The sequence below is a fragment of the Helicobacter sp. 23-1044 genome (assembly GCF_053654695.1).
The window spans coordinates 1-56345 of the sequence record NZ_JBSIUQ010000011.1; the positions used below are offsets into that span (position 1 = coordinate 1).

At 40.6% G+C, this 56345-nt stretch carries 61 protein-coding genes and 4 tRNA genes (1 of these 65 running past the window's edge); 21 read left to right on the forward strand and 44 right to left on the reverse strand.

Annotated elements, in window-relative coordinates; genetic code table 11:
* Positions 1-97: 97 nt before the first annotated feature.
* The gene (locus tag ACWIUD_RS09015; protein WP_454136704.1) at positions 98-1744 is read left to right on the forward strand and encodes a lactate permease LctP family transporter; all 1647 of its coding nucleotides are present in this window, start codon (positions 98-100) and stop codon (positions 1742-1744) included.
* 203 nt (positions 1745-1947) lie between these two features.
* Here ACWIUD_RS09015 and ACWIUD_RS09020 read toward each other — a convergent pair whose 3' ends face one another.
* The 5 genes from ACWIUD_RS09020 to ACWIUD_RS09040 form a co-directional block, all read right to left on the reverse strand.
* Positions 1948-3054, reverse strand: coding sequence for an NnrS family protein (locus ACWIUD_RS09020; RefSeq protein WP_454148607.1), 1107 nt, complete (start codon positions 3052-3054; stop codon positions 1948-1950).
* Positions 3047-3733, reverse strand: a complete 687-nt coding sequence (locus tag ACWIUD_RS09025; protein ID WP_454148608.1) for an ATP-binding cassette domain-containing protein — start codon at positions 3731-3733, stop codon at positions 3047-3049. Before ACWIUD_RS09025 ends, ACWIUD_RS09020 begins: the two co-directional genes overlap by 8 nt.
* 2 nt (positions 3734-3735) lie before the next feature.
* A complete protein-coding gene (locus tag ACWIUD_RS09030) occupies positions 3736-4533 on the reverse strand; it encodes an ABC transporter permease (protein ID WP_454136701.1) in 798 nt (265 codons plus the stop codon).
* Between the two features lie 66 nt (positions 4534-4599).
* Positions 4600-5583 (reverse strand): ABC transporter substrate-binding protein, encoded by a 984-nt coding sequence (locus ACWIUD_RS09035; RefSeq protein WP_454148609.1) that lies wholly within the window; start codon positions 5581-5583, stop codon positions 4600-4602.
* Between the two features lie 23 nt (positions 5584-5606).
* Positions 5607-7553, reverse strand: coding sequence for a TonB-dependent receptor domain-containing protein (locus tag ACWIUD_RS09040; protein ID WP_454148610.1), 1947 nt, complete (start codon positions 7551-7553; stop codon positions 5607-5609).
* Between the two features lie 229 nt (positions 7554-7782).
* Between ACWIUD_RS09040 and aroQ the strand changes: the two genes are divergently transcribed.
* The 9 genes from aroQ to fliY are packed head-to-tail and all read left to right on the forward strand — an operon-like array spanning position 7783 to position 14302.
* The gene (aroQ, locus tag ACWIUD_RS09045) at positions 7783-8253 is read left to right on the forward strand and encodes a type II 3-dehydroquinate dehydratase (protein WP_454136698.1); all 471 of its coding nucleotides are present in this window, start codon (positions 7783-7785) and stop codon (positions 8251-8253) included.
* Between the two features lie 30 nt (positions 8254-8283).
* Positions 8284-8922: a 2-amino-4-hydroxy-6-hydroxymethyldihydropteridine diphosphokinase gene (folK, locus tag ACWIUD_RS09050; protein ID WP_454148611.1), complete on the forward strand. Its 639-nt coding sequence runs from the start codon at positions 8284-8286 to the stop codon at positions 8920-8922.
* Positions 8923-10320 (forward strand): flagellar biosynthesis protein FlhF, encoded by a 1398-nt coding sequence (flhF, locus tag ACWIUD_RS09055; protein ID WP_454136697.1) that lies wholly within the window; start codon positions 8923-8925, stop codon positions 10318-10320.
* The gene (locus ACWIUD_RS09060; protein ID WP_454148612.1) at positions 10317-11219 is read left to right on the forward strand and encodes a P-loop NTPase; all 903 of its coding nucleotides are present in this window, start codon (positions 10317-10319) and stop codon (positions 11217-11219) included. Before flhF ends, ACWIUD_RS09060 begins: the two co-directional genes overlap by 4 nt.
* Positions 11170-11364, forward strand: coding sequence for a hypothetical protein (locus tag ACWIUD_RS09065; protein ID WP_454148613.1), 195 nt, complete (start codon positions 11170-11172; stop codon positions 11362-11364). The genes ACWIUD_RS09060 and ACWIUD_RS09065 overlap by 50 nt, the downstream gene beginning before the upstream one ends.
* Before the next feature lie 12 nt (positions 11365-11376).
* Positions 11377-11694: a hypothetical protein gene (locus ACWIUD_RS09070; protein WP_454148614.1), complete on the forward strand. Its 318-nt coding sequence runs from the start codon at positions 11377-11379 to the stop codon at positions 11692-11694.
* Position 11695: 1 nt separating this feature from the next.
* Positions 11696-12397 carry an RNA polymerase sigma factor FliA gene (locus tag ACWIUD_RS09075; RefSeq protein ID WP_454148615.1) on the forward strand — a complete coding sequence of 234 codons (702 nt, stop codon included), beginning with the start codon at positions 11696-11698 and terminating at the stop codon, positions 12395-12397.
* Positions 12390-13457, forward strand: coding sequence for a flagellar motor switch protein FliM (fliM, locus tag ACWIUD_RS09080; protein ID WP_454148616.1), 1068 nt, complete (start codon positions 12390-12392; stop codon positions 13455-13457). Before ACWIUD_RS09075 ends, fliM begins: the two co-directional genes overlap by 8 nt.
* A 2-nt stretch (positions 13458-13459) precedes the next feature.
* Entirely contained in the window at positions 13460-14302 is an 843-nt protein-coding gene (gene fliY / locus ACWIUD_RS09085; RefSeq protein WP_454148617.1) for a flagellar motor switch protein FliY, read from the forward strand.
* Between the two features lie 103 nt (positions 14303-14405).
* On the opposite strand, the gene ACWIUD_RS09090 is transcribed toward fliY, so the two are convergent.
* From ACWIUD_RS09090 to ACWIUD_RS09105, 4 genes are all read right to left on the reverse strand, one after another.
* Positions 14406-14930 (reverse strand): hypothetical protein, encoded by a 525-nt coding sequence (locus tag ACWIUD_RS09090; protein ID WP_454148618.1) that lies wholly within the window; start codon positions 14928-14930, stop codon positions 14406-14408.
* A 307-nt stretch (positions 14931-15237) separates the two neighbouring features.
* The gene (gene metK / locus ACWIUD_RS09095) at positions 15238-16395 is read right to left on the reverse strand and encodes a methionine adenosyltransferase (RefSeq protein ID WP_454148619.1); all 1158 of its coding nucleotides are present in this window, start codon (positions 16393-16395) and stop codon (positions 15238-15240) included.
* A 138-nt stretch (positions 16396-16533) separates the two neighbouring features.
* Positions 16534-17553, reverse strand: coding sequence for a sensor histidine kinase (locus tag ACWIUD_RS09100; RefSeq protein WP_454148620.1), 1020 nt, complete (start codon positions 17551-17553; stop codon positions 16534-16536).
* Between the two features lie 4 nt (positions 17554-17557).
* Positions 17558-17854 (reverse strand): hypothetical protein, encoded by a 297-nt coding sequence (locus ACWIUD_RS09105; RefSeq protein ID WP_454148621.1) that lies wholly within the window; start codon positions 17852-17854, stop codon positions 17558-17560.
* Here ACWIUD_RS09105 and ACWIUD_RS09110 point away from each other — a divergent pair.
* The gene (locus ACWIUD_RS09110; protein ID WP_454148622.1) at positions 17842-18012 is read left to right on the forward strand and encodes a hypothetical protein; all 171 of its coding nucleotides are present in this window, start codon (positions 17842-17844) and stop codon (positions 18010-18012) included. The two genes, ACWIUD_RS09105 and ACWIUD_RS09110, sit on opposite strands and share 13 nt — an antisense overlap.
* Positions 17981-18184, forward strand: a complete 204-nt coding sequence (locus tag ACWIUD_RS09115; RefSeq protein ID WP_454148623.1) for a hypothetical protein — start codon at positions 17981-17983, stop codon at positions 18182-18184. The genes ACWIUD_RS09110 and ACWIUD_RS09115 overlap by 32 nt, the downstream gene beginning before the upstream one ends.
* A 306-nt stretch (positions 18185-18490) precedes the next feature.
* On the opposite strand, the gene ACWIUD_RS09120 is transcribed toward ACWIUD_RS09115, so the two are convergent.
* The 6 genes from ACWIUD_RS09120 to ACWIUD_RS09145 all read right to left on the reverse strand — a co-directional run bounded on the left by ACWIUD_RS09120 (position 18491) and on the right by ACWIUD_RS09145 (position 20318).
* Positions 18491-18578: transfer RNA gene (locus tag ACWIUD_RS09120), tRNA-Ser, on the reverse strand.
* Between the two features lie 74 nt (positions 18579-18652).
* Positions 18653-18727: transfer RNA gene (locus tag ACWIUD_RS09125), tRNA-Cys, on the reverse strand.
* 9 nt (positions 18728-18736) lie between these two features.
* Positions 18737-18824, reverse strand: a tRNA-Leu gene (locus ACWIUD_RS09130).
* Positions 18825-18872: 48 nt separating this feature from the next.
* A tRNA-Gly gene (locus ACWIUD_RS09135) sits at positions 18873-18947 on the reverse strand.
* Positions 18948-19013: 66 nt separating this feature from the next.
* Entirely contained in the window at positions 19014-19247 is a 234-nt protein-coding gene (locus ACWIUD_RS09140; protein WP_454136683.1) for a BrnA antitoxin family protein, read from the reverse strand.
* A gap of 24 nt (positions 19248-19271) precedes the next feature.
* Positions 19272-20318: a GDP-L-fucose synthase family protein gene (locus tag ACWIUD_RS09145; protein ID WP_454148624.1), complete on the reverse strand. Its 1047-nt coding sequence runs from the start codon at positions 20316-20318 to the stop codon at positions 19272-19274.
* Between the two features lie 108 nt (positions 20319-20426).
* Here ACWIUD_RS09145 and ACWIUD_RS09150 point away from each other — a divergent pair, with 108 nt between their 5' ends.
* Both ACWIUD_RS09150 and ACWIUD_RS09155 read left to right on the forward strand, forming a co-directional pair.
* Complete coding sequence (locus ACWIUD_RS09150; RefSeq protein ID WP_454148625.1) at positions 20427-20933, forward strand: hypothetical protein; 507 nt, start codon at positions 20427-20429, stop codon at positions 20931-20933.
* Between the two features lie 87 nt (positions 20934-21020).
* Positions 21021-21179, forward strand: a complete 159-nt coding sequence (locus ACWIUD_RS09155; RefSeq protein WP_454148626.1) for a hypothetical protein — start codon at positions 21021-21023, stop codon at positions 21177-21179.
* 67 nt (positions 21180-21246) lie between these two features.
* On the opposite strand, the gene ACWIUD_RS09160 is transcribed toward ACWIUD_RS09155, so the two are convergent.
* From ACWIUD_RS09160 to ACWIUD_RS09215, 12 genes are all read right to left on the reverse strand, one after another.
* Entirely contained in the window at positions 21247-22422 is a 1176-nt protein-coding gene (locus tag ACWIUD_RS09160; RefSeq protein ID WP_454148627.1) for a BspA family leucine-rich repeat surface protein, read from the reverse strand.
* 10 nt (positions 22423-22432) lie between these two features.
* Positions 22433-23137 (reverse strand): RipA family octameric membrane protein, encoded by a 705-nt coding sequence (locus ACWIUD_RS09165; RefSeq protein WP_454148628.1) that lies wholly within the window; start codon positions 23135-23137, stop codon positions 22433-22435.
* A gap of 57 nt (positions 23138-23194) precedes the next feature.
* Positions 23195-23497, reverse strand: coding sequence for a hypothetical protein (locus ACWIUD_RS09170; protein WP_454148629.1), 303 nt, complete (start codon positions 23495-23497; stop codon positions 23195-23197).
* Between the two features lie 150 nt (positions 23498-23647).
* Positions 23648-23854 carry a hypothetical protein gene (locus tag ACWIUD_RS09175; RefSeq protein ID WP_454148630.1) on the reverse strand — a complete coding sequence of 69 codons (207 nt, stop codon included), beginning with the start codon at positions 23852-23854 and terminating at the stop codon, positions 23648-23650.
* 85 nt (positions 23855-23939) lie between these two features.
* The gene (locus ACWIUD_RS09180) at positions 23940-24305 is read right to left on the reverse strand and encodes a hypothetical protein (RefSeq protein WP_454148631.1); all 366 of its coding nucleotides are present in this window, start codon (positions 24303-24305) and stop codon (positions 23940-23942) included.
* A 332-nt stretch (positions 24306-24637) separates the two neighbouring features.
* Complete coding sequence (locus tag ACWIUD_RS09185) at positions 24638-24913, reverse strand: hypothetical protein (RefSeq protein ID WP_454148632.1); 276 nt, start codon at positions 24911-24913, stop codon at positions 24638-24640.
* On the reverse strand, positions 24888-25067 hold the full coding sequence (locus ACWIUD_RS09190; RefSeq protein ID WP_454148633.1) for a hypothetical protein: 180 nt from the start codon (positions 25065-25067) through the stop codon (positions 24888-24890). The genes ACWIUD_RS09185 and ACWIUD_RS09190 overlap by 26 nt, the downstream gene beginning before the upstream one ends.
* A 37-nt stretch (positions 25068-25104) precedes the next feature.
* Positions 25105-30480, reverse strand: coding sequence for an alpha-2-macroglobulin family protein (locus ACWIUD_RS09195; protein ID WP_454148634.1), 5376 nt, complete (start codon positions 30478-30480; stop codon positions 25105-25107).
* A gap of 151 nt (positions 30481-30631) precedes the next feature.
* Complete coding sequence (locus tag ACWIUD_RS09200) at positions 30632-31501, reverse strand: MBL fold metallo-hydrolase (protein ID WP_454148635.1); 870 nt, start codon at positions 31499-31501, stop codon at positions 30632-30634.
* A gap of 119 nt (positions 31502-31620) precedes the next feature.
* Entirely contained in the window at positions 31621-32982 is a 1362-nt protein-coding gene (locus ACWIUD_RS09205; protein ID WP_454148636.1) for a hypothetical protein, read from the reverse strand.
* 120 nt (positions 32983-33102) lie between these two features.
* Entirely contained in the window at positions 33103-33825 is a 723-nt protein-coding gene (locus ACWIUD_RS09210; RefSeq protein ID WP_454148637.1) for a hypothetical protein, read from the reverse strand.
* Between the two features lie 29 nt (positions 33826-33854).
* Positions 33855-35048, reverse strand: a complete 1194-nt coding sequence (locus ACWIUD_RS09215) for a DegT/DnrJ/EryC1/StrS family aminotransferase (protein ID WP_454148638.1) — start codon at positions 35046-35048, stop codon at positions 33855-33857.
* On the opposite strand from ACWIUD_RS09215, the gene ACWIUD_RS09220 reads away from it, so the two are divergent.
* The gene (locus ACWIUD_RS09220; protein ID WP_454148639.1) at positions 35008-35139 is read left to right on the forward strand and encodes a hypothetical protein; all 132 of its coding nucleotides are present in this window, start codon (positions 35008-35010) and stop codon (positions 35137-35139) included. The two genes, ACWIUD_RS09215 and ACWIUD_RS09220, sit on opposite strands and share 41 nt — an antisense overlap.
* Before the next feature lie 2 nt (positions 35140-35141).
* On the opposite strand, the gene ACWIUD_RS09225 is transcribed toward ACWIUD_RS09220, so the two are convergent.
* Genes ACWIUD_RS09225 through accB form a run of 3 tightly spaced genes read right to left on the reverse strand, consistent with a single transcriptional unit; the run spans position 35142 to position 37617 of the window.
* On the reverse strand, positions 35142-35735 hold the full coding sequence (locus tag ACWIUD_RS09225; protein WP_454148640.1) for a hypothetical protein: 594 nt from the start codon (positions 35733-35735) through the stop codon (positions 35142-35144).
* A 34-nt stretch (positions 35736-35769) separates the two neighbouring features.
* Positions 35770-37113 carry an acetyl-CoA carboxylase biotin carboxylase subunit gene (locus tag ACWIUD_RS09230; RefSeq protein WP_454148641.1) on the reverse strand — a complete coding sequence of 448 codons (1344 nt, stop codon included), beginning with the start codon at positions 37111-37113 and terminating at the stop codon, positions 35770-35772.
* Between the two features lie 15 nt (positions 37114-37128).
* On the reverse strand, positions 37129-37617 hold the full coding sequence (gene accB, locus ACWIUD_RS09235; protein ID WP_454148642.1) for an acetyl-CoA carboxylase biotin carboxyl carrier protein: 489 nt from the start codon (positions 37615-37617) through the stop codon (positions 37129-37131).
* Positions 37618-37678: 61 nt separating this feature from the next.
* On the opposite strand from accB, the gene dcd reads away from it, so the two are divergent.
* From dcd to ACWIUD_RS09250, 3 genes are read left to right on the forward strand one after another with little or no spacing between them, the layout of a single operon-like run.
* Positions 37679-38236 carry a dCTP deaminase gene (gene dcd, locus ACWIUD_RS09240; protein ID WP_454148643.1) on the forward strand — a complete coding sequence of 186 codons (558 nt, stop codon included), beginning with the start codon at positions 37679-37681 and terminating at the stop codon, positions 38234-38236.
* 21 nt (positions 38237-38257) lie between these two features.
* On the forward strand, positions 38258-38413 hold the full coding sequence (locus ACWIUD_RS09245; RefSeq protein WP_454148644.1) for a hypothetical protein: 156 nt from the start codon (positions 38258-38260) through the stop codon (positions 38411-38413).
* Between the two features lie 10 nt (positions 38414-38423).
* Positions 38424-40232, forward strand: a complete 1809-nt coding sequence (locus ACWIUD_RS09250; protein WP_454148645.1) for an autotransporter outer membrane beta-barrel domain-containing protein — start codon at positions 38424-38426, stop codon at positions 40230-40232.
* 42 nt (positions 40233-40274) lie between these two features.
* Here the strand turns inward: ACWIUD_RS09250 and ACWIUD_RS09255 are convergent, their stop codons facing one another.
* On the reverse strand, positions 40275-40529 hold the full coding sequence (locus tag ACWIUD_RS09255; protein ID WP_454148646.1) for a hypothetical protein: 255 nt from the start codon (positions 40527-40529) through the stop codon (positions 40275-40277).
* Between the two features lie 9 nt (positions 40530-40538).
* Here ACWIUD_RS09255 and ACWIUD_RS09260 point away from each other — a divergent pair, with 9 nt between their 5' ends.
* A complete protein-coding gene (locus ACWIUD_RS09260; RefSeq protein WP_454148647.1) occupies positions 40539-40733 on the forward strand; it encodes a hypothetical protein in 195 nt (64 codons plus the stop codon).
* A 37-nt stretch (positions 40734-40770) separates the two neighbouring features.
* The gene (locus tag ACWIUD_RS09265) at positions 40771-41013 is read left to right on the forward strand and encodes a hypothetical protein (RefSeq protein ID WP_454148648.1); all 243 of its coding nucleotides are present in this window, start codon (positions 40771-40773) and stop codon (positions 41011-41013) included.
* A gap of 263 nt (positions 41014-41276) precedes the next feature.
* Here ACWIUD_RS09265 and ACWIUD_RS09270 read toward each other — a convergent pair whose 3' ends face one another.
* The gene (locus tag ACWIUD_RS09270; protein ID WP_454148649.1) at positions 41277-41960 is read right to left on the reverse strand and encodes a hypothetical protein; all 684 of its coding nucleotides are present in this window, start codon (positions 41958-41960) and stop codon (positions 41277-41279) included.
* A gap of 77 nt (positions 41961-42037) precedes the next feature.
* Between ACWIUD_RS09270 and ACWIUD_RS09275 the strand changes: the two genes are divergently transcribed.
* On the forward strand, positions 42038-42967 hold the full coding sequence (locus ACWIUD_RS09275) for a TIGR02757 family protein (RefSeq protein ID WP_454148650.1): 930 nt from the start codon (positions 42038-42040) through the stop codon (positions 42965-42967).
* Here ACWIUD_RS09275 and ACWIUD_RS09280 read toward each other — a convergent pair.
* From ACWIUD_RS09280 to galE, 12 genes are all read right to left on the reverse strand, one after another.
* Positions 42964-43332: a GtrA family protein gene (locus ACWIUD_RS09280; RefSeq protein ID WP_454148651.1), complete on the reverse strand. Its 369-nt coding sequence runs from the start codon at positions 43330-43332 to the stop codon at positions 42964-42966. The genes ACWIUD_RS09275 and ACWIUD_RS09280 overlap by 4 nt on opposite strands.
* Positions 43333-43346: 14 nt before the next feature.
* Positions 43347-43739, reverse strand: a complete 393-nt coding sequence (locus ACWIUD_RS09285) for a class I SAM-dependent methyltransferase (RefSeq protein ID WP_454148652.1) — start codon at positions 43737-43739, stop codon at positions 43347-43349.
* Positions 43732-44169, reverse strand: coding sequence for a hypothetical protein (locus ACWIUD_RS09290; RefSeq protein ID WP_454148653.1), 438 nt, complete (start codon positions 44167-44169; stop codon positions 43732-43734). Before ACWIUD_RS09290 ends, ACWIUD_RS09285 begins: the two co-directional genes overlap by 8 nt.
* Entirely contained in the window at positions 44120-44608 is a 489-nt protein-coding gene (locus tag ACWIUD_RS09295) for a hypothetical protein (protein ID WP_454148654.1), read from the reverse strand. The genes ACWIUD_RS09290 and ACWIUD_RS09295 overlap by 50 nt, the downstream gene beginning before the upstream one ends.
* Positions 44605-47313, reverse strand: a complete 2709-nt coding sequence (locus ACWIUD_RS09300) for a hypothetical protein (protein ID WP_454148655.1) — start codon at positions 47311-47313, stop codon at positions 44605-44607. Before ACWIUD_RS09300 ends, ACWIUD_RS09295 begins: the two co-directional genes overlap by 4 nt.
* A gap of 3 nt (positions 47314-47316) precedes the next feature.
* Positions 47317-48024 (reverse strand): glycosyltransferase family 2 protein, encoded by a 708-nt coding sequence (locus ACWIUD_RS09305; protein WP_454148684.1) that lies wholly within the window; start codon positions 48022-48024, stop codon positions 47317-47319.
* 162 nt (positions 48025-48186) lie between these two features.
* A complete protein-coding gene (locus tag ACWIUD_RS09310) occupies positions 48187-49332 on the reverse strand; it encodes a glycosyl transferase family 90 (RefSeq protein ID WP_454148656.1) in 1146 nt (381 codons plus the stop codon).
* Positions 49313-51556 (reverse strand): hypothetical protein, encoded by a 2244-nt coding sequence (locus tag ACWIUD_RS09315; protein ID WP_454148657.1) that lies wholly within the window; start codon positions 51554-51556, stop codon positions 49313-49315. Before ACWIUD_RS09315 ends, ACWIUD_RS09310 begins: the two co-directional genes overlap by 20 nt.
* Entirely contained in the window at positions 51553-52878 is a 1326-nt protein-coding gene (locus tag ACWIUD_RS09320; protein ID WP_454148658.1) for a UDP-glucose dehydrogenase family protein, read from the reverse strand. The genes ACWIUD_RS09315 and ACWIUD_RS09320 overlap by 4 nt, the downstream gene beginning before the upstream one ends.
* Positions 52869-53825 (reverse strand): UDP-glucuronic acid decarboxylase family protein, encoded by a 957-nt coding sequence (locus ACWIUD_RS09325; protein WP_454148659.1) that lies wholly within the window; start codon positions 53823-53825, stop codon positions 52869-52871. Before ACWIUD_RS09325 ends, ACWIUD_RS09320 begins: the two co-directional genes overlap by 10 nt.
* A gap of 57 nt (positions 53826-53882) precedes the next feature.
* Positions 53883-55421, reverse strand: coding sequence for an FAD-dependent oxidoreductase (locus ACWIUD_RS09330; protein ID WP_454148660.1), 1539 nt, complete (start codon positions 55419-55421; stop codon positions 53883-53885).
* Positions 55422-55430: 9 nt separating this feature from the next.
* Positions 55431-56345, reverse strand: partial view of a UDP-glucose 4-epimerase GalE gene (gene galE, locus ACWIUD_RS09335; protein ID WP_454148661.1) — the 3' portion only. It continues 156 nt past the right edge of the window; only the last 915 of its 1071 coding nucleotides appear in the window; its start codon lies beyond the right edge, outside the window; its stop codon occupies positions 55431-55433.

A 56345-nucleotide genomic window follows, 5' to 3' on the forward strand; every position in this document is an offset into this window, starting at 1 on the left:
CACATTTGCAAAATATTGTGGCAAATATTAAGAGTGTTTTAACTTGGATTTAGTAAGAATTATGTGCTTTTTAGGCAAAAAATACTTGGAGGTTTTTATGACTTTTGTGCAGAATTTTGACCCATTGGGTAATATTTTTTTAAGTGCGGTGGTGGCGTTTATCCCTATTTTATGCTTTTTGCTGTGCTTACTTGTGTTAAAGATGAAGGGTTATATCGCTGGATTTATGACGGTGATTGTGGCGACTTTGGTGGCACTTTTTGCGTATAAAATGCCTTTTTCGCTAATCGGGGCGAGCTTCGTGCAGGGCTTTGCAAATGGTATGTGGCCTATTGCGTGGATTATCATCGCGGCGATTTTCCTTTACAAGCTGTCTATCAAAAGTGGCAGTTTTGAGGTGATAAAAGAAAGTGTGATGACAATCACGCCCGACCACAGAATCCAAGTGATTTTGATTGGATTTTGCTTTGGCTCGTTTTTAGAGGGGGCGATAGGATTTGGCGGACCTGTGGCAATTACTGCGGCGTTGCTAGTGGGGCTAGGGCTAAAACCACTTTATGCAGCGGGACTTTGTCTAATCGCAAATACCGCGCCTGTGGCGTTTGGTGCGGTTGGGATACCAATTATTGCGATGGCAAATTTAGTAGGCGTAGAGCAACACGAAGTTTCCGCAATGGTAGGGCGAATGCTCGTGCCTTTGAGCTTAACTGTGCCGTTTTTTATCGTATTTTTGATGGATGGCATTAAGGGCGTGAAAGAGACTTTCCCTGCGATTTTGGTGGCGGCAGTTAGCTTTACCGCTACGCAGTTTTTAAGCTCAAACTTTCTTGGCGCAGAGCTGCCTGATATCGTTTCGGCGGTGGTTTCACTTGCCTGCACCACGATATTTTTAAAATTTTGGAAGGTTAAAAATGTATTCCGCCTTGATGATGTCAAAGACTTCTCATCGCATAAGCAATTAAGCATTGGCGTGGTGTTTAAGGCGTGGCTGCCTTTTATCTTGCTAATCATCTGCATTGTGATTTGGACGCAGCCGTGGTTTAAGGCGTTGTTTGCAAAAGGGGCGGCGTTAGATTACAGCAAGGTTCAGCTTGTATTTTCAAATATTGGCAATAATATCGTAGATAGCACGGGCAAGGCGATGGGGCTGTCGCTTGATATTAGCTTCATCGGGCTTCAAGCGGGGACTGCGATTTTGGTGGCGGCGTTGCTTACGATTGTATTTTTGCGTATCAAATCAAATATCGTAGAAGAGGCACTTGGCGATACGCTTAAAGAAATGGCGATTCCTTGTATCACTATCGGGCTTGTCGTGGCGTTTGCCTTTATTGCGAAAAATAGCGGTATGAGCGGGACACTAGGGACTGCATTTGCGGAGACAGGCAGTGCGTTTGCGTTTTTTAGCCCGATTATCGGGTGGATTGGCGTTTTCTTAACGGGGAGCGACACAAGCGCGAACTTGCTCTTTGGTCCATTGCAACAAGTCACGGCAAACGCGCTTGGCGTGAAAGAAGCGTTATTTTTGGCGGCAAACTCAGTAGGTGGCGTTGTAGGCAAAATGATAAGCCCACAAAGCATCGCGATTGCGTGTGCGGCGGTGGGGCTTGTAGGGCGCGAGAGTGAGCTATTTAAATTCACATTTAAATATTCAGTCGCATTTGCCATAATCATCGGCATTTGGACGGCAATCATCGCCTTTATGTTGCCGGGCATTATCCCTGATGTGGTGCAAGTAGCGAAATAAATAGTTGCGAAATAAATAGTTGCAAAGTAATTTCTTATAAACTTTTGGGGGATTTTGAAATGGGGATTTTGAAATCGCCCCCAAAGTGCTAGATTCTGCGAATTTCTTGCGAATCGCAGAATCTACTTCAAATCAAGGCAATCAAAGGGCTAGAAAATCGCGTGCGATGATTTAAGAATCCCTTGAATTTGCTGAATCTGCTTTTAATCATCTGCTTTAAAATCATTGTTTTTATAAATGCCTAAAAATTTAGCGATAAAATACACAAAGGCAAACGCCACAAGAATCGCAGGGATTGTGATATAAGAAATCCCTGCAAAATTCATCAAAATCCCACGCGAAATCGCCGATAAAAACAGCGCGACAAAACTAATGCGCGTCAAAAGTGAAAAAATAAAGATTTGATTAGCCGTATGGCGCAGTGAAGCGACATTGAAAATAAATAGCACAAATCCCAATATCACAAAAATATTTAAAAAGTGCATAGTAGGGCTAATATAAGCATTTGCAAAATACGCTATGCCAAGCGCGATATAACTTGCGCTAAATCCTAAAAATAGCGCGTAAAGTATGAGCGTGTAATGTGTAGTAAAAAAAATGCGATAATGCCATTGTGATAAGCGCGACATAAGGCTAAATCCCACGCCAAGCGATAAAAATGCGTTTAGATTCGCGCTTTTGTCCCATAGAGTTGCTATAATTAGCGCGAAAACCAAAAAGCAAGAGATGTTTTTCAAAGCAACATTTGGGATAAACATTAGCGAATCGCTATTTGGCAGTGATTTTATGGCTTCATTGCCTAGCACAAGGCTTACGCGAAAGCTAACTATTAGCGTGGCAAGGGCGCAAAGATGGATAAACGCATAAGTGAATCGCGTTTCACGCATAAAAATTTGTACCACACTTAATGCAAAAAGCCCCAAAAGAGCAAATATTAAAATAAGATTCGCCGTGTTTTTTGCCTTTATAATCCACCAAAGCGCGACTAAAAATAGCACAAACCAAAACGCGCTCATTATCGCATAGCCAAGCGATTCATCTATAAACGCACAGCCCAAAAACGCAATCCACAAAATCACAAACGAAACTATACTAAAAGGCTTTCTATTGACTTCTATTTCACACCAAATAGGAAGCGCAGTTAGCAAAAATCCAGCAAATGCTGCGCCCAAAAAACTCTGCAAAAATATAAATTTATGCAACGCCACAAAATCACCCAAATTAAATGCCAAAACCACACTTGCGATAATGGCAAAAACCGCGCTATTTAGGAAAAAAATCCGCAATGGATATGCAAAAAAATTACTCAAAGTAAATCCTATTGTTGAAATGTGTTTTTAATGTCTCGTTGATAAAATTTTCATTACGCAAATTCTGCGCTACGCCCAAATGAATGACTTTTTCAACCTCCATAAATCGTGGCTTTAAAAAATAAATTTCATCGCTAATAAGGCAAGATTCAAGCGCATCGTGGGTTACAAGCAAGGCAGAGTGATTGTGATTTTGCACTCTATCAAGCAATTTTTCTATCAAAATCCTTTTTACCTGCGAATCAAGCCCCGAAAACGGCTCATCTAGCAACAATAAAGGCGCATTATATGCCAAAGCACGGACAAATGCCACTCGCGCTCTCATTCCGCCACTTAATTCGCTTGGATATTTTAGCGCGTCTTTTTTGCTTAAAAATAACAGCGCAAATTGCTCCAAAATCCACGCATAATCTGGCGAATCCATCACAACCGCGACATTTTCAAGTGCGTTTAGATTTTCAAACAATGAATGCTCTTGGAAAACAAACGCATTTTTTGCTGAATCTATAATGCCACTCTCACTCTCCAAAATCCCAGCCACACAACGAAGTAGCGTAGATTTGCCACAGCCACTTGCGCCAAAAAGTGTGAAAATTTTGCCCTTTGGCAAATGCAAATTAAAATCCTTAATAATGTCGCTTTGTGCGATTTGGTAGCGCAAATTTTGAATTGTCAGCATAATTATTTCTCCAACCACGGAAGCAAAGTGATTTTTAGCGATTTTATGACAAGCGATTCAAAGAGCAAAATTAGCGCGACTAATATCAAAACAAATGCTAAAATTTGCGTGGTGTCAAGGAAATTTCGCGCATCGTTGATTTTTGCACCTACACCATTACTTGCGCCTAAAAGCTCTGCCATTATGATGATTTTTATCCCCATTGCAAAGACTACGCTTAAATTGCTTAGTAAAAATGGCATAGTTGAAGGCAGATAAAAAACTTTAAAGCGTTTAAATAAACCAAAATTATACGCTTTGCAAACTTCGCTAAGGCGCGAATCTAACTTCATCACGCTTACAAAACTCGCCCCAAAACTTAAAGGCAAAATTGTGATAAAACAAGTAAAAACAACACTTAAATTCCCCACGCCAAACCAAAATAATGCCAAAACTACCCACACAATGGGCGCGATTCCTTGCAAAATATCTACGATTGGTTTGATAAAAAGCGCGAAACTTTTGAAATTTGCCGCCACTGCGCCCAAAATGACACCACACAAAAATCCCGCAAGGATTGAGCTTAACGCCCTTTGCAAACTCAAAAGCAATTCACTATTTTCGCTAAATATCAAATGATATGCGCGAATCAAAGATTCAAGCGCACTTGGCAAAATGATAGGATTTGTGAAATGCGCTACAAACTCCCACAAACCCATAAAAAAGCAAATAATCCCAAGCGTGTTAAACGCGCCAAAAAAATGCTCACTTAGATTTGGCAAAATGCCTCTTTTTAATTTTACTCCGTCCTCTAAAATCATAGATTCGCTCCATTAAAATGTGATAGATTCACACAATGTGTGTCGAATCTAAAATGCGTTTAAAAATCACAAAAAGAAACTTTTAACAGGCATTTTTCCGCCCAAAAACTGCGGATTTAGCTCAAAAATGATTTCATAAAATTTCATCAAATCATCTGCCACTTCACTTGCTTTTAGTGCAACCATATTGGCATAAGGAATGGATAGTTTTATCGCTGCTTCGGGTGCTGGGAGATATTTTGCACCTAATTTTGCCGCGCTGTCTTTGTTTGAATCTATCCATTTCACAGCATTTTGCAAATCGCTATGCAACGATTCAAAAAACGCCTTATTTGCTTCATAAAACGCACCATTTACAATCAACCCCGCTTGTGGAATCTTTAACCCAAATGCTTGAAACCACTGCTCTTGTATAGAAATCTGCCTATAAACGCTAATGCCATTTTTCTTTGCCATTAGCGTTAGCGCAGACGCAAGTGGCTCTTGGGATAAAACAGCGTCAAATTCATCTTTGGCGATGAAAAGTTGCGCTGCTTGTGGTGGATTTGCCGCGTAAGTTATATGAATCTTACTCATATCAACGCCCATTTTCTTGCAAAGCGCGGTTAGCACGATGTCTGGAATGTCATTTTTAAAAGGCACGATGATTTTTTTGCCCTCCAAATCTTTTAGATTTTTTATGCCCTCATCGCGTGTAAAAATGTAGTTTAGTCCGCTTGTTAGCACATTTAGCAATTTTACATCAAAGCCTTGATTTGCTAAATTTATGCCGACATTTGAAGGCGCGGCACTTAACACCCAATCACCACTTGCAAAGCCCACACGAAGCGCATCTACGCTATTCCAAATTTTCAGCTTTAAATCTTTTTGCTTTCGCGCTTCGCCTCTGTGCGTAACTACCGCAAGACTTAATGCAATTAGCGCAGGTGCGCCCCAAATCGTTAGCGATTCAGCCCCAAATGCAAGATTTGGCATTGCCAAACTCGCCATTGTCGCCAATCCTAATTTTCCGCTTTTACCCAAAAATTCTCGTCTATTTATTGCTGTCATTTTTTATCCTTTCATTTAAAAATTTAAAAATTGCCGTGGATACTTATATAAAATGTCCGCCCCGGCGCATTTACAATACTAGTAGGGCTTAGCGATTCCACGTGCGATGCACTTATAAATTCGCTATATCCCTTATCCAACACATTATCTACGCCAAGTCGAATCCCTAGCTTATCCATTATGCTAAATCCAGCGTATAAATCAAGCACGACAAATCCACTTTTTGGCGTATCAACGCCTAAAATAGTATCATATCTATTTTGCTTTGCCACGCCACGAAATCCTGCGCCAATATTGTATTTTCCAAAAGGCGCGTAATCCTCATAGTCAAAATTTAACTGCGCTTCAAATGGGCGAATCTGATATAACGCCCTTTTGTCGCTTAGATTTTGCCCATAGGCATACCAAAGATTTAGCTTTATGCCAAAAAGTCCCAAAAAATTATACGCAAAATTTGCATTCGCACTTAACAAAAACGCATCGACATTGCGCGAAATTATGTGCTGATTGTAGCCTGTTTGCGAAGCGGGAGCATTTGTGAATCTATCATAGATTATAAAGCGATTCGCATAATCCGCCACAACGCTAAATCCAAATTTAAAGGCATTTTCATCAAAGCGCGATTCCATATAATTGATATATGAATCACTTGCGATTTCCGCGCTTAATTTCGCTCGATTGCGCCGCTCTGGTTTTAGAAATGGATTGCTAACCCACGCTTGGGCGTGAGCATTTTGTCCGGGCGGATTCACCGCCACGAATCGCTCATCATTGCTTGGGATTCGCTCTAATGTAGAAATATTTATCGTGTAAAGTTGCGAATCGCTTGGCATTATGTCATAGTTGAAACTCGCACTCACAGCGTGGGATTGAATCAACCCATCCACACGCTTACCATAATGCGCAAACCACATATTATTTGCGGTGATTTGCCCGTTGTTGCCATTTTGTGTGCCGACTACGACATTTTTGTCCTTTAAATCCGCAATGTTATAATCATAGTGAATCCCAAGTGCAATTTTATTAAGCGAATCAGGCGTCAAAGTCAGCGTATCAAACGCGCTAATTTGATTTACAAAGGCATTTGGGATTCGGTAGCCATTGTGATTAAACGCGCCATAATTTTGAGAGGCGAATCGCTTTGCAGTGTGGCTATCTAGCGTGTAGATTAACCCAAATGAATTATGCAAAAATTTGGATTCGCCACTTTTGGATTCACCTTTGGCATTTGAATCAACGCTAGATTCGCCACCTTTATAATCATAAATCGCGCTAAAATCAAATATATGCCTATCAACTTCCATTTTCATTCGCGCTGTGCCGTTATTTTTTCGTAAGTCAAAGTTATTTGCCCTGCGCGAGACATTGCGATAAAACGCGCCTAAATTCATCGTATTGCTTAAATCATCTTTGCCCAAACGATAATCGATTTTCCCCACGAATCGCGTGGTATCCACAGGGTCCATTTGATAATGTGGCTGTTTATCATCGGCGATATTATCATAGATAAATGTCGCTTTTAGCTCATTAAACGCATTTGGCACTGCACCCAAAACCACACTTGCGCCCTTGCGCTTGTATCCAAAATCCACTTTGTCCCCATAGCCATCTGTGTAGGGATTTGCGTAAGAATAATGCGCCACCAAATTGCCATAGACTTGCGAATCGCGGAATTTTGCCAAAAGGCTTGTGTAATTTGAGCGTCCAAAAAATCCACTTGCAAAATGAAATGGATTCATCGCGTTATCTAGCGTGTTTGTAACGCTATGATAAAAATTGCGTTGCGAGTTATCAAACTGATTTTCTAGCTTTGATGAAAGCGCGTTTTGCGGCGTTATAAGTGGCGGAGGTGAGAATTGCACCAAAGGTTTGACTTGATTTGGACTTGCCAAATCATCTGCCATCAAATTGCCATAAACGGCGCAAAATGCGCTTAAAATCGGTATTGAAAATATATTTTTCTGTCTCATATTGAAATCCTTTGTAATAATCGTTTTTAAAATAAAAGCGAAATTCTATCCATATTTTTTTACAAAAAACATTAACTTATGTTAATTTTTAAAAATTTTTTGCGAAAATTTTGTGAAATGCTTTGTGGTGCGGAAAAATATGGCTTTGTATAATTTTTCCACCAAATTTCGCTTTTTAAAATGAAAATTCGCTATAATCGCAAATTATTTTTTGCAAAAAAGGACATTTATGAAAATCGTAGTCATTCAAGGACCAAATCTAAATATGCTAGGACACCGCGACCCGCGACTTTATGGCGATATGAAATTAGAGCAGATTCACGCCAATATGGAGGCACTTGCAAAGCAAAATAACTTTGAAATCGAGTTTTTTCAAAGCAATTTTGAGGGCGAGATTGTAGATAAGATTCAAGAGTGTATCGGCACGGCGGAGGGCATTCTAATCAATCCTGCGGCGTATTCGCACACTTCTATTGCAATCGCTGATGCAATCGCGCTTGTGGGGATTCCTGTCGTTGAGGTGCATTTAAGCAACATTTTGGCGCGAGAGGATTTTCGCAAAAAATCGCTCACAGGCGCGATGTGTGCGGGAGTTATCGCTGGATTTGGACCATTTGGCTACCATATCGGGCTACTCTCCGTTATGCAAATCATCACAGAAATCACGCAACTAAAAAAGCAAAATGAAGCCAAAAAATAGCGAGCAAATCGCAGAATCTAGGGTGGATTTATGAGTGAATCAAAGAGTGAATCAAAGCTAATTTGCGATAATTTTTATCCATTTTCGATTTGTCATATTGAGCGAAGCGAAATATCTCATAGAGATTCTTCGCTTCGCTTCGCTTCGCTCAGAATGACAAAAGAAAACGATAGAATGGCAAAAAAAAGCGATAGCACAATGGCAAAGACAGAAACCAATCGCGCAATAAAAAAACCCGCTAAAACACTCCCAAACACCACAATCATCGCACTTGGGGCGAATCTAAAAAATCCGCTCCGCACTTTTAGGGCATTTTTTCACAAACTCACGCAAAACGCAAAAATTCACATTTTGCAAACTTCGCCCATTTACAAAAATCCGCCCTTTGGCTACGCAAATCAGCCATTTTTTTACAATGCCACAATGCTACTTGCGACAAGTATGTGCCTAATGGAGTTTTATGCGTTTATCTTTTATATGGAGCGAAATTACGGGCGTGGGCGGATTCGCGCCTTTAAAAACGCCCCGCGCACACTTGATATTGACATAATTTTCTTTAATGATATTTTTATGCGAAGCACAAAGCTAAATATCCCGCACACGCAGTGGCAAAATCGCGCTAGTGTGCTAATCCCGCTATTTTATCAAGCAAATTACAAAGGGTTCTAAATGCAAGATGTGCAACTTTTCACCTACACCGCGCCCACTTACAAGGAAGCGATGGAGCTAGTCAAGCAAAAGCACGGCGATGACGCGATTGTCGTAAATTCGCGTGAGCTGAAAAAAAAGACGCTTTTGGAAAATGGATTGTATGAGATTGTCATAGTCGATGAAAAACCAAAGGAAATCGCAGAATCTGCGACAGATTCTACGCAAAATAGCATTCAAAATCGCCTTGATAAAATCGCGCAAAAAGAGTTAGAAAAAAGGCGCAGTGAGAAGCTTGCCCGCGAGATGGAGATAAATGCCAAAATTTCAAGCGCGGTAAAGGAAATTAGCAATATTATTCAGCCAAATTCGCCCCTAAAACCTCGACAAATCGCAGAATCTACCGCAGAATCTACCGAAAACAAGGCAGATTCTGCGTATAATCCCGTTTTCAAAACGCGCGAGATGATTGCCAAAATGAGCGCAAATGAGCTAAAAGAGCTGAAATACATTAAATCATCCATCGAAAAGTTAGATGACAAAATGAAGCTTTTGCAAAGTATGTTTTGGAATGATGTGGGCGTGCGAGCAAATGCAAATGCCGTCCCGCAAGAGTTTGCAGAGATTTATCGCATTTGCAAAAATAGCGGTATGAAAAATGAGCATTTAGAAGAGCTAATGCAGCTCTCACAAGAAAATATGCCCCTTTCAATGCGGGAAAACTCCACCACAATAAAGCGATTTTTCCGCGAGGTGCTTCGCAAACTCATCCCTTGTCGCACGGAAAATATCGATATGAAAAAAAAGCGCATTGTAATGCTCGTAGGTCCCACAGGCGTGGGTAAAACGACTACCATTGCCAAACTCGCCACACATTACAGCATTAAGCATAAATATAAAGTCGGGTTGATTACGCTTGATTGCTATCGCATTGGCGCGTTTGAGCAGCTTGCATTTTATGCGAAGAGATTAAAGGTGTCAATCGACAAAGTAAGCGATACGGCGGAGTTTGAGCGGAGTTTGGATGATTTGAAATACTGCGATTACATTTTGATTGATACGCTTGGAAGTTCGCAAAATGACAAGCAAAAGTTAGATATTTTGCGCCGTTTTGCGAGTAATGGATATGGCATTGATGTGAATTTGGTGCTATCGGCAAATACGAAGTTTGAGGATTTGCGCGATATTTATGGGGCATTTAGCATTCTAAATATCGATACAATCATTTGGACGAAGCTAGATGAGAGCAAGGGCTTTGGCAATATTTTTTCGCTCATTTACGACACGAAAAAACCGCTTAGTTACCTAACTTTCGGGCAGGGTGTGCCGGATGATATTATGGTGGCGAAAAATGACTATTTGGCAGACTGCATAATAAATGGCTTTCAAAAACCCGCTCGTGACGCGATTATACGATGATAGAAAATCAAGCAGCAGGATTAGATAGACTATTAGCGCAAAACGCAGAATCTCGCACGAAAATCGCAGAATCTCCGCTAGATTCTGCGAATCGCCTGCAAATTATCGCCATAACTTCGGGCAAGGGTGGCGTGGGGAAATCCACAATCAGCGCGAATTTAGCATACACACTTTGCGAGATGGGATATAAAGTCGGCGTTTTTGACGCGGATATTGGGTTAGCGAATTTAGATGTGATTTTTGGTGTAAAAGTCGAAAAAAATCTGCTTGATGTTTTGCAGGGCAGGGCGAAGTTAGATGATATCATCATCCAAATCAAGCATAATTTATTGCTAATCCCCGGGCACACGGGCGAAGAGATTTTTGATTACAATGAAAGCATTGTGGAGAATTTGCAAAGCGAAGTGCTAAATGATTTGGATTTTTTACTGCTTGATACGGGCGCGGGGATAAATGAGGGGGTGCAGAGATTTTTAGAGATTAGCGAACATTTGATTGTGATAACGCAGCCCGACCCTTCGTCTATGACGGATTCTTACGCCTCAATCAAAGTCGCCTCAAAGCACAAAAAGAAAATTTTTGTGATTATAAATAGCGCGAAATCGCTAAAAGAAGCGGACAATATTTTTGGGCGCATTCAAAGCGTGGCGGGGGCGAATATCCCGCATTTGGAGTTAGAAATGCTAGGGCGCATTCAAACAAGCGATTTAATCACGCAGTGCAATCGCGCTCGCAAACTCTTTGCCAAAGTGTTCCCGCAGTCTCCGCCAAGTGCGAGTATTCAAACCATCGCGCAGAATCTTTTGCAAAACATATCGCAGAATCTAGCGGAACAAAATATGCTTTTAAATGAAAATAGATTTAGTAGATTTTTGCGAAATTTGCTGTATCGATTTTAGCGAGATTCTGCGAATTTGCGCCTTGCAGTGGGCAGATTCTGCGAATTTGCGCCAAAAAGCGAGATTTTTAGATTCTGCGATTCTGCGAATTTTGTGTAAAATCGCAGAATCTAGCGCAATCGCAGAATCTAGTGGCAAAATCTAAAAAGGGATGGATTTGAAAGCGGATAATTATATTAGTTTTAGCGTGGTGGTGGGATTTTTCATCGGGTTAATTATTTCGGTGATAAAATTTAGTGCCCCTGAACTAATCGTCCTTTGGACGCTGATTTGCACCATTGTGATTTATCTAATCGCGCTTTTGGTGGTGAGCTTTTATATGAAATTTACGGATTATGAGAGTAAAAAAATCAACATTAAGATTTTGGACTCGCGATTGGATTTTTATACAAATGAATTCGATAGGCGCGAGAGTGAAGCACGAAATATTCGCAAATATTTAAAGCATAATTTAAGCGCGATAAATGAGGATTAAAATGCAAAATAACATTGAAAAATACACCGCCGAGCTAAAACATTCACAAGATTTCCTAATGCTTCAATATATGCCTGCACTCCGCGCGATGGCGTTTCGATTGCGTGAGCGATTGCCAAGCTCTATTGACATAAATGACTTAATATCAATTGGCACGGAGGAAATGATAAAATTAGCAAGGCGATATGATAGCTCCATAAATGACAGCTTTTGGGGCTATGCAAAAATGCGCGTTTATGGCTCAATGTTAGATTATTTACGCGAATTAGACATAGTCTCTCGTTCATCACGCAAACTAATCAAATCCATAGACAAAGAAGTCTCCAAATATTTCAACGAAAATGAAGAAGAGCCCACCGATGAATATTTAGCCGAAGTTTTGGGCGAAGATGTCAAAAAAATCAAAGAGGCGCGAATCGCCTCTGATATTTACAGCGTAATCCCAATCGATGAGCAGTATAATGCCATAATTGCGGATAATGTAGTCGAAAATGTCCAAAAAGATGAATTAGTTGGCATAATCCAAAATATTTTAAGCACACTAGGCAAAAGAGAGCAGATGATAATCCAAATGTATTATTTTGATGAATTATCTTTGGGCGAGATTAGCGAGATTCTGCATATTACAAGCTCACGCATTTCGCAAATCCACAAAGAAGTGATTAAAAAAATCCGCAATCGTTTAGGGGATATCGATGGCTGATATTTTAAGCCAAGAGGAAATTGACGCCCTACTTGAAGTTGTGGAGGATGATAGCAAGGATGAGAGGGATTTTACAAATGAGATTTTACATAAAAAGCAAGTAACGCTTTATGACTTTAAACGCCCAAATCGCGTTAGCAAAGAGCAACTTCGTGCGTTTCGTGGGATTCACGATAAGATGGCGCGGAATCTTAGTTCGCAGATTTCGGCGATTATGCGCTCTATCGTGGAGATTCAGCTTCACTCTGTCGACCAAATGACTTATGGCGAATTTTTAATGAGTTTGCCAAGCCCGACAAGTTTTAATATTTTCTCTATGCGCCCATTAGATGGCAGTGGCGTTTTGGAGATAAACCCTAGCATTGCCTTCCCTATGATTGATAGGCTTTTGGGTGGCAATGGTGAGCCTTATGAAGTCAATAGAGAATTTAGCGACATTGAGTTGAGCTTAATTGATACGATTTTGCGCTATGTGATGAGCAATCTAAAAGAAGCGTGGAGTTCGATTACAGAGATTTACCCTGCTGTTGATGCAAAAGAGAGTTCGCCTAGCGTTATTCAAATCGTAGCGCAAAATGAAATTGTCATTATGGTTGTTATGGAAATCACAATCGGGCATAGTAGCGGAATGATGAATATTTGCTATCCTGTGATTTCGCTTGAATCGGTGCTATCACGCCTTGCAAGCAGAGATTTAATGCTTAGCGAGACAAACTCCAAAAAATCCCGCAACAAAGAATTGCAAGTGCTAATCGGTGGCGCATTAGTCAATGTATCGGCAATGCTTGGCTCTGCGCGTTTGAGTTTGGAGGAAGTGTTAGAATTGCAAGTAGGCGATACGATTCGCCTAGACCGCGTGGCAGATGATACCATTATCGTAAATATCGATGAGAGAGACAAATATATCGCAGAAATTGGATTGCAACGATATAGAAAAACTATAAAAATAAAAGATATAATAGAAACCGAAAAAGACAAAGTCAAAGAAGTGCTAGAAATGTTAGAAAACAACCGCAAACACCGCGTAGAAAATCTCCGCGCAGATGAAGAGGAAGTGTGAAAATGACGGATTTTTTGAATCTTATTAAGGGCGAGTGTATCTCAACGATTGAAGGGCTCACAGGGCGCAGGGCGGATATTGGCGAAGGCGTAGTCGGCGGGATTTCATCGCTAAATATTACGCCACCCTTTGCCAAAATCACCCTTGAAGCAAATAGCCAAAAGCTACTTTTCATCGCGCCAAATGCGCTGTGCGTGGCGTTAGCGGACTTAATGCTTGGCGGAGAGATGGTAGATTCTGCGATTGGCGATATTCAAGTATCAAATGATGATTTGGACGCGACAAAAGAGATTGTGGCAAATATTTTTAGCGCACTCTCCACCGCACTCAAAGCGCAAAAGTCGCTCCCACCGCTTGATTTTAAAGTCACAAATGCCGAGATTTTGCAAGGCAATATGCGTTTTGGCGGATTTGAAAAAGGGTGCGAATTTGCCTTCAATCTCGCGCAGTTGCACTCAAACTTTGTGATTTTATTTAATAGCGAGCTTGAAAATGCGATACTTGGCAAAGCAGAATCTACCCCAAAACCGCCAAAAGATTTGGCAAATAGCGGAGATTCTGCGATTTTAGGTAGTGCGCAATCGCGAAATATCGCAATGCTGCTTGATGTCAAAATGCAAGTGCGAGTGCGAATCGGACAAAAGAAAATGCTTTTAAAAGATGTCATTTCGATGGATATTGGTAGCGTGATTGAGCTAAATCAACTTGCAAACGACCCGCTTGATATTTTAGTCGATGATAAAGTCATCGCAAAAGGCGAAGTTGTGATAATCGATGGCAACTTTGGCGTCCAAATCACCGAAATCGGCACAAAAAAAGAGCGATTGGAGCAGTTAAAAGGGTAGGGCGACTTGCCGTTCCTTGCGGGATTCTGCGAGATTTGATTTGAATTTTTTGCATTAGATTCTACGAAAATCGCAGAATCTAGCGCATTTGCAGATAAAATCGCTAAAATTTATAAGTATATCCCAAGCTTATCCACCCGCCAAGTCCATAGCGGAAGCTGAAATCCACTTGATGATGGATATCGTAAAAATAATGCAACCCTAAATTAAACTCATATCCCGGCGAGAATGAAAGAGTGTTTCCAATAAGAAAGTTCAAATTCACACCCACAGGGGCGATATGCCAACCAAGCGTATGCGAATCGATATTCAAAAAGTCCCAAACGAAATGTGGCGCAACGCCAATGCCTACCAAATGCGCACTAGCGCCACCAAAAGCATATCCCGAATAGTCCAAATGCCCCACCAAGCGAAGTCCTAAATGAAAATATGGTTTATCCAAAAAATACCATTGATATCCGCCAACCGCGCCAATGCTCCACCCCGGCGCAAATCCTAACTCCGCACCGACAAATCCGCCCGTTTTTTGCTCTTTTGTCGTGTGCCACTCTTTTGCATTCGCCTGTGAAAATAGCGCACCACAAAGCAAAATCGCCACTAAAACCTTGCCAAAATTCTTTCTTGCCATTTTAAAATCCTTTGAAGTGAAATTTATAAAAGCGACACTCTACGCCCCCCCCCCTTAAAGTTTGCTTAAAAATGGAAAATTTTACAAGAAAAGTTAAGATTATGTGTAGATTTGTAATATTTTGCGTAAAAATGTGTAAAAAATAGTTTAGATTCTGCGTTATATTTCGTTATTGTGAGATTCTGCGAGATTTTCGTGCGAGATTCTGCGATTCGCAGAATCTAATTATAGATTGCCACGATTTTGCTTCGCAAATGCAGGGCTTGCAAACAAGTCTTGCAATGACAAATTTATCAGATTCTGCCTATCACTTAACCTTACAAAAATCCCTTATCGCTTCGATTTTGTCTGTTTTTTCCCAGCTAAATTCGCTTAGTTCGCGTCCAAAGTGTCCATACGCTGCGGTTTTGCGATAGATTGGGCGGAGCAAGTCAAGCGATTCGATTATGCCTTTTGGCGTTAGGCGAAAGGTGTTTTTCACGCATTCAGTCAGCACAGAATCTTCCACTTTGCCCGTGCCTTGCGTATCTACCAAAATCGATACAGGCTCTACCACGCCGATAGCGTAGGCTAGCTGCACCACCGCTTTGTCGCACACGCCACTTGCCACGAGATTTTTCGCCACATAGCGAGCCGCATACGCCGCGCTTCTATCGACTTTGCTAGGGTCTTTACCACTAAACGCACCGCCTCCGTGCGGACAGCTCCCGCCGTAAGTATCCACGATGATTTTGCGCCCTGTGAGCCCCGCATCACCCTGCGGTCCGCCGATGACAAATTTGCCTGTGGGATTGACAAAGTAGCGGATATTATCGCTTAGATATTCCTTTGGTAGGACTTTTTGGACGATTTCTGCTATCACGGCGTCTTTTAGGTGGCTTTGCGCTGTTTCTGGGCTATGTTGTGTAGAGATTACAATCGTATCAATCGCCTTTGGAACGCCATTTTCATAGCGCACGGTTACTTGGGATTTGCCATCAGGGCGCAAAAATGGCAAAGTGCCGTCTTTGCGCTTGGCTGCTAAGCCCTCTGTCAAGCGATGAGAGAGCCAAATAGGCAGTGGCATAAGGCTAGGCGTCTCCCTGCACGCATAGCCAAACATAAGCCCTTGGTCGCCTGCACCGATTTCGCCATCTTCTCTATCTACGCCTTGATTGATGTCAGGGCTTTGCTCACCTATGCCATTTAGCACCGCGCAGGACTTGTAGTCAAAGCCATATAGCGCGTCTGTGTAGCCGATGTCTTGCACTACTTCGCGCGCGATGTCTTGCATAGGCGCGTAAATGCTCGTCTTTAGCTCGCCAGCGATGACGCAAAAGCCATTGCTAAGTAGCGTTTCACACGCCACACGCGCACTTTTATCGCGCGCGATTATGTAGTCTAGCACTGCATCGCTGATTTGGTCAGCCATTTTGTCTGGGTGTCCTTCGGTTACGGATTCGCTTGTAAAGAGAAAAGATTTCATTAAATTCACCTCGTATTTGAAATTTTAAAAAAAATATGGGCGAAATTGTAGCACAAAAACTTAAAATTACATTATGTTTTTAAGATTTTTCGATAAAAAATATTAGATTCTGCGAGTAGATTCTGCGATTTTTGTAGATTATAACTCAAATTTTACTTCAAAATATTTTGGCGTTTTGTGGTATGAAATCTCGCCATTATGCGCATTTGCAATCTCTTTGCAAAGTGCTAGTCCAAGTCCATTTCCCTTGCTTTTTGTGCTTTTGAAGGGGATAAATAAATTTGCCAAATCACTCGCCTCATCGCCATTATCATAAATCCGCAGAATCTGCGCTCCCTGCGCGAAAAACTCCACTTTTATAATGCCAGATTCTGCGATTTCGCTATCCTCAATCACATCGATGGCATTTGAGATTAGATTCTGCACTAAAACATTCAGCAGTTCGCCATCGCAGACGATAGATTCTGCGCGAATATCGTAAAAAAAGTCGATTTTTTTGCCATAATCAATGTATTTTATCGCGCCCTCCACGCTTTGGCGGATTATATCGCTTGAATGCACGCACTTTGTGGATTTTACACCCTTGCTAATCATCAAAGTCGCGCGGATTAGTCGCTCCACCTGCCAAATCGCCCGTTTCATCTGCAATAAGCAAAGTTTGCTTTTGGCGTCAAAATTTTCATTTAGCAGACTTGAAATCATTAGATTTATCGCGCCTACGGGGTTTCGTATCTCGTGCGCTAGGTGCGCGGAAATCTGCCCCATCGAGGCAAGTCGCTCTTTTTGCTTTTCATTTGTGATATTTGTGGCGGTGATGATGGTTTTGGCGTTTTTGGTGGTTTTGTGCATCAAATAGTTTTCATTTTCAAACAGCACTTCACATTCGCTAAAATCACTCGGGCAAATCTCTAAAATGCTGTGCAGTGCCCTTGCGTGCGAGTTATGATAAAAAAAAGTGCCATCGGCATTTAGCACCCAAATGGGCGTAGGAATCGCCTCTAATATGAGATTATAAATCGCGATTTGCTCGCTATACTCGCGCTCGGCGATATTTATCTGCTCGATAATCGCCTCCAAAATCCGTAGCGCAGAATCTCGCTCGCTGCTCGTGCTATACTCGCTAATGATTTGCTTTAAGACCTCATCTAGCGTCTCCATCGCGCTATTTGCCTTTTTGCAAATCTTTCAAATACGAAAAAAGCAAGTTGCTATATCCAAAGTCCCCGCTCACCGCATTTGCAATGCTATCTTTATACATTGACTCATAAATCGCGCTGCCTGCTTCTTTGGGATAGAGCGGATTATCCATTTTTAGCGCAGAATCTAGCATAAATTTTAAGATTAACGCCTCAAATGCGTCCGTTTGCTCTTTTAATTTGGCGTCATCTGCGGAGTTTATCTGCGGGATTTCTTGCGTGTAAAATGCGCGTGTGTGAAGTGAATTTGATGAAATTTGCATTTGTCGCTCCAAATTTTGTGAATTTAAAAAATCGTGTGAATTTTAAAAATTTCGTGAATTTAAAGGCAAAGGTAGCAAAAAATATTCCGTATAATATTTCGCTTGGGGACGAGATTCTGCGAAAATTTGGAGTTAGATTCTGCGAAATTTGGAGTTAGATTCTGCGTTTTTCGTGGCGAGATTCTGCAAACAAACTTCCCCCTCCCTTGCGGAGGGGGGTTAGGGGGTGGGTTATATTTGGTGGCAGATTCTGCGAAATTTGGATTTTTTATTTTAGATTCTGCGATTTTCGTGCGATTCGCAGAATCTCACACGAAGCGCAGAATCTAGCGCATTTTTTCGTCATTGCGAGAAGTCGCACTTTGGGCGACTTCGTGGCAATCTATATTATTTAAGATTCTGCATTTTTTATTTGATTTGCATAATTGCCCTCCAAATTGTCATTCTTGGCGAATGAAATGAGCGAAGAATCTCTTTTTAGATTCTGCGAAATTTGGCGAGATTTTGCAAATTTTATAAAACGCAGAATCTAGTGCGCGAAAATCATAAACATTGCAGATTCTGCGATAAAAAGAGGAAAAACGCAGAATCTAAATGTGGATTTACAAACTTTGGAATGTTTTGGAGTTTCATTCGTGGCCGGGAGAGAGGGATTCGAACCCCCGGAGGTGTTACCCTCAACGGTTTTCAAGACCGCCGCTTTCAACCACTCAGCCATCTCCCGCACTATCGCGCTTTAAAATGCGTCCAAATTATCACAAGATTCACACTCAAAAACAGCGCGTAAAAGTGAATTTTTGGAGGCGACACCCAGATTCGAACTGGGGAATCAGGGCTTTGCAGGCCCACGCCTTACCACTTGGCTATGTCGCCACAAAATCGTGGTGCTCGAAGCCGGACTTGAACCGGCACGGATGCAATATCCGAGGGATTTTAAGTCCCTTGTGTCTACCAATTCCACCACCCGAGCTTTGATTTCGCATTTTAAAAAAATGATGATTTGATATTTGTTTAATTTTGGAGCGGGAAACGGGTTTCGAACCCGCGGCCTCGACCTTGGCAAGGTCGCGCTCTACCACTGAGCTATTCCCGCAAAATTTGAAATTTTCAAATAAAAAGCGAAATTCTACCTAAAAAAATTAGATATTGCAATAATTTTTTAAATTTTTATCTCTAACTTTTTTGAAACGCATTGATTTAAAAAAATATTCATTAGCGTTTGATAAGACACGCCCTGCTTGTTTGCCATATTTTTAAAATAATCAATCGTATCCACATTTAGATTGATTGAAATCTGCTTTTTTCGCGCTTTTTTTGCTGTGCTATTTTGCGTAGAAATCGCCTCAAAATACGGATTTGGCGTTGATTTAGAAAAGTTATATTCTTTTTTCATAGACATAATTATATTAAATTTACTTTAATTTCGCGCTTTATAACTCTCATACACCGCTTTTATCCCACATTTTAGGCTGATTTGCGGGGCGAATCCTAAATTTTGTAGCTTTGAAATATCTAGTAATTTTTGCTTTGTCCCATCTGGTTTGCTTTTGTCAAAGGCAAGTTCCCCGCTAAAACCGATGATTTTTTTAATAATCTCTGCCAAATCACGAATGCTTATATCCGAGCCCGAACCGATATTTATGTGCGTATTGCGAATCTCTTTGCCACTTTTTTCGCACTCTCGCGCCAAATCGCTAAAATCCACGCTCTCCATCAAAAACACACACGCCCTAGCCATATCTTCGCTGTGGAGAAACTCACGGCGCACATTGCCACTGCCCCAAATATTCACGCGCTCCGCACTTATGCCATATTCACGCAAGATTGCTTTATAATCTGCGCCAAGATTCGCCTTTACTCGCGCTATTTCGCCACTCTCCAAGCACTTTGCCAAAAAGATTTTGCGAATTAGCGCGGGGAGGACGTGCGAATTTTGCAAGTCAAAATTGTCATTTTCGCCATAGAGATTTGTCGGCATCACAGCGATAAAATTGCAACCATATTGAAGCGCAAAGGATTCGGCGAGCTTCAACCCCGCGATTTTGGCAATCGCATAGGGTTCATTTGTGTATTCTAACTCGCTTGTAAGCAAGGCAGATTCGCCAATCGGCTGGGGCGCGTTACGCGGATAAATGCACGATGAGCCCAAAAATAGCAGTTTTTTCACGCCGAATCGATGCGCGTTAAAAATGACATTGTTTTGAATCGCCAAATTTTCATAGATAAAATCCGCGCGATATGTGCTATTTGCAAGAATCCCGCCCACTTTTGCCGCACAAAGAAAGATGATTTCAATATTTTGCGCTTTGAAAAACGCCTCAACCGCGCTAAAATCACGCAAATCTAACTTGCTTTTGTCCGCTGTGATGAGATTTTTGTAACCACGACTTTGCAATTCTCTCACAATCGCACTGCCAACAAGCCCCTTATGCCCAGCTATAAAAATCGCAGAATCTGCCTTCATTTCGCCCCCTTTTTTAAAAAAATTCGCGCAATTATATAAAAATTCACATTTTTTTCACAAAAAAATAGTTTAATGGCGTTTAAAATTTAGCGAAAGAAAGGATTTAGGATGAAAATTTTTAGCAGTATGTTAGTGAGCTTTATCGCGGGAAGTGCGCTGTTTGCGGCGGATTTTGGCAGTAATATTAAAGAGGCGTTGAAAAGTGACGCAGATTCTGCGAGGCAAACCATTAGCGAGGGCGTAGGAAACGCCGAGCAAAAAGGCAAAAAGTCCATCAAAAAAGGCGCGGATAAAGCCAAAGGCGCAGTCCAAAAGGGCAAAGACAAAGTTAAAAAAGGCGCAGATAAGCTTGAAAAAGGCACGGCAAAGGCAAAAAGCGCAACTAGCAAAGGCGTAAAAGACGGCAAAGCAAAAATCCAAAAAGGCGCGCAAAAAGGCGAAAGCGCGATTAAAAGCGGCAAAAAAGCACTCAAAGATGGCAAAAACTCACTTAAAGATGGTGTAGGGAAAACCAAAAATGCGATTGACAAAGGTATCAAAAAAGGCGCGAACAAAGCCACAGACGCGCTTCAAAAAGGGATAGAAAAAGGCGTAGAAAAATTAGGGGACGAATGATTAAAATTAGATTTGCGTGGTAAGTAAATCGCAGAATCTCGCACGAAAATTTTATAAAATCGCAGAATCTAGCGTGGATTTTTGTCATTGCGAGAATTTGCAAATTCGCAGAATCTTATGAAAACAACGCAGATTCTGCGAATTTGGATTGCCACACTCGATTCACTCGCTCGCAATGACGAAATGGGGGTAGATTCTGCGAATTTCATAATTTCTCAGAAACTTACAATGACGATATTTTTTTAGATTCTGCGTTAGATTCTGCGAAATCGCAGAATCTAATAATAATTCCACGCGAATCTAAAATATAATTTTAAGGATTCGCGTATTTAACCTCCAAAATCTCAAATCCTATGCTATTGTCATCGTTAAGTTGTGCGCGGTAGGCTATAAACTCATAAAATGGTTCATCTTGTGGATTGGGCGATATTGCCTCCAATTCCGCTTCGCAAACAATCTCTTTATTTGCGTTTGATAGAGATTTAACATTCACAATATTGAATTTATATTGATTGATAATAAAATCCTCTGCATTATAGTTTTGAAAATCGGGCTTTTGTTTTAGTCTCGCTATCTCTTGTTCCTTATGTGTTTTTACAAGATGATTTAGCAACGCACTATCATCGCATCGGGGCATTTGTGTGGGTTGCGTTTGCTTTGCAGGTTGCGTGGTTTGGGTGGGTGGTAATTTGGCTTTATTGCTTTCTTTAAACTTATTTTTTATAAATCCTGCGGATACACCTATAAGCAAGGCAACTATGACTATTATAATAGTGTTTTTGCCTTGCCAAAAGTCAAAATCACCCGATTGCACCTTGCTGTGCTCTGGCATTGCTTTGGCTTTGGCTTTGGCTTGTGGATTTGCCAAAACTTCCTTTACGCGCTTACCTATTTCATCATATATTTCTGATAGCCCTTCTGCACGAAGTCCCGAGCCTTTAAGCTCTGCTACACATATCTTTTTCTTGTGCCATTTTGGCACTTTATCCATACCGCTATCCCAAAACATTTGTTGATTATCACACAAACTGCTGACATCCCACGAATCTAAATTTTGATTAAAATTAAAATCTTTGTGAAACATTTGCGTCATAAACTCCACGCTAGAAGTATCCCAACTATCAAGTGGGTGATTAAAGTCCGCTTCGTAAAACATACGATACATACTTATAACATTTGAAGTATTCCACTTATTTAAAGGCTGATTAAAAATTGAAGCCATAAACATAGCAGTCATATCTACCACTTTTGAAGTATCCCAAGAGTTTATATCGTGATTAAATTGTTCATTAGCAAAAAACATACAACTCATATTTGCAACATTTGAAGTATCCCACTTCTCTATGTCATCATAATCACGCCTTTCGCTCATAGAAAAAAGACTATCCATATCCGTGATATTGCTAGTATCAATATCTCCTAGATATATGCTCTCATCTTGCACTAGCCTTTTTAACTCATCTTTTGTCTTTGGTGTGTATTTAGCCATTTTTTACTCCTTAAATTAAAAACATTTTCAAAAAAGATAATTTCTTATCTTTTGCACCGCCCTTAACTTGTTTTTTTATAAACCACGATAAAACAAATAATCCTACAACAAATATCAACACAACAACAATAAAATATGGACAAGTAAAGCCAATTTTACAAATATGCAGTAATGTCAATACACAAGCCATAACAGCACTAAACCAACCCAAAGCAATATTTATTTTGCTAGGCGAATAGCGATAGGCTTTTAAAGCCTTACTAAAAAACAGATTTGGGCTTAAATCTTTATCCATTTCTTTTTTTGTATCGCTATTGCCGTTTTTCTCTATATATTCATATTCATCTAATTCACAAAACAATTTTTTAATATCTTGTTCTGTTTCATTAAAATTAAATTTTCTTATATGCTTTTCGTGCGCTTCTTGCACGAATTTTGAGCCTTTTGCCATAGCTATCCAAAGTAGCGATAGCACAATAATAACAAAGCAAAGTCCAAGCGAAGCGAAATGATAAGCGCAAATATTTTGCAAACATTGTTCGATAAACTTCAACTGCAATGCACCATATCCGCCCCACGCCAAAGTCATAAACGCACCCAAAAATATAGAGCGTTGCCATAGATTGCGAATCTCATCGGCATAGGCAGTGTATAAAATCTCGTATTTTTTCAATTTCAATTCACTATCATCGCGTTTTTGTGTCAAATCACACATTTTTAGCTCCTTATATCACAAAGCAAAGGGCAAATAAATACCCCCTTACCAAATCTATCAAATTTCCCTTTTGAAGTTACTTACTTCATTTCGCTTTGTAGTATGTCCGCATTCCTTGCATTTTCCTTCGTAATATTTTCTCTCTTTGCCTACTTTATAAGACTTGCGCCTATATACGCCATTGCTATCTTTGACATCTTGGCTTATATAATCCTCGCTTAAAGTTTCAGTGCCTGCTTCTTGCTCATAAAATACAAATGGCGTTTTACAGCGCGGACAAGTGCTTTTCTTTTTGTCTTTGTTGTAAAAATACCATACCACGATTGGATATGTAATAACTGCAAAAATAATAACCACCAATGCTAGAATCCCATCATTACTAATGCCAAATACACTGCAAAAAATAGCAGCAAGTATATAATCAATACCAAACCAAAGTGGCGAAAGAACAGCTGCAACAAATATATTTTTTATAATATTCCCAACACTCATTTCTAACTCCTTAAAATTTTATTTTCTTTTAAATAGATAGCAAATCAAACCATCTATCTTTTCAGGCAACCTAGCCAACTTATCCAAGCACACATCCGCAAACGCATACCCAGCGTTATAACCCTTTGTCGCGTAGTGATGATGCTCATCAGGGCTATCTGCACAAATACGCATATCCTGCGCCTCCAAATCTCTTTTTAGTTTTTTACAATATATACAACGCATTATTTTGTCCTCCTTAAAATTTTACTTGCCTAACCGCCGACTGAAAATCCACACACAGATTCTGCGTTCATCATAATTTATGCAATCATTTGAAGTCCTTTGTGAGTGGTGTGTGGCGCAGAATCTCCGTCATTGCGAAACGAATCGCGCCCCGTCCTGTCATTGCGAAACGAATCGCACCCCATCTCGTTATTGCGAAATGAATCGCTCCCCGTCTCGTCATTGCGAGAAAATGCGTAGCATTTTCGTGGCAATCCAAAGTTTTTGTTGTAGTTGCGAACGAAGTTTTCGCTATTTTCATATCCATTGCGGAGGTTGAATCCAAAAATTCCCCCTCCCTTGTGAATGGCAATTTCAAAGATTCCCCCTCCCTTGCGGAGGGGGTTAGGGTGTGGGTTTTATTTATAATTGCGAGTTTTTGCACGAGATTCTGCGAATCGCAGAATCTCAAAATGACAAAACGAAATAAGTTTTTAAAATTTAATGTGCGAGTTTTGTGAGATAAAAACGATAAAAAATCAGTTAGATAAAGGGTAAATCCCCCCCCCCAAGAGAGTTTTTTCTAAAAGCGAGATTCTGCGATTTATAAAATCATTGTGTTTCAAAATGTGCCTTTTTGTTTGAAAATTTCAAAATAAAACCCGCATTTTAGTTTGAAACACATTAAAAAATTCTTAAAAATATTTGAAATTTTGAGATTCTACGATTTGTGCGAGAATGATAAATAATGTGATAGATTCTGCGAATCGCAGAAACTATCACAAAAATCGCAGAATCTACAAATTAGATTGCCACGATTTTGCTTTGCAAAATCTCGCAATGACGATTTTTTTGAGATTTTACCCACCCCCTTAATCCCCCTCCGCAAGGGAGGGGGAGAGAAATTGGGCGAAATCTTCCCGCAAGGGTGGTGGAGATAGAAAAAGCCCCTCCCTTTGCGGGAGGGGTTTGGGGTGGGATATTTATCGGAAGGGAGAGAATTTGAGATTCTTCGCTTCGCACAAGTGCTTCGCTCAGAATGACAAAAAACACACTAGATTCTGCGATTCGCAGAATCACAATCCGCAGGATTTACTAAAGAAACTTCGTTTTGCGAGCGTAGCGAAGCAACCATCGAAGTAGTTGCGGTGTTGCTTTGCGTTGTTTTTATGTGAAACAAGCGAGATAGGACTTGGGCGTCCATCGAGCGCAGTTTTGCATAAAAACAACGCAAATGAATACCCAAATACAAATTGCCAAACTAGCGCATTCTATTTCGCCACTACGCGCACTTTAAAACTATCCGTGCTTGCCTTATAACTCCCATCATACATCGCCTCTGCATACGCCGCAGGGAGCGTGTATTCACCCGGCGTTACGGCATTTATTTTCACATAAACCATTTGCGATTCGCCCACATTAAAAAACCACATTATCTTATCATCGCGAATATCCGTGTAGCTAATGCCATTATTCGCGCTTACCACCGCTTGTGGCAGGGCGTCATTGTTTAGGCGCGTGTTTTCGATTTCCCAGCCACTAGGGAGATTTTGAGTAAGCGCGATATTGTTCATATCAATGCGATTCCTGCCGTGTGGCACTAGCAATATTTTTATGTAAAATGAATCGCCACTTTGAATCTCTCTTGCGTCAATCACGCGCTCATTTCCGCTCTCATCAAACACCACAAATTCACGCGCTAACTGCATTTTTTTAGCGATATTATCATTGCTTGAATCTGCCGTTATGCCCTCCCAGCTGTAATTTACAAAAAGCGCGTTTGGCGATTTGACTTTTGCGCTCCCGCTATTTAGGGCAAATTCTACTCTATCTTTTGCTAACTCAAATTTTTGCGTTTTGTTATTTAGCGTAATTTCGCCCTTAATTTCGCCCATATCGCCCTTTTGCGCTTCATCTTTGATACTCGCCAAAACTAGCAGTGCATAAGCAGAAGTCTGCGTGGAGAGCCACTCATTGCCCTCTAATTCGCTTTTGATTTCATCATACAAATCCGCGTCAATATTGCCTGTAACGATTTTGTGGGCTTGTAAAATTATGGCTTTGTTGCGGAGATTTGAGCCATAAGAGCGCGAATAATAATCCTGCGATTCATTTGGCGTTAAACTCAAACCATTGCTAATTTTTAGCGCGATATCATCAAATCCAGCCATCGCATAGCTTGCCGCCAAAAGCCAACGATTCGTAATTGATAGACTTCGCAAATGATTTTCATAAATCTCATTCATCGCGCCAAGCTGATGATTGTCGCTCAAACTAAGCAAATACAGCGGATAAATATCACGCGAACTTGTGTGATTTTTCAAATAATTTATCGCCTTTTTTAGCACCGAATCGCTAACTTTATAGCCATTCATCTTTGCCATAATCAAAAAATGTGTCGCATAGCTACTGCCCCACTCATCGCTATTGCTTCCGCCCTGCCAATACGAAAATCCGCCATCATTTGTTTGAAAGCTTTGGATTCGCGCAATCCCTGCGTTGATATTATCTATGATTTGCTGTTTTTGTGCGAAATTTTCACTTGCCAATTTTGTGATAAAAAGTTGCGGGAAAACGCTTGAAGTCGTCTGCTCAATGCAACCATAAGGATAGCGAATGAGCCACTTTAAGCGGTGGTCTATGCTTAAAAGTGGTTTTGATGAGAGTGTGATTTTGCCTGTGTTTGAATTTTCGACAAAGGCTTTTGGGGCTTCGATGAGTGCGGATTCGCCACCTTTTAGCACCCAATTTTTGCTAATTTGCGTGTAAGGATTTGGGGCTTTTATGTCAATTTGTGTCGAATCTCTCATTATAAAATTATCGCTATTTAGCTGAATTGCGATATTTTCAACGCCTAATTTTTCTTTCACGCGCCCGTTAAAAAAGATTGTTTGGGATTTTTTGCCATCCTTAAATCGCACTTCTTGTAAGCTCTTATCAAACTCCACAATGCCATCGCTTTTTATCGCCAAATTCGCAGAATCTACATTATCTTTGATTTGCATAACTTCAATAGGCATTTGAAAATTATCACCGATTTTAAGTGAGCGCGGTATCGTAGGGAGCATTACCACAGGCGCACTCACGCGGACTTCTTTTTGTGCGCTTCCATAGCTATTATTATCCACTGCCACAAGCATTACGCGCAACGCGCCAATGTAGGATGGCACATCAACGCTAATCTTTGCATTGCCATTTTTGTCGCTTTTGGTGGGCTTTATAAAATGCACTACGGGTTTGAATCGCTCTGCATTTTCATCATTGCGTCCCTTTCCTGCTGCGCCTAACTCTTCATCGCCCCCGATTGAGTAGGCATTTCGCACCGCGCCTTCAATTTTGCCTATGATATAATCAAAAGTATCAAAATTGCGAATATTGTATTTTGTTTTGGCGTAGAAATAATTATAGGGCGATGGGGTTTTGAAATTTGTAAGATTCAAAAGTCCCTCATCTACGATTGCCAAAGTGTAAGTAACCTGCTTATTTTGCTCATTGCTTATCTCAATATTTAGCTTTGAATTTGGCAAAATCTCATCTTTTGTCTTAATATTTAGGGCGATTTTCGCGCTCTCTTTTGTGATATTTAGCGGGACAACGCCATAAAGTCGCAACGCCCTATCATTATCCGCGCTCCCATAATCTTGGAGCAAAAACACACTCGCATAGAGATTTGGTGCGTTTTTCTCATCGATTGGCACACTAAAATTTGTCTGCAAATCATTCGTAGTAATCCAATATCGCTTCAAAATCTCTTTGTCGCTGCTAATTGTGATAAGTGCCTTTGCGCCCTTTACAGATTCAAAGGTAACTTTTGCGGATTCGCCGTGCTTGTATTTGTTTTTGTCGGTTTTGATTTTTAGTTGCGTAATTTTTTCAATGTCAAGCGGTTCGCCCCACGATGACGCATAAAGCGAGATTGACGCGCTTTGATTGTTTGTGGTATCCACCACTTCTACCAAAATTTCGCCCCTATCTTTTATATCAAACTTAATATTGCTAATCTTATCTTTGCTTTTCAAATCGCCCTGCGCGATGATTCGCGTGTTTTTATCGCCCTTAATTGCGCGAATAAAGTCATTTTTATTGCTGTAATCCCACCACCACGAATAATTATTTTGATATACGACATATTCTAATTTGCGATTTTTGATGAAGTTTTCTTTTTCGTCAAGCAAAACGACATTTAGATTCACGCTATCACCACTTCGGACATAGCGATTCGCGGGATTTTTGATACCTACAAAACTATCAAATTTTTTAAGCAAAATGCGTTTGCGCTGAATCACGGCGCGTCCGTTGTTTTCAAGCACTCGCGCAGTAATGCTCATAGTCAAATTTTTGGTAAAATCAAAACTAGCAAAATCAAACTCTCCATCGGCAAATCCGCTTTCATTTAATTTGCCACCCAAATACATATTGTTATAATATCTGTCCTTGCCTATGCGCTCAAAACTCCAATCTTTGTATTTTTTGCTTTCAAATTTAAATTCATCAAAGGACGCACTCAAAGTCCAATCCAAACCACTTGCAGGTGCGCCAAAAAGATAGTCGCTTTGAAATGAAAATTTTAGAATTTGCTCTTTTGATAAATCAAGCGAATCTTGCGCTTTTAAGTCTAATTTTATGCGATTTGGGACGACAGATTCAACGGCGATTTTGTGTGTGAAAAGATTGTCCCCAATATCAACTTGCACATTATAAATGCCCGTAAATGCGCTTTTTTGGCTCTTAAACTCATAATAAAATACGCCATCGCCACTAGATTCGATAGTCGCTTTATTTACAATCACCTTGCCACGCGGATTTGTAATGCTTAATTTTATGGGGTGATTTATCGCTTTGTCTTTATTTCGTGCGATTATGGTGAGATTTGCCGAATCGCCCGGACGATAAACGCCCCTATCTGTGTAAATAAACGCCTTTATGCCATTTTCTGCACTAACACCATCAGTGTCAAATCCATCATCGCTAATCTCTTGTGCGCTTAATTTTATGAGCGCGAAATCATCGCTTTTGCCGACTTTTTTGCCATAAATATATGCGATATTATTGCTTAAATTTGCGCTTATGTTTTTGCTAAATTTTAGCTTTGCATTACCTGCAATGTCGGTGTTTGCTTTGGATATGGTTTGATTGTTTTTGCTAATGCCTGAAATCTCCACATTTGGCAGTGGCTCGTTGCTTTTTATATCAAGCGCGGAGACTATGACTTCATCGCCAAATTTTTGCGCTAATAGCGCGATATTTGAAAAAATGAGCTGTTTATAAATGCTACCATTGTCATAAAAATAATTATCCACGCGCCACGATTCGACACTGCTAGGGAAATTATAATTCACGCCATCTTTATCAAAATGCAAACTTATCACAAAAATCCCGCTTAAATCTTTCAATTTACTCAAATCCACCGCGCTTTGAATCCACTCATTTTTGGGCGCATTTATGGTAATCTCTTTTTCAAAAATCACACCGCCGATTCTATCAATGCGATAAATGTAAAAATCATTTGTTTGATTTTTCATCAAATTGTTGTCATCAAGGTAATACGCGATATTGTTTGCATAGATTTTTTGCACTACGATTCGCGCCTTTTTGACATTTATGCTTTTAAAGGCGACTTGCTTTTTTGCCAAATCAGGCAAAAACACGCCATTATTTGAAAAAACAATCTTTGGTTCTTTGTCGCCTAGCGTGATTGTGCGCTTTGTGTTTTCTTTTAGGCTAACTCCATCGCGCCCTTTTATGCCTTTTAAAATCTCAATTTCATAGTCGCTTTGCGAAAAATTTCCGCTTAAAATTATCGTATCATTTGACTGCGAAGCGCGAAAATCAACATTTGGGCTAACGCGAATGAAATTTTCAATATTCAAATTTGGCATAAGCGGGGCGGAGAAGCGAATCTCAATGCTGTTTTTATCGCCTAAAATGGGCTTAATGTCGATTACTTTTAGAAAATCCGCATTTGACGCCAAAATCATAAATTTTTCGCTTTTTTCTAATCCCAAATCTTTGTCAATGGTAAGCGCAAAGGATTCATCGCTCTTTGGCAAGGGGAGCGAATCAGAGGCGATTGCAATCTCTCTATCGCTAATGCTAGTAATGTGAAGTGGGATATTTTTGTGCGCTGAATCGGCGAGTTTTATGGCGTTTGCAATGCTATCTTGCGGGAGCGATTGTGAGAGGTGAAGGCGCGCTTCTAATTTCATCTTTGATAAATCTGCCGAATCTTTTATGAAATTCGCGCCTTCAAGTTGCGAATGAAGCGATTCGGTGCTAAATTCCATAGTGAAATTTTTTGCGTTTATGCTTGTGCCTTGCGCTTTGTTTATGGCGTCAAAATCAAAGTTGATTTTGTAGTTTTGATTCGCATTGAGGGGCGAATCGGTAAGCAAAGTCAGCGAATTTTCGCTATCAAAAATATATTTGCCAAAATATTTTTTGCCATTTATGCGAATCTCGCCTTTTGATTCAATCACAGCGTTGATATTGTCGCTAACTTTTTGTTTGAAAATAATTTGTGGTTTTATGTGGGTTTGGATAATGCCATTCGTTGCCTGTGAAATCGCGCCATTGTCGCCACAGGCATTGAAAAAAATCCCTGCCAAAATCGCACCAAAAATCCCTGCAATCACACTAAAAAATCTCATATTTTTCCCCTTCAAATTTACAAAAATAAAAGCGAAATTATAATAAATTTATGCGCGAATCTAACTTAAAATTGTGAAAAAATCTTGCGAATCGTTGAGATAACAAAATCCGCGTCATTTGCGCTCATTTTTTGGTGGCAGAAAAATGGATTTATTTCCACAATATAGGCTCTATAAAGGGCAAATGTGAGCCTATGATATAAACGCTAGATTTGCCTTTGAGTGATTTTAGAAAATCCACACGCGATTTTATCGCTTCGCTTGGGCTTATGTCGTATTGTATGGCGATTTGCGGATGTGCTTTTTGAATGTCAAAGGCGTGAAACAAATCCGCCACAAACACAAGCCTTTTGTCGCTACTTGCAATCTCTATCATCGTGTGTCCGGGCGTGTGTCCATACGCCTTAATGCTACGAATCTGCAAGTCTTTCGCGCTTTTAATGTCAAGCGATTCGTTTAGAGTTTTGTCGTGGTTAAAAAATATCACCTTATTTTTAAATGAAAGTAACGCATCTTTGGCAGATTTGGCAGTGCGAATCGCAAACCCGCTAAAATTCTTGCCATTTACCCAAAAATCATATTCGCCTTTGTCAATCATCAACGCCACGTTACTAAATTGATTTGTGCCATTTTGCAAAATCCCGCCTATGTGGTCGCCGTGCGCGTGTGTGATGATAATGTGCGTTATATCGCTTGGAGTAAGTTTTAGTTGCGATAGACGCGATTTTAGCGTATCAAAATTATGCGAAAATCCCGTATCCACCAGCGCGACAAAGTTTTTGTGGCAAATTAGCATAATATTTTGATTGTTTTGCGCTAATTGTGGCGCGAGTTTGGCGATGAATGCTTTGTCATTCTCATTATTTGCGATTAGTTTTTCCACAGGTGGCGACATTTTCTCCAAAGATATTATGTAAATATCGCTTTCTCCCATTTTTGTGTGATAAATATTTGAATCCACCCCAAAAGCCACGCCAATCGCACCAAAAAGCGCAAATAAAATCATTGCTATAAAACGCATATTTTCCCCTAAAATTTAAAAATAAAGGCAAAATTATAGCAAAAGATTTTGAATGATTTTGCAATAATTTTGAAAATGCTAAAACTTGCGATATGCGTGGCAGTTTTGATTATAGATGCCTACTCCAATCCTAACTCTAACTTTCTCATCATTTTTTTGCTCCAGCCTTTTGGGGGATTTGATATGCTTGGGTAGATTCTATCAAAAAATTCAATAAATACGCCTTTATTATCGCTTAATTCAAAGTAATATTTGCCTAGTGGAGAGGGAATTGATATAGTGTATTTTTGTTTTTCTTTGGGCAACCATTCAAGTGCTTGAAGTTCGTGCTTTGGTATTTCACTTATTTTTTGGTTGGGGGAAATTTGTTTATATCCCTTTGATATGGGCAATTTTAAATATAAATATTCCTCATCAGTTGGTGAAAAATTTATCCCATAATAATAAAAATACAGCTCATAGCCCTCTATATATCCTTCCCGATATCTATTTGGCAAAATATTTGCATAAAAAATTTCCATTTCATTCAAAATATTTTTAAATTCATCTTTATAAGGATTTGCAATTCTATGTTGTCCTGCGTATTTCTTATAAGCCCCTGCGTTAAAAAGTAGATTATTTTCATCTTGGAATCTACCAGCAAAATAAGGCACAAGGAAATTTCTCAAACTCCATACAAAATATGGATAAAACAGCTCATCATACAGCACAATCTTAAAAAACAATTTGTGATTTGACACTTTTAGCGTTGAAAGATAATCTAATGCGATTAAGTCAAGTGCATTATTGCGGACGACTTTATGCGTATCAGCGTATCGTTTTATCATAGATTCATTAACAATGCCATTTTTTAATAATTCATCATAGATTCTATCATTCAAATTATATGCTTTAATGCCGTGATTTGCATTTATCGAATCTATGTAGTTTGCGATAAATTCTGTATTTTCTTTGTGTAATTGCGTAAAATATGAGATGATTTGGTCTTTGGTTAGCACAATATTATCTTTGTGCCTAAAATAGTGGATTTTTTGGTAGGGAATAGAATCTGCACTTGGGCGACTTCCCCCACCAGCACTTGATTTATAAGGCTGAAACATCGATTGAAATGGTTTTTTTGCTTTTTTATTTATTTCATTTAGCCAAAATGTATTTAGTCCATCAAAGCTAGAATCTGTGATAGTTGTTGGGATAAATTTGGGAGCTAAAATACCTTGCTTATTTTTCTCAAAAATGATTTTGCCAAGATAAAGCGTGGCAGTGAAATCATTTAATTCTATATCTCTTCCACCATCATAAAATTCGGTCATTTGACTAGATAAATATCTAGCTTCCAATCTATCATCTACACAAAGGATATTTGTTTTGATTCCTAAATATATGGTTTTATCAGCCCTATTAAGCAAAGTAGATTCTCTAGGTGGGTCGAATTCGCTTGCATTTAAGCACACAAACAATATCACAAATAAAACTTTTTTCATTGTAACAACTCCATAAATTTTATGCGTGATTATAGCGAAATTTTTAAGATTTGAGATTTTGGCGAATCTTACTTAAAATTGTGAAAAAATCTTGCGAATCGCGTGAAAATTTGCGTTGATTTATGGGTTTGTCGTCATTTTACGCGAATCCATCACTTTTTTATTGTATAGATTCATAAATTGCTCTCTTGTGTTTTTGTCCTTGCCTACTTCAAATCGCACACCAGCATAATCGCCATATTTAATACTTATCATTTTATCTTCTATCGCTTTTTGCAACTCGCGCTCACTTAATGGATATAAATTGCTATAAGGGATAAAAATTTCACCGCAAATCTGCCGAATAATGACGCCATTTTCGCCAAGTGCGATAGATTTAGTCGCTACATATTGCAGCGTAACCAACAACAAACACAAAAATATCGCAATACCAAAAGCAAACATTTTTAATAACACCCCAAACATTACAAACGCCAAAAATCCAAAAACAAGCATTCCTAGCATTAGCACGATAAATCGCCACCGATTTATAAAAATCTCTGTGATAATGTTTTGTTTGGTGCGATTTCTAGCAAATGGTGGGATAAAAAACAAGCTAACAATCGCTAATATAGCGACCACAACAACAATCCACCAAAGGTAAATCAAAAAGATTTTGATGATTATGGGTAAGTTGTGGATAAATGCAACTATCAGCTTTGGCTCATAATAAACCTGCAATACAAGAGTGCCAAATATTACGATACTAGCACTAATTGCAATATATTTATCAAATACATTATGTGCGATATTTAGCCATTTGCGATTTTTGCCAAAATAGTGGTAAAGATAGTAGAGAAACATTATATTGCCTTAAATGTTACGCGAATCTTTTAAAATTTTGCCAAAATCTTGCGAATCGCACTTATAACAAAATCCGCGTCATTTGCGCTCATTTTTTGGTGGCAGGGGATTGAGATTTCGGCATTGTAAAAATCATCGGCGGATTTGATAGGCGCGTGGTTTTGGTAAGGTGCAAAGCGATAAATTGGCTTGTAATGGACTTGAACGCCTAATCCTGCGTCTAAAAGTGCGCGAAATATGGCTTTTTTGTGTGGCACAAGCGCGGAATCTAGCAAAATAGGATACAAATGATAGGTTGAGTAAATGTGCGCTGGGATTTGCAATGTGCGGAGTTTGGATTCGCCCTTAAATGCGTCATCGTAGATTTGTGCGATTTGGTGGCGTTTGGCTAAAAATGATGGCAATTTTTTAAGCTGTGAGATGCCAAGAGACGCGGCAATGTCGCTTAGGCGAAAATTGTGTCCGATAAACGCAGAATCTAGTGTGCTAGATTCTGCGATTTTGTCAGATTCTGCGTTTTTCATAGATTCTGCACCCATAATCTCACTATCCCAAAGCTCCGTTTTTGCAATGCAATGTGAGCGCAAAAGTTTCGCCCATTTATAAAAAAGCTCGTTATTTGTGGTAATCGCACCCCCTTCAATGGTGGTAATGGGCTTTACCGCGTGAAAACTAAAAATCGTCATATCCGCAAACGCGCCGATTTTGCGCCCATTGGACGCGCCACCAAAAGAGTGCGAACTATCGCTGATAAAATACAAATTATTTTCAGCGCAAATTTTAGCGATTTTTTCTACTTCTACGCTATTCCCTGCATAATCAACGCTAACTATTGCCTTAATATTTGGTGAAATTTGCAAGTTATTTTCATCGATATTGCCCATTTCATTGATAGCGCAAAACTTCGGCACAATGCCATTTTCCACCATCATATTTGCCGTAGCGCAGAATGTAAGGGGCGTGGTTAGAAATTCGATTTTATCGCGTGAATCGCCCTTAATCGCACTATGATTTGCCAAATCACATTTCACAATCTTATATGCCACATTTAGCGCGGAGGTGGCGGAGTTGAAGCACACAGCGTATTTTACGCCCACAAAGTCGGCGATTTGTCGCTCAAACTCATCGACTTTTGCACCCTGTGTGATAAATTCGCCTTTTAATGCGCTAAGGACGGCATTTATGTCATCATCATCGATAAGCTGTGTGCTATATGGGAGCATTTTTAGATTCGCACTTTTAAAGATTCGCGCCCAAAATCACGCTAGATTCGCGCCAAATATTATCCAAAATTCGCACCCAAAAATCACATAGATTCACAAAAGCAACGCATCAATCCTAGAAATCAGCCCCGCTGTGTTGTGCGCTTTTGAAAAAAGCATTGCGTTGCTTGTGAGATAGTCGCTCACATTATCCGCACCATAACGCGCCGAATCTTGCGTCATATTCGCGCTTTGCAGATTTTGAAGTGAGTGGGCGATAAAATCCACTTCGTTTTTCAACGCCTTTTTGAAAATATACAAATCGCGCTCATCACTTGGCATAATGCTTAAAATGCGATTAGCATCAAATAGCAGTTCGCCCCCGTCGTCGCGCAAAATCATCGATGGCTCAAAAACACTACTCCCCAAAAACTGCGCATTATTTATCTCTCTAAACACGCCATCTAGCGTGATATTGCTATTGTTTAGGATATTTTGCAACGCTCTTTGGGCGATTTGCAAAATGCCAATGTTGTTATTTAGCTCTTTGTGGGGGATTGCAGAGTAATTATTGTTTGTGATTTGCCACTCTTGCGTGGTTTGCTTTGTCTCTTTGCTTTGCGAATCGCGCAAAATTTTCTCTAACGAATCCAAATTATTGCGCTTTAATTGCGATTGAGAAGCAACGCCATCGCGCTCTATTTTCATAAGCCACCGCCTTAAATGTGATATTTAAGGCGAATCAAAGCATTTTTTGTTCCAAATATTTCGTGTGGATTAGCGACTTTTTGAAGTCCTCATTGTCCATCATTTTTATGTGAAATGGGATTGTCGTTTTTATGCCACCGATTTTAAATTCACGCAATGCGCGTTTCATTCGCGCTATGGCTTTGTCGCGGCTCTCTGCCCACACGATTAGTTTGCCAATCATCGAATCATAAAACATAGGCACGGTGTAGCCGTTGTATGCGTGAGTATCAAGCCTTACATTCCCGCCACCGGGCGCAATCCACTCGGTGATTTTGCCGGGGCTTGGGTAGAATTTCTCTGGGTCTTCGGCTGTGATTCGGCACTCAATCGAATGTCCTTTTAGCTTAATGTCGCTTTGTTTGGGGAGCGATTTGCCCTCCGCGACATTTATCATTAGCTCGATTAAATCCAAATTGCTTACCATTTCGCTAACGGTGTGTTCGACTTGCAAACGCGTATTCATCTCCATAAAATAAAAATCTTTTTTGTTGCTATCTAGCAAAAATTCAAAAGTCCCCGCACCCTCGTATTTGATATATTTTGCGGCTTGGACAGCGGTTTTTAGCAGATTTTCGCGCACTTCTTCGCTCAAAACCACTGCGGGAGATTCTTCGATGAGTTTTTGTTGACGCCGTTGCGCAGAGCAGTCTCTCTCCCCGATATGAATCACATTGCCCTTTTTGTCCGCTAACACCTGCACTTCGATATGTTTTGGATTTTTGATAAATTTTTCCATATAAATCGAACCATCGCCAAACGCGCTCACTGCTTCGGATTCGGCAGCTAAAATGGCGTTTTTCAACGCCTCTTCGCTCTCAACTATACGCATTCCGCGTCCGCCACCACCTGCGGCAGCTTTGATTATGACAGGATAGCCGATTTTTTTGGCGATTTTTTGTGCGTCTTTATAGTCTTTTATCGCGCCGTTACTGCCCTCAATGACGGGGATTCCCGCCTCTCTCATCACATCTTTTGCCTTGCTTTTATCGCTCATCAGTGCCATCACCGCTTGGCTAGGACCAATAAAGGTAATGCCGTGATTTTCGCAAATCTCTACAAAATTTTGATTTTCGCTTAAAAAGCCGTATCCGGGGAAAATCGCATCGATTTTAAAAAGCTCCACAACCGTCATAATCGCAGGGATATTTAGGTAGCTCTCACTTGATTTTGCCCCGCCTATGCAGACTTTGACATCTGCGAGCTCTAAATAATGCACATCTTTATCCGCCACCGAGTAAATCACAACCGCTTCTTTGCCCATATCTTGAATCGTCCGAATCGCTCGCAGTGCGATTTCACCGCGATTTGCAATTAAGATTCGCTTAATTTCTTTCATAGTTTTGCTCGTTTTTTATATTTTTTCGACTACAAACAAAACCGCGTCAAACTCCACGCTTTGCGCGTCATTTGGCACAATTTCTACGATTTTGCAGTCAAATTCCGCTTCGATTTCATTCATAATCTTCATCGCTTCGATGATTGCGATTGTCTGCCCTTTTTTGACTTTGTCGCCGACATTCACATAAGGCGCAGAGTCAGGCGATGGAGCGCGATAAAAAGTCCCCACCATCGGCGAATTTATTGTTTCGGTATTTGCGGAGTTTGTAGAATCTATATTAGATTCTGCGGTAGATTCTGCGATTTGCGGTGATTTAGTCGCTTTTGGCGCAGAATCTACAACAGATTCTGCGATTTGCGGTGGCTGAATCGGAGCGATTTTGCCGATTTTTGCCGCCGTTTTTTCTAGTGAAATTTCAAAATTTTCATTTGTAATCTTTAACTTCACGGAGTTTGAGGCATCAAACATCTCTAAGAGTTTCTTAATTTCTGTGATATTCATAAAATCCCCTTTCATTAAAAAATTTTGTATAATAACACAAATTTTTTAAAAGGTTATTAAAATGGGATTAAAATCTGACAAATGGATTGAAAAAATGTCGATAGAGTGCGAAATGATAACGCCTTTTGAGGCGACAAGTTTGCGAAAAGGCGTGATTTCCTATGGTGTGAGTAGCTATGGATATGATATTCGCGTAGCTAACGAGTATAAAATCTTTACGAATGTAAATTCGACTATTGTCGACCCCAAAAATTTCGATTCGTGCAATGTAGTCGAGCATAAGGGCGATATTTGTATCGTGCCACCGAACTCTTTTGCGTTAGCGCGGACGATTGAATACTTTAAGATTCCGCGCGATGTGCTTGCGATTTGTCTAGGCAAAAGCACTTATGCAAGGTGCGGGATAATCGTAAATGTAACGCCATTTGAGCCAGAGTTTGAGGGGCATATCACTATCGAAATCAGCAACACAACGCCACTCCCCGCCAAAATCTACTCAAATGAAGGCATAGCGCAGGTGCTTTTCATCAGTGGCGATGATGAATGCGCTGTTAGCTACAAAGACAAAAACGGCAAATACCAAAAGCAAACGGGCATTACTTTGCCACGGATTTTGTGAGAGATTTGGGGAGGGGGCGAAATGCGAAGAGTTGCTATATTGTTATATTTGATATTTTTTCTCACTTGGGGGGGGGGGATTTGTATTTTTAAATGCAACGGAGCTAAATACTATCATTACAAGCGGTTGCACCACTTGCCAGATAACCAAACCTTACAGCGATATTACAAACAATAGCGATTTTAGCGTGGGAAGTAGTAGCGGTATCGAAATCCAAGCGCAAATCGGCACATTTACAAATTATGGGGTTATAAAAGTTACTTCAGGCAATCAATCTATTGCGATTCGTGGATATGTTTCACATTTTATAAATCGTGGCACAATGGAGAGAATGTTTTGGATTGCAAGTGGCGGTAGTGTTGGGACGCTCACAAATTACGGAACTATGGGCGGGATACAAAATGATGATAAAAAAAATTTTATTACGATAAATAATTATGGCATCATTGGTTTTGTTTATGCTAATGCCAATCCGACAAATAAAAATCTTCAGGGTAGAGTGCAAATCCAAGCCTACACACTAAAAATTGATGAAAGTGCCACGCGATTTAATAGTAGCACGACAGGTGCTTCGCATTTAGTCATCGATAGTGCCGCTGATGTCCGCTTCAAAGATGGCAAATCAAAGATTTTTCTTGACTTTGGCGCGAATTTTGAGTTAGGCAAGGAATATGACATTAGCAAAGTTGCCACAAATACAAATAGTGGCACTTACACGGCTTTGGGCGTGGATTTCTCCCGCCTATCGACTTACAATGATATTTACACGCTAACCAAAAGTGGCGCAAATGGATTCAAAGCAGAAATCACCCCGCAATACAGCACAATCGGCACTTTGTATAAAAGCAACATTCGCACGATGAATAATTTGCAAATAATGACTAGCGCGATGATTTTCCCACGAAAATTTGGCAAATCGCAGAATCTAGCGCAAACCCCGCAAAATTCACAAACCCAACAAAAACGCACAATTCGTAGAATCAAACGCACTTCGCAATTAGATTCCGCGAATCTTGACCCCACCTTTGTCATTTTGAGCGAAGCGAAAAATCTCGCAGATTCTGCGATTTTAAAACAAAACGAAACATTTTTCTACAAAAACGCAGAATCTACCGCAAAAAATCGCAGAATCCAAAGAAACATTTCTCGCAATCCCGCAGATTCTGCAAATCGCCCCCAAATCGCAGAATCCACCGCAGATTCTGCAAAAAATTATTATTTCATTTTCACGCCCTTCATCAATCACAACTCTTTCGCCAAAGCAGGAAACTACACACTAAGCGGATTTGACTATGGTTTCATCACCGCTTTTAGCGCAAATATCGCAGAATCGCACACACTTGGCGCACATTTCGCCCTAACCTACGGCACATTACGCGACAAGCACGACAAAGATTTGCAAATCAAAAATCTAAATTTATTTGGCGGACTGCATTACAAATTCGACTTGCCTTTTGCGCTGTTTTTAAAGGCACAAGGGGATTTCTACCACTTCTCAAACGACTTAAAAACGCAATTTTTGGATAGCGTAAAACCGCAAAATTTAGGATTTGGCGCAAGTTTAACTTTTGGCAAAACCTTTGATTTTCGCACAGGCGGGGCGCTTTCAATCGAAGCAGGATTTGACTACAAGGCACTAAAATCAAAGGAAATCAAAGCAGATTCTGCGATTTACCAAAACGCCATTTTTAACCTAATCTACGGCGATTTGGGGGTTTCTTATGCGAATTATTTCAGCGGATTTGGGATAAACTTTGGCGTAGGCGCGAAGTTCAATCTCGCCCCAAAACTCGCCAAAAGCAAGGTTTTAGTGCGAAGCGAAAACTTCGATTTTGCGCTAGATAGCGACAAAATTTTAGGTTACGCAAACGCGGGAATTTCGTATCTTTTGGAGGCGCAAAACTTCGATATGGAGTTTGGAGTGCAGTATTTTGGGGGATTTGGCGACAGGGGAGTAAGCAACGGCGGCGGATTTGAGTGGCGCGTAGCGTGGTAATGCGTCGTCTCGTGCGCGTATTCGCGGGAGTTTGAAAAATCCTCACTCGATGGACGAAGCAGTCCTATCTTCGCTCGAATTTTTCGGCACAACCCACGAATCCATCGCACGATACTTCCGCACAGGACGCTTTTTTGTGTGTTTTTGGTTTAATTTTGCTGACGCAAAATCGCCATTACTTCGATTGTTTGAAAGACACAAATCGCAGAATCTCGCACGAAATTCGTAGAATCTGCCAAAAATTTTGTCATTCTGAGCGAACAAAGTGAGCGAAGAATCTCTAAAATAATCCGTCATTGCGAGAAAATGAGCGAAGCGAATTTTCGTGGCAATCCACAACAAAATCAATCGTGCGACAGCACCGAATCTCGCCCGCTTCGTGGTGCAAAAAATCGGGAGCAAGGTTGCAGTAGTGCAACCGCCGATTTTTTGCTAGAAGCGGAAAAGCGAGGCACTCCCCCTAAAAGCGAAAAAGCGGCTGCTTTTTGGGAACACAATTAAATGATTGGGGGGAGCGGAGCGGGGGGTGCAGCCCTTTTTGCGAAAAGAAATAAGTGAATCAAATGCTGAAAGTGGCGACAATCTCGTAGATTCTGCGATTTTCGTATTTTTTATTAAATTCATATATTTTTCGTGCGAATCGCAGAATCTAAAAAGAGATTCTTCGCTCGTTCGCAATGACGGCGTGGGATTTTTAGATTGCCACGAATGGACTTCGTCCATTCTCGCAATGACGGAATGTGTGGATTGCTTCGGCAAATCAAGATTCGCCTCACAATGACGGAAAACACACAAAACAGCAGAATCTAAATCAAAAAATATAGATTGCCACGAAAATCCTTGCGGATTTTCTCGCAATGACGAAATTTAGCATACTAGATTCTGCGCCAAATTCTGCGGATTTTTGACTTTTTCACACTAGATTCTGCGATTTTACTTTGAAAACGATGCCAAATTCTGCGGATTTTGCGTCAAAGACGCATTTTTTTGTAATGACAAAATCCGCGCTAATTTCTGCGATTCACCACCAAAATTCACTCAAATCTAAAACTGCATTCCCACTTCTAATCCCCACACCTGCGTCTTTTTCAGCGGTAGATTCCATTGAAAAAATCCTTGCGCGAAAATATCCGCACTCTGCATTATTTTCACGCCCACGCCAAGATGCACTTTCAGTCCAAAGATAAAATTCCCCTTCAACTTGCCCTCGCTGTTGTAGTTATTCAAAAATATCATTTTCGTATTTAGTCCCCAGCGCAGGCGCATCATCGACATTATCGCCCCCTCGCCGAGACTTTCCTCCCCCCACGCGCCAAGCGGAAAATAAATCAAATGCAGATTTTTCATCGCTCCGCCCGTGTTGTGCGATAAATTTTGATACCCAAGTCCAATATACGCACTGCCAAGCATCGTCCCCAAACTCTTAAAATGCTCATCTAACCGCATCCCAATGCGATATTCCGCCTCCCATCCATTATGTTTTATGCCACTTTTTTGCTTATCTTGTGAGAATGACCCTCGCGCCACAAGTTCGTGCATCGCGCCTGTCGTGGGGAAAAATATGCGCGCTTGCACATCGTGCAAATAAATATCATAGGGTTTTATCATCCCGCCAAATCCATAAAGTGCCTCGATATAGACGAATTTCTCGACTTGCTCTTGCTTGTTTGCGTAGTTTGCGTGAGAAAATGCGCAAAATAGCATCAAAATGCAGATAATTTTTTTCATTGAAAGTGCCTTTTTTTGATTTTAAAAAGCGGATTTTATCATAAAATATTATAATTTTTAAAATTTTTGGGGGCAAAATGAGAGATTTAAAAAAACTGCTAGATTATCACTACAACGCGCGAAATACGGACTTTGAGTTGAGCGAAGATAAACCAGACCCGCTTTTTGCGTTAAAAAAGGCGGTGGAGAAAAAATATGATTTTGTGGATGAAATCGCCGTTGTGTGCGCACTTTTGGCGTATGGAAATGCAAAGCAGATTTTAAAGACGCTATTAAATTTGGACTTTAAAATTTTGGGCGATAAAAATGCGATTTTGCGCGCTAAATTCCCGCATTACCGCTTTCAAAGAAGCGATGATATAAAAATGCTATTTTTGGCGTTAAGCGAAATAATCGCGTGTGGCGGGATAAAACGCATTTTTACAAATGCGTATAAAAATGCGAAATTGCAGTCAGATTCTGCGAAATTTAACCCTGCTTTTGAAGCGAAAAATCCCACAGATTCTGCGAAAATCGCAGAATCTCCCGTCATTTGCGGTATAAATGCGATGATTTTCGCGCTAGATTCTGCGCTAAAAAATCAAATAATTTCGCCAAATCTCACATATTCGCAGAATCTCGCAGAATCTCCCAAAATTTCGCAGAATCTCACAAAATATCCCCAAACTTCGCTCACTCTCCCGCACGGACTAAAATTTCTCATCGGGCAAAGGGCGACAAACGCCCACTCATCGCCACTCAAACGATGGAATTTATTTCTGCGATGGATGGTTCGAAAGGATAATATTGACTTTGGATTTTGGGGCGAAGTATCGCGCGCGGATTTGATTTTGCCCCTTGATACGCACACTTTTCGCCTCTCGCAAAAACTAGGACTTTTGAAGCGCAAAAGTTATGATTTGCGCTCCGCCCTTGAAATCACGGCAAATTTAGGCAGATTCTGCGCTGATGACCCCGTAAAATACGACTTTGCACTCTATCGCTTGGGACAGGAAAAAATGCTTTAATTTTTATAAATGACAAAATTCCGCACACTAAAATTAAATAAAAATGCCACGCCGCTCGCAAAAATCTTACCCACCATCGCAGGAATTTTAAGCACATCCACGCAAACATAAAGCACAAAAATATCAATGCAAAGTCCCGCAAAACTCACCAAATAAATCAGCGCACTTTCCTTTAAAAGCGAGTGCTTTGGGGTGAAAATAAACTTTCGCGCCAAAATAAAATTCCACAAAGTCGCAACAATAAACGCCAAAAATCCGCCACCTAAATAATGCAAAGCGCAAATTTCCACACACACAAAAAACACAATCCAATTGATAATCGCCGCACTTCCGCCCACAAGCACATATTTAAATAACTTTTCCACTTTGCTCCACGCACTTAAATTTTTCGCATTTTAGCAAAATTATTAAATCCGCACTGAAAATAATAATGCCCCTCCATTTTTAACCCCGCAAACTCCGCACACCGCGCCAAATCTGCCTTGTTGTAATATCGCTTATGGTCTCTTATCTCTGCTTCATCAATCAATTTTAATTTATAAGATAAAAATTCTAAAATCGGTTTTGCCGCGTGAGATGGGACACTCAAAAGCAAAATGCCATTTTTCTTCAAAACTCGCTTTATCTCTTTTAACATCAAAAGCGGATGGTTCAAATGCTCCAAAACCGCTAACATACACACGATTTCAAAACTCTCATCTTTAAAAGGCAGTGAAACTAATTTGCCTTTATGTGAGCGTTTATACAAGCGTTTATGCAAACTTTTATGCAAATCCCCCCCCCCCCCCGTTTGCAGAATCTAAAAGTGCAGAATCTTCGAAATCATCGTGCAAAATTGCGTTAGATACTGCGATATTTGTGCAATTCGCAGAATCTAGTGCGCCAAATTTCGTCATTGCGAGATTGTGTGAATTTTTGCTTTCCATTTTGTCATTGCGAGAAGTCGCACTTGTGGCGACTTCGTGGCAATCCATTTTGTCATTCTGAGCGAGTGAAACGAGCGAAGAATCTCTTTTTAGATTCTGCGATTCTGCGATAAAATCGCCGTTTTTTAGATTCGATTCGTTTGTTTCTTCTCGCAAAAGGGCTGCACCCCGCTCCCGCTCCCCCCGACTATTTGATTGTGTCCCCAAAAGCTCACGCTTTGCGCTTTTAGGGGAGTGCCCAGCTTTCGCTTCTAGCAAAAAATCGGCGGGTGGCACTACTGCACCCTTTTTCCCGATTTTTTGCACCACGAAGCGGGCGAGATTCGGGTGCTTCGCACGGATTTGATTTGATTGCGGATTGCCACGATTCTGCATTCGCAGAATCTCGCAATGACGAAATGAGCGCAGATTCTGCGTTTTTGTTGCCTTTCGCAGAATTAAATATAGATTCTGCACTTTTCGTGCGAGTCTCACAAACTTCGCCCTTTTTTTCGAAAAAATAACTAAAAGTCCGCAATTTCGCAGTTTGAATATTAGGTGCTTTGAAATCAATGCCAATGCCTTGCGCGATAAAGGGTTCAATCTCTTTTAATAACTTCGCCTCCCATCCGCACCCCACATCAAGCACACGCGGATTTGCAAACTCGCGCAAATGCGGTTTGATTTGCCTTAGGCGCATTTCGCGCAACAATCTATCTAAAAATCCCTCTTTCATCTCTCATCCTTTTTTGCGTTGATGTATGCCTTGCGCCCTAAAAAGCGCACTTCTTTGATTTGGTGGGTGGAATAAGGCGTCATCGGGCGTGGTTCGTAGGTGAATGCTTGGTAACCATCTTTTGCGCTATCGCTTCGATGATAAATCTCCACACCAAAATCGCTAATTTGCTTTTTGGCAAAGATGGGCAGGACCTTTGGATTTTGCTTTATCGCTCCAAGTCTATCGCGAAACATATTTGGCACACTCACAAATGCCAAAATAATAAGCAGTGCAAGGTAAATGCGCTGTATTTTCGCCCCTAAAATCGCACTAGGAAATAGCAAACAAAACACAATCAAAATCATATACATATCGCGCGTAAGTTTCCAAAATGGAAAGAGCGTAGCGATAAATAAAATCGCAAAAAGTGCCTTTGTGCTGGGAGATTCTGCGCTTTTAATCTGCGAAATATTATACGCCATAAAAAGTCCCACAAGCGGGAAAATATACACCATTCCAAATCTAGGGTCTGGTCCTGCATAAAACCAAAATAATATCCCCACCACAACACCCACAAACGCAACGCCAAACGCAGAATCTAAAAAAGATAATCCGTGCGAAGCACCTTTAATCTCGCCCGCTTCGTGGTGCAAAAAATCGGGAGCAAACGAGCAGTAGTGCGAGTGCCGATTTTTTGCTAGAAGCGGATTAAGCGAGGCACTCCCCCTAAAAGCGAAAAGCGGCAGCTTTTGGCGCGTAGGGGGAGCGGGGTGGGGGGTGCAGCCCTTTTGCGAAAAAGAAATGAACTTAAAGAAGTGTTTTGGCGATGGATTCGCAGAATCTAATGGATTGCTTCGGCACTTCGTGCCTCGCAATGACGACGCGGGGGCAGAATCTGCCAATTTTTTTAGCATTTTATTATAAAAATAAAGACACAAAAACAGCGCAAATGACGCCAAAAAGTGATAAACAAAATGCTTAAAATACCCAAAGTAGCGCGTTTTCATACTAAACCAATCCACCATCCACGCACTTGTTTGCAAAACCTCCACGCAATTTTGCCCCGGCGCCCTTGCCCAGCTCATAATCCAGCACACTTCACTTTCTCTCTGCGCCTCGCTCACCGCAAAAGGAAGCGATTTTAAAAATCCCACACTCGCAGGATAGGCAATCATCCCGCTTGTGGCAATGCCCTTTATCGCCCAAGGTAGGCAAAAAATAACGCAAAAAATGCCAAGCAAAAAATACGCTTTATAAAATTTTGGGCGATAAAAACTGCGATTTAAATAAATGAAAGTTATCGCCACAGCAAGCACTAGCGCGAAATTTGCAATCTTTATCATCGTAGCAAAAACGCTAATTATAAAAAGCAGTGCGATGAAGCGATTTTGGGGTAAAATCTGTGGATTCTGCGGATTCTGCGAAATTTGCGGGAGATTCTGCGAATTTTGCGCTAAAACATAAAGCAAAGCACTAAAAATAAAAATGCCAAAAACCGCGCCCACACCCTCGCAATAAAGGGCATTAAACTCCGCCCACTTCAAAATAAAACTAAATGGAATAACGCTACACACGATAAAAAGCAAGTGAAATTTGGCAAAATTTTTAGTCACCAAAATATAAATCGCACTAAAAATTAACGCAAAATAAATAATCTCATTTGCGATAAAACTGCGTAGCGCAGGGAAAATTTGACTTACATCCGTAAGTGCGTAAAAATTATAAATAATGCCATTAAACCCAAGTCGCCCGTGGATATTTCCTAATCCAAAAATAAGATTTTCCGCCTGAATGTAAGAGACAATTTGAATGTGATAATTTACCGAATCGCCGATAGAATCGTGGAAAAAACTAAGCACCACAACGGCGAAAAACGCCACACTTGCGCTAAATAACACCTTTAAATTTAAAAGTTGAAAATCGCGGATTTTTCGCCAAAATGCAAAAATGCCAAATGCAAGAAAAATCACACTTACAAACGCATTTATGGGGAAAAATAGATGAATTAGCGAGGTTAAAAAAGTAAAAAATATCATTCCACATAAAAGCGAAAATGGCACTTTTAATGCCAAATCATCAAAAAATGCAGAATCTGGCGTTTTTGTTTTTGCCATTGCGAGATTGTGTGAATTTTCACTTTTTATTTCGTCATTACGAGAAGTCGCGCGTTTAAGGGCGACTTCGTGGCAATCCAAAACCTTGTCATTCTGAGCGTAGCACGAAGTGCGAAGCGAAGAATCTCTTTTGTGATTTATTTGAGATACTTCGCTTCGCTCAGTATGACAAGATGGAGTTTGATTCGCAGAATCTACGCCGTTTTTTGGATTAAATTCGCTTATTTTTTCTCGCAAAAGGGCTGCACCCCCCTCCCCGCTCCCCCTACGCGCCAAAAGCTGCCGCTTTTCGCTTTTAGGGGGAGAGCCTCGCTTTTCCGCTTCTAGCAAAAAATCGGCACTCGCACTACTGCTCGCTTGAATCCGATTTTTTGCACCACGAAGCGGGCGAGTTTTGGGTGTGCTAACGCACGATTGATTTTTATTAGATTCTGCGATTGCAGAATCTAAATTCGCAGAATCTAAATTTGGTAAATTTAAATGACTGCCTTGCTTCGCCCCCAAAAACCGCATTGCAAAAGATAAAATAACCCATCCGCACCCCACACACGCAATTATCCACAAAAATAGCATAAAAGCAATTTTCAAATCCACAAAAAACCACTCCATACTTCACCCCCTAAATTTATATTTCACAATCGCCCACAGCGCACGAAATCCGTCCTTTACGCCGATTTTCTTACCTTCCTCATAGGTGCGTCCATAATAACTTATGCCGACTTCATAAATGCGAATGCCTTTGATTTTGGCGATTTTAGCGGTGATTTCTGGCTCAAAACCGAAGCGATTTTCCCTAATTGCGATACTTTGGATAATCTCGCGTCTAAACACCTTATAGCAAGTCTCCATATCCGTCAAATTTAGATTTGTCATCATATTTGAAAACAGCGTAAGAAGTCCATTTCCCATTCTATGCCAAAAATAAAGCACACGATGTGAAGCACCACTCACAAATCTAGAACCATAAACCACATCCGCCACGCCCCGCTCAAATGGCGCGAGTAGTTTTGGATATTCATTTGGGTCGTATTCCAAATCTGCATCTTGGATTAGCACCAAATCACCTGTCGCGTGCGATATGCCACTGCGAAGTGCTGCGCCTTTGCCTTGATTTTTGCTATGATAGATGACTTTAAAATGCGCCATTTTGCTGATAGTTGCAAAGTCGCTTTTTTCTAAGTCTTTTAATAACTCGCTTGTGCCGTCAATGCTGCAATCATCGATAATTATGACTTCTTTTTGATAAGCGATTTTTACAGCGCATATGACTTTTAAAATGCTTTCAATGGTTGCCTTTTCGTTGAAAACGGGGATTATTATGGAGAGAGTTTTATTCGCAGAATCTGACGGCGCAGAATCTAAATTCGCAGAATCTAGCGCGATTTGGGGGGGGGGGATTTCATATAAATGCTTTGCATTTTTGCTTCCTTAAATCTTAAAATAAAAACGCAAATTATAGCAAAATTTTTAGATTCTGCGCTTTTAAATCCGCAAGGATTGAATTTGCCCTGTGAAATAAAAATATTTTTCTAAAACAAGCAATGAGATTATCGCCTCGCGCTTTTTGTCAAAAAACTGCGCCACATATTCGTGTGCGTTGCGGATAATATCCTTTGCCTCGCGTGGGTGTGTGGCAAAATACTCCAACTTTTCCTCCAAATCGCTGTAATCATCGCTGATTTCCACAAAATGCTCCCCGCCTTTAAGTCGCCCCTCCATAAACCAAGTCTCAAACTTCATCTTTGGCGCGATGGCAAGGGAGTTTGAGCTCATCACCCACTTCAAATTACTCGCCACATCATTGCCCTCTAACGAGAGCAAAAACTTATAAGGCAAATGCTTTGCAATGCCGACTTTGGGCTTTTGCCACGCACTATGAATGCTTTTGCTCCCTGTGTGCCCCAAATCACAGCGCGGGTGAGCGAAATATTTTTCAAAAAAGCGCGTTCTATGCGGTTGATAAATCCCGCCACGATAGAAAAGTTTATCGACTTTGGTTTCAAATGCGTAAGAGTCGTTTATAAAAATGAAATGGCGAATCTTTTCCATATTTAGCAAGGTGGAGTTTGAAAATGGCGGATTTTGGGGCGAATCTGTCGCCATATTGTGAGAATCGCAAAGCGATTCGTGGCAATCTATATTGTTTGGATTGCTTCGGGCTTCGCCCTCGCAATGACGGGAAAGTGGCGAATCTACGCTTAATTTATCATTTTGCCCCCCCCCATTTGCGTTTTTCGTAGTTTCACACGACTTTTCATAATATGCGCGAATCGGGCGTGATTTTGTAAAAGATGGTTTTTGTAAAAAATAATTCACATCGCCAAAGGCAAAATGCGCCCTAAAATTTTGCGGAAAATACCGCGCATATTCGTAAGTATCAAAAAAATACACGCTCTTTTTGCGCGTCCATCGCAGAAAATCAAGCGTTTTTGCCTCTGAATCTAGCGTGATTTTTTCGCTCATTTGGCAGTAGTAATCCACGCGCTTTTTTATGTAGTCCAAATCATCGCGTTTCTCTAAATCGCGCAAGATTTTCTCTCTATTTAATGGCAAGATAAAAAACGGCGTTAGCATTCTAGCGATGCCTTTTAGATTGTAAAAAAGATAGTTATTTTTCAAACGCGCCATTTTGCCTCCATATTTTAGCACCTTTTAGCACCTTAAAAAGTTTCCATTCGCTATTTTCAAAAATTAGCGTTGTTTTGCTTTGAAAATCGGCATTAAAAATATTTAACTGCTCATATTCCGCACTCCAAAGGACGAAATCCGCCTCGCTCAATCGCCCCTCATCGCCTGTGGCAAATCCGATTCTGTGCGTATTTAAATACAGCGCGCGGGGTTTTAGCGAGATTATTATGGCATTTTGCGGTATTTTTTGCCTTATAATTTCAAAGACTTCAAGCGACTCTTTTGAATAAGTCCCGGCATTTATGTTTGAAGTCCTACCCACCGAGTTTTTAAGCGATATATCCAAATAATTTAAGTGCAAAAAACTCCCCAAAATCAACAGCAAAATGACGCTAATTGCAAATCTATAAAATTTCCTACTTTTGGCAATCCCACTAAAAGTCCAAAATAGCAAAAACGGCACAAGCGGGAGGACAAATCGCACGCCAAAAGTCTCCATCCATAAAAGCAATAGCGCAAAATATCCAAAGCAAAATATAAGATAAAATGCACTTGATGAAATCGCAGAATCTAGCGCATTTTTCGCAGAATCTGCCATAGATTCTGCGAATTTATCAAAAATCCCACGCAAAAGAAATGGCAACAAACACAACGCCAAAATCACAAAATCAAACGCACCTAAATCAAAAAATTGATTAAATCGCAGCAAATAAGAAAGCAGATTCTGCGCGATGCGTGGGATGGAAATGTGCGCTAACTCGCCAAAATGCCCGCTTGTGCCACTTGATAGATTGAGTGCAATTAGCATAAATCCAAGTGCAAAAATCGCATAAGGAATGGCGTGGATTTGCCACGAGTAGGGCGAATTTATGTGGTTTAAAAGACGAAATGCGCGGAGTTTGAAAATGTGTGGCGCAAAGTGCTTTGCCAAAAGAATCCCTTGCATTGCCATTAGCGCGCATAAAATCACAAATCCATTTATGCGAATCGTTGCGCTAAAAAGCATAAAAATTCCGCCAAAAATGGCGATGAAAATGCCACTAGATTCCCCCTCCCTTGCGGAGGGGATTAGGGGGTGGGTAATTTTGATTTTAGATTCTGCGTTTTTTGCTTGAATCGCAGAATCTTGTATTTCATTCGCAGAATCTAGATTCTGCGTTTTTATGTGAGATTCTGCATTTTTCGTTTGAAGCGCAGAATCTAATGCGTTATTTTCCGTCATTGCGAGATTCTGCGAAGCAGAATCGTGGCAATCCACATTAAAATCAAATTCGTGCGAAGCACCCTTAATCTCGCCCGCTTCGTGGTGCAAAAAATCGGAAGCAAGGTTGCAGTAGTGCGTCCGCCGATTTTTTGCTAGAAGCGGAGAATGCGAGGCTCTCCCCCTAAAAGCGAAAAAGCGGCTGCTTTTTGGGGACACAATTAAATAGTCGGGGGGAGCGGAGCGGGGGTGCAGCCCTTTTTGCGAAAAAGAAAGAGATTTTGAAGCGGGGTTTGGCGATAGATTCGCAGAATCGCAGAATCTAAATAGAGATACTTCGCTTCGCTCAGTATGACAATTTTTTTTGGATTGCTTCGGCGAATCTTGCGATTCGCCTCGCAATGACGAATCTATTTTAGATTCTGCGTTTTTTGTTTTATTCGCAGAATCTAGCGCAGATTCTGCGTTTTGCTCTCCATTTGCAAGATAATGGGGATTTTTAGAGTTGTCAAATAACTTTGCCAAAATAATAATCGCACAAAAGCAAAATAGCAAAAAGCAAACATCGCTTAGCATATCATTTGCCACAAAGTAAGTCATATAGGGATTTAGCGCGAAAAATAGCGTGGCAAAAATGGCGTAGATTCTGCGAATTTGCGTGGCGCAAAACATATAAAAAATCCCCACAAATAGCGCATAGCAAAGGATATTTACCATTTTTAGGGCGATGATATTTAGTCCAAAGATTTTATATGCGATTGCAAGTAACGCCGGAAATCCCCACGGATACGCATTTGGTCCAATCAACCAATCGCTTTTTGTCATCATAAAGGCATTATTATTGATATAATCCGCGCTTTTGCCTTGCGCTAGGGCGATTGCCTGTGAAATATACGCAGAATCATCGCTCCAAAAATGCCACCCATCAATGACTTTTGCATAGCATAAAATAATCGCAATTATCGCTAAAATTAGCGCGATTGCCAAATCTTTTGCCAAATCCCGCTTTGCGGGGAAAGTCATCGTTGTCTCACCCCGATTTGATGATACTCAAAGCCACTCAAATCAAAATGCCTCCAAATATTGCGCCCATCAAAGATTATGGGATTTTTAAGTCTATTTGCGATTTGCTTAAAATCTGGGCTTCTAAACTCTCTCCACTCAGTTAGCAAAACAAGCGCGTCTGCCAAATCAACCGCACTATATTTATCATCGCAAAATTCAAGTGAATCTAGCGTTGATTTCAAATAAAACTTCGCTTGATTCATCGCCTTTGGGTCAAAACAGCGGATTTTTGCGCCATTTTTTACAAGCGCATTTATTAGCGTAAGTGAGCTTGCTTCTCTCATATCATCGGTTTCTGGTTTAAATGCCAATCCCCAAATCGCAAAGATTTTGCCTTTTAGATTTTTCCCAAATTTTGCGATGATTTTCTCTACCAAAAGCATTTTTTGGGATTCATTTACGGCTTGAATCGCCTGTAAGATTTTGGGCGTGTAGCCATTATCGAGCGCGGTTTTTTCTAATGCCTTTATATCTTTGGGGAAGCAACTCCCGCCATAGCCACAGCCCGGATAGATGAAGCTATATCCGATTCGCGAATCTGAGCCTATGCCTAAACGCACATCGTTTATATCTGCGCCCACGCGTTCGCAAATTTGACTCATTTCGTTTATAAAGCTGATTTTGGTGGCAAGTAGCGAGTTTGCGGCGTATTTTGTCATTTCGGCAGATTCTACGCTCATAGCGATGAATCTATCGCTTTTTACCAAAAATGGCGCATATAGTGAGCGCATAATCTCTAATGCCTTTTGCGAATCTGCCCCAATCACCACTCTATCAGGGCTCATAAAGTCCTTTATCGCTACGCCTTCTTTTAAAAACTCTGGGTTGCTAACAACATCAAAATTTATTTGCAATCCGCGCTTTTTTAATTCGCCATCTATTATGCCCCGCACAACCCTTGCCGTGCCGACAGGAACGGTGCTTTTATCCACCACCACGCAATATTTTTCGATAATCCCTCCAATATCCTGCGCCACGCTTTTCACAAAGCGCAAATCCGCGCTCCCATCATCGCCCATAGGTGTGCCAACGGCGATAAAAATCACTTCGGCATTTTGCAATGCTTCTCGCTTATCAGTGGTGAATCTCATCGTATTTTTGGATAGATTTTCTTTTATCATTTCGCTTAGATTTGGCTCATAAATGGGAATAATGCCGTTTTTTAGATTCGCGATTTTGCGCTCATCAATATCAAGGCAAATCACAGAGTTGCCCATTTGTGCAAAACACGCCCCCGCTACAAGCCCTACATAGCCACTACCGATTATGGTTATTTGCATTTGTTGTCCTTTAAGATGGTTTCAAAGTATTCAATCGTATGCTTTAAGCCATCTTTTAGCGCGACTTTGGGACTCCAATCTAACTCTTTTTGCGCTAGTGTAATGTCTGGCTTTCGCTGTTTTGGGTCATCTTGCGGGAGTGGGTGAAAAATGAGCTTTGATTTAGAATGTGTCAGGCGCAAAATCTCATTTGCAAGTTCAAGTATGCTAAATTCGCTAGGATTGCCAATATTCACAGGTCCTGTGAAATCAATGCGCGAATCCATTAGCTTTATCATTCCATCTATCAAATCATCGACATAGCAAAAACTGCGCGTTTGAGTCCCATCGCCATAAATGCTAATGTCCTCCCCGCGCAATGCTTGAATGATAAAATTACTCACCACGCGCCCGTCATTTGGGTGCATTCGCGTCCCATAAGTGTTAAAGATTCGCATAACTTTTATTGGGAGTTTGTGTTGGCGATGATAGTCAAAAAATAGCGTTTCAGCGCACCTTTTGCCCTCATCATAACAAGCGCGAATCCCGATAGGATTGACGCAGCCTCGATATGATTCAACCTGCGGGTGAATCTCAGGGTCGCCATAGACTTCGCTAGTGGAGGCTTGGAGAATCTTTGCCTTTACGCGCTTTGCAAGTCCTAGCATATTGATTGCACCTACCACAGAAGTCTTTGTCGTTTGCACAGGGTCGAATTGATAGTGAATAGGACTTGCAGGACAAGCTAGATTATAAATCTCATCGACTTCCACATACAGCGGAAAAGTGATGTCGTGACGCATAAATTCAAAGCGCGGGTGAGATAGCAAATGGGCGATATTTGCCTTTGTGCCTGTGAAAAGATTATCCACGCAAAGCACTTCATCGCCCCGCTCTATAAGCCTATCGCACAAATGCGAACCTAAAAATCCAGCCCCACCTGTAACCAAAACTTTTTTGCTTATCATTGTGCTTTCCTTTATTTATTTGTGATAAATGCAAAATTATACAATAAATTCGCAAATCTATTTAGCAATTTTGCCCTCTTGGTAATCGTAATCCGTGTTTATTTCCCAAAGATTTAGCGATTTTTGCCGTAAAATTTTATCTGCGCATTTTAGTCCCATTAGCAAACTATGGTCTTGATTGTTGTATTTAAACGCGCCGTTGCGCCCGATGAAATATAAATCGCTGAATTTATCTAGCGCGTCATAAATTTGATTTAGATTCGCCTTATAACCGCGCTCATACACGGGATAAGATTTGTGGATTTTAAGCGTTTGTGTGCGTTTGATTTGGCTAGATTCTGCGATAATCGCAGAATCTAATAAATCATTTTTGGCGATTTTTATAATCTCATCATCGCTTAGATTCCACAATCGCTCATCATCATTTGCCCAATATTCTAAACATAAAATGCTCTCACTTCTACCACAGCGCAAATCTTTTGTCCAATTTGCAAAGTTTGTGATTCTGCCTGTGGCTATATTTTTTGAATGCACATAAATCCAATTATCACTAAAAAGCTTTGTCTTTTGTGCGCTTTGCGCGGATTCTGCGCACTCAATTTCGGTCATTACCTTTTTGGTAACTCCCTCATTTCGTGTTTGAAAACCACGCAAATCATCACAAAATACTTCGCTTTTTCCGCCGTTAAATTTGATATGATTTTCACAATCTACCTCCACATACACCAAAATCGTATTGCGAAATTTTAGCCTTTGTGCCAAATCTTTTATCGCAGAATCTAGCTCTTCTAAACTCATCACCATATCCCTAAATGGCGCGGTAGAAATCACTATATCGCCATAAATTACGCCATTTTTGGTGCGAATCCCAATGGCTTTTTTGTCCTTTGTGATTATGCCTTGCACTTCCGCATCGCAAATGATTTTCCCGCCACGAGAAATAATTTCTTTTGCCATATTTTCATACACCACGCCACAGCCTTTTTTAGGATAGCTAAATTCATCAACTAGCGTTTTGTGTTTTTTGCTTTTATCGCCAAAAAACGCACTTTTGATTGCTTCATATAAATTTAACCCTTTGATTCGTTGCCTTGCAAAGTCGCTATCCAAATCCTTGCATTCAATGCCCCAAAGTTTTTGCGTGTAGGATTTGAAAAATATGCTATAAAGTCGGTAGCCAAAGGCATTTGCCACCCAGCTTTCAAAGCTATCTCCGCTAAATGGCTTAATCTTTGCCTTTATAAAGCTCAGCACACAAAGCGCGGATTCGATAATCCCTAGTTTAAAAAGCGCGTCAAATCCGCGCAGTGGATAATAAAAGAATTTTTTGTTATAAAAGATTCGCGTTAAGCGACTAACTTTTTCGCTCTGCCCGTTTGTGTGTGCGCTCCAAAAGTCATTTAACCGCTCATCTTTGCTAAAAAATCTATGCGGTCCAATATCTACGATTTGATTAAACATATTTAGGCTTTTGCTCATTCCGCCCACGCTTGAATCCACTTCATAGATTTCTACTTCAAAGTCATTTTCAGCCAAAACTCGCCCTGCACTCAATCCCGCCACACCTGCACCGATAATCAAAACTTTTTTTGCCATTTTTGCCCCTTAATATCGCTCATTTTTATGCCACGCAAACGCACTTTTTAGGATTGAATCCAAATCAAAAAACACAGGATTCCACCCTAAAATCGCCTTTGCCTTTTTCGCGCTTCCTACTAGCTCCGCAGGGTCGCCACTTCTGCGCGATTCGTAAATGCAGGGTATCTCGCTATTTGTGATTTCCCTTGCTTTTTGTAGCACTTCTAGCACAGAAAATCCCGCTCCATTGCCTAAATTAAACACTTCGCTTTTGTCATTTTGCTCCAAATATTGCATTGCCAAAATATGCGCACTTGCCAAATCATCAATATGGATAAAATCTCTCACACAGCTACCATCGCGCGTTTTATAATCAACGCCAAAAATGCTAATAGATTCGCGCTTTTTAAGCGCAGTTTGCAAAACTAGCGGGATTAAGTGCGTTTCAGGGCTATGAGATTCGCCAATGTCAAAAAAATTACTCGCCCCAGCTGCGTTAAAATACCGCAAGGCGACATATTTTAGCCCATAAGCATTCGCATAATCAGCCAAAATCTGCTCTATCATTAGCTTACTTCGTCCATAAGGATTGATAGGATTTTGCGGGTGGGTTTCGCTAATAGGCAATTCAAGTGGCACGCCATAAGTGGCGCAAGTGGAGCTAAAAATGATATTTTTGACGCCCACTTCGCGCATAGATTCTAAAAGATTTAGCGAGTTTGCGACATTGTTTGCGTAGTATTTTGCGGGATTTATCACGCTCTCCCCCACATACGCAAACGCCGCAAAATGCAAAACGCACGAAATGTCATACTTCGCAAAAATCTCTTTTAGCGCGAATCTATCGCCCAAATCCGCTTTGATAAATGTCGTATTTGCCTTGGGATTTGCTAGATTCGCGACTTTTGCCAAAATATTAGCTTTTTTGAAAAATTCATCTAT

Excerpts from the sequence above, each read along its gene's own strand:
- ACWIUD_RS09015 (WP_454136704.1), top strand. The coding sequence starts at position 98 with ATGACTTTTGTGCAGAATTTTGACCCATTGGGTAATATTTTTTTAAGT.
- ACWIUD_RS09025 (WP_454148608.1), bottom strand. The coding sequence starts at position 3,733 with ATGCTGACAATTCAAAATTTGCGCTACCAAATCGCACAAAGCGACATT.
- ACWIUD_RS09030 (WP_454136701.1), bottom strand. The coding sequence starts at position 4,533 with ATGATTTTAGAGGACGGAGTAAAATTAAAAAGAGGCATTTTGCCAAAT.
- ACWIUD_RS09035 (WP_454148609.1), bottom strand. The coding sequence starts at position 5,583 with ATGACAGCAATAAATAGACGAGAATTTTTGGGTAAAAGCGGAAAATTA.
- ACWIUD_RS09040 (WP_454148610.1), bottom strand. The coding sequence starts at position 7,553 with ATGAGACAGAAAAATATATTTTCAATACCGATTTTAAGCGCATTTTGC.
- aroQ (WP_454136698.1), top strand. The coding sequence starts at position 7,783 with ATGAAAATCGTAGTCATTCAAGGACCAAATCTAAATATGCTAGGACAC.
- folK (WP_454148611.1), top strand. The coding sequence starts at position 8,284 with ATGAGTGAATCAAAGAGTGAATCAAAGCTAATTTGCGATAATTTTTAT.
- flhF (WP_454136697.1), top strand. The coding sequence starts at position 8,923 with ATGCAAGATGTGCAACTTTTCACCTACACCGCGCCCACTTACAAGGAA.
- ACWIUD_RS09060 (WP_454148612.1), top strand. The coding sequence starts at position 10,317 with ATGATAGAAAATCAAGCAGCAGGATTAGATAGACTATTAGCGCAAAAC.
- ACWIUD_RS09065 (WP_454148613.1), top strand. The coding sequence starts at position 11,170 with ATGAAAATAGATTTAGTAGATTTTTGCGAAATTTGCTGTATCGATTTT.
- ACWIUD_RS09075 (WP_454148615.1), top strand. The coding sequence starts at position 11,696 with ATGCAAAATAACATTGAAAAATACACCGCCGAGCTAAAACATTCACAA.
- fliM (WP_454148616.1), top strand. The coding sequence starts at position 12,390 with ATGGCTGATATTTTAAGCCAAGAGGAAATTGACGCCCTACTTGAAGTT.
- fliY (WP_454148617.1), top strand. The coding sequence starts at position 13,460 with ATGACGGATTTTTTGAATCTTATTAAGGGCGAGTGTATCTCAACGATT.
- ACWIUD_RS09090 (WP_454148618.1), bottom strand. The coding sequence starts at position 14,930 with ATGGCAAGAAAGAATTTTGGCAAGGTTTTAGTGGCGATTTTGCTTTGT.
- metK (WP_454148619.1), bottom strand. The coding sequence starts at position 16,395 with ATGAAATCTTTTCTCTTTACAAGCGAATCCGTAACCGAAGGACACCCA.
- ACWIUD_RS09100 (WP_454148620.1), bottom strand. The coding sequence starts at position 17,553 with ATGGAGACGCTAGATGAGGTCTTAAAGCAAATCATTAGCGAGTATAGC.
- ACWIUD_RS09110 (WP_454148622.1), top strand. The coding sequence starts at position 17,842 with ATGAAATTTGCATTTGTCGCTCCAAATTTTGTGAATTTAAAAAATCGT.
- ACWIUD_RS09105 (WP_454148621.1), bottom strand. The coding sequence starts at position 17,854 with ATGCAAATTTCATCAAATTCACTTCACACACGCGCATTTTACACGCAA.
- ACWIUD_RS09140 (WP_454136683.1), bottom strand. The coding sequence starts at position 19,247 with ATGAAAAAAGAATATAACTTTTCTAAATCAACGCCAAATCCGTATTTT.
- ACWIUD_RS09145 (WP_454148624.1), bottom strand. The coding sequence starts at position 20,318 with ATGAAGGCAGATTCTGCGATTTTTATAGCTGGGCATAAGGGGCTTGTT.
- ACWIUD_RS09150 (WP_454148625.1), top strand. The coding sequence starts at position 20,427 with ATGAAAATTTTTAGCAGTATGTTAGTGAGCTTTATCGCGGGAAGTGCG.
- ACWIUD_RS09160 (WP_454148627.1), bottom strand. The coding sequence starts at position 22,422 with ATGGCTAAATACACACCAAAGACAAAAGATGAGTTAAAAAGGCTAGTG.
- ACWIUD_RS09165 (WP_454148628.1), bottom strand. The coding sequence starts at position 23,137 with ATGTGTGATTTGACACAAAAACGCGATGATAGTGAATTGAAATTGAAA.
- ACWIUD_RS09175 (WP_454148630.1), bottom strand. The coding sequence starts at position 23,854 with ATGCGTTGTATATATTGTAAAAAACTAAAAAGAGATTTGGAGGCGCAG.
- ACWIUD_RS09195 (WP_454148634.1), bottom strand. The coding sequence starts at position 30,480 with ATGAGATTTTTTAGTGTGATTGCAGGGATTTTTGGTGCGATTTTGGCA.
- ACWIUD_RS09200 (WP_454148635.1), bottom strand. The coding sequence starts at position 31,501 with ATGCGTTTTATAGCAATGATTTTATTTGCGCTTTTTGGTGCGATTGGC.
- ACWIUD_RS09205 (WP_454148636.1), bottom strand. The coding sequence starts at position 32,982 with ATGAAAAAAGTTTTATTTGTGATATTGTTTGTGTGCTTAAATGCAAGC.
- ACWIUD_RS09210 (WP_454148637.1), bottom strand. The coding sequence starts at position 33,825 with ATGTTTCTCTACTATCTTTACCACTATTTTGGCAAAAATCGCAAATGG.
- ACWIUD_RS09220 (WP_454148639.1), top strand. The coding sequence starts at position 35,008 with ATGTCATCATCATCGATAAGCTGTGTGCTATATGGGAGCATTTTTAGA.
- ACWIUD_RS09215 (WP_454148638.1), bottom strand. The coding sequence starts at position 35,048 with ATGCTCCCATATAGCACACAGCTTATCGATGATGATGACATAAATGCC.
- ACWIUD_RS09225 (WP_454148640.1), bottom strand. The coding sequence starts at position 35,735 with ATGAAAATAGAGCGCGATGGCGTTGCTTCTCAATCGCAATTAAAGCGC.
- ACWIUD_RS09230 (WP_454148641.1), bottom strand. The coding sequence starts at position 37,113 with ATGAAAGAAATTAAGCGAATCTTAATTGCAAATCGCGGTGAAATCGCA.
- accB (WP_454148642.1), bottom strand. The coding sequence starts at position 37,617 with ATGAATATCACAGAAATTAAGAAACTCTTAGAGATGTTTGATGCCTCA.
- dcd (WP_454148643.1), top strand. The coding sequence starts at position 37,679 with ATGGGATTAAAATCTGACAAATGGATTGAAAAAATGTCGATAGAGTGC.
- ACWIUD_RS09245 (WP_454148644.1), top strand. The coding sequence starts at position 38,258 with ATGCGAAGAGTTGCTATATTGTTATATTTGATATTTTTTCTCACTTGG.
- ACWIUD_RS09255 (WP_454148646.1), bottom strand. The coding sequence starts at position 40,529 with ATGACGGATTATTTTAGAGATTCTTCGCTCACTTTGTTCGCTCAGAAT.
- ACWIUD_RS09260 (WP_454148647.1), top strand. The coding sequence starts at position 40,539 with ATGAGCGAAGCGAATTTTCGTGGCAATCCACAACAAAATCAATCGTGC.
- ACWIUD_RS09270 (WP_454148649.1), bottom strand. The coding sequence starts at position 41,960 with ATGAAAAAAATTATCTGCATTTTGATGCTATTTTGCGCATTTTCTCAC.
- ACWIUD_RS09275 (WP_454148650.1), top strand. The coding sequence starts at position 42,038 with ATGAGAGATTTAAAAAAACTGCTAGATTATCACTACAACGCGCGAAAT.
- ACWIUD_RS09295 (WP_454148654.1), bottom strand. The coding sequence starts at position 44,608 with ATGAAAGAGGGATTTTTAGATAGATTGTTGCGCGAAATGCGCCTAAGG.
- ACWIUD_RS09300 (WP_454148655.1), bottom strand. The coding sequence starts at position 47,313 with ATGGAGTGGTTTTTTGTGGATTTGAAAATTGCTTTTATGCTATTTTTG.
- ACWIUD_RS09310 (WP_454148656.1), bottom strand. The coding sequence starts at position 49,332 with ATGGCGCGTTTGAAAAATAACTATCTTTTTTACAATCTAAAAGGCATC.
- ACWIUD_RS09315 (WP_454148657.1), bottom strand. The coding sequence starts at position 51,556 with ATGACTTTCCCCGCAAAGCGGGATTTGGCAAAAGATTTGGCAATCGCG.
- ACWIUD_RS09320 (WP_454148658.1), bottom strand. The coding sequence starts at position 52,878 with ATGCAAATAACCATAATCGGTAGTGGCTATGTAGGGCTTGTAGCGGGG.
- ACWIUD_RS09325 (WP_454148659.1), bottom strand. The coding sequence starts at position 53,825 with ATGATAAGCAAAAAAGTTTTGGTTACAGGTGGGGCTGGATTTTTAGGT.
- ACWIUD_RS09330 (WP_454148660.1), bottom strand. The coding sequence starts at position 55,421 with ATGGCAAAAAAAGTTTTGATTATCGGTGCAGGTGTGGCGGGATTGAGT.